Origin of the sequence: Peribacillus kribbensis DSM 17871 (genome assembly GCF_000430765.1) — a bacterium.
GTDB classification, from domain to species: Bacteria; Bacillota; Bacilli; order Bacillales; family DSM-1321; genus Paraperibacillus; species Paraperibacillus kribbensis.
The window spans coordinates 124,568-182,238 of the sequence record NZ_KE387243.1 but is presented as its reverse complement, the minus strand read 5'-3'; the positions used below and the strand labels follow the sequence as shown (position 1 = coordinate 182,238).

General features: G+C 40.3%; 48 protein-coding genes and 6 pseudogenes (2 of these 54 running past the window's edge). 21 read left to right on the top strand and 33 right to left on the bottom strand.

Annotated features, from left to right (window positions below):
• The 8 genes from H539_RS0124685 to kynB all read left to right on the top strand — a co-directional run.
• Positions 1 to 112 carry the 3' portion of a phosphotransferase family protein gene (locus tag H539_RS0124685; RefSeq protein WP_026695731.1) on the top strand. 953 nt of this gene lie to the left of the window's left edge, so the window shows 112 of its 1,065 coding nt (coding positions 954–1,065); the start codon falls outside the window, past its left edge; its stop codon occupies positions 110 to 112.
• Between the two features lie 21 nt (positions 113 to 133).
• A complete protein-coding gene (locus H539_RS0124680) occupies positions 134 to 880 on the top strand; it encodes a 2-phosphosulfolactate phosphatase (RefSeq protein WP_026695730.1) in 747 nt (248 codons plus the stop codon).
• Positions 881 to 899: 19 nt separating this feature from the next.
• The gene (locus tag H539_RS0124675; RefSeq protein WP_026695729.1) at positions 900 to 2,675 is read left to right on the top strand and encodes an acyl-CoA dehydrogenase family protein; all 1,776 of its coding nucleotides are present in this window, start codon (positions 900 to 902) and stop codon (positions 2,673 to 2,675) included.
• A 36-nt stretch (positions 2,676 to 2,711) separates the two neighbouring features.
• The gene (locus H539_RS0124670) at positions 2,712 to 3,491 is read left to right on the top strand and encodes an enoyl-CoA hydratase/isomerase family protein (RefSeq protein ID WP_026695728.1); all 780 of its coding nucleotides are present in this window, start codon (positions 2,712 to 2,714) and stop codon (positions 3,489 to 3,491) included.
• 57 nt (positions 3,492 to 3,548) lie between these two features.
• Complete coding sequence (locus H539_RS0124665; protein WP_026695727.1) at positions 3,549 to 5,231, top strand: long-chain fatty acid--CoA ligase; 1,683 nt, start codon at positions 3,549 to 3,551, stop codon at positions 5,229 to 5,231.
• Positions 5,232 to 6,224, top strand: coding sequence for a phosphotriesterase family protein (locus H539_RS0124660; RefSeq protein ID WP_026695726.1), 993 nt, complete (start codon positions 5,232 to 5,234; stop codon positions 6,222 to 6,224).
• A gap of 123 nt (positions 6,225 to 6,347) precedes the next feature.
• Positions 6,348 to 7,190 carry a tryptophan 2,3-dioxygenase gene (kynA, locus tag H539_RS0124655; RefSeq protein ID WP_026695725.1) on the top strand — a complete coding sequence of 281 codons (843 nt, stop codon included), beginning with the start codon at positions 6,348 to 6,350 and terminating at the stop codon, positions 7,188 to 7,190.
• Between the two features lie 14 nt (positions 7,191 to 7,204).
• Positions 7,205 to 7,834 (top strand): arylformamidase, encoded by a 630-nt coding sequence (kynB, locus tag H539_RS0124650; protein ID WP_026695724.1) that lies wholly within the window; start codon positions 7,205 to 7,207, stop codon positions 7,832 to 7,834.
• Positions 7,835 to 7,897: 63 nt separating this feature from the next.
• Here kynB and H539_RS0124645 read toward each other — a convergent pair whose 3' ends face one another.
• Complete coding sequence (locus H539_RS0124645; RefSeq protein ID WP_026695723.1) at positions 7,898 to 8,545, bottom strand: C40 family peptidase; 648 nt, start codon at positions 8,543 to 8,545, stop codon at positions 7,898 to 7,900.
• Between the two features lie 443 nt (positions 8,546 to 8,988).
• Between H539_RS0124645 and H539_RS0124640 the strand changes: the two genes are divergently transcribed.
• On the top strand, positions 8,989 to 10,224 hold the full coding sequence (locus tag H539_RS0124640; RefSeq protein ID WP_026695722.1) for a threonine synthase: 1,236 nt from the start codon (positions 8,989 to 8,991) through the stop codon (positions 10,222 to 10,224).
• 56 nt (positions 10,225 to 10,280) lie between these two features.
• Here the strand turns inward: H539_RS0124640 and H539_RS0124635 are convergent, their stop codons facing one another.
• Positions 10,281 to 11,144, bottom strand: a complete 864-nt coding sequence (locus H539_RS0124635) for a LysR family transcriptional regulator (RefSeq protein ID WP_026695721.1) — start codon at positions 11,142 to 11,144, stop codon at positions 10,281 to 10,283.
• A 129-nt stretch (positions 11,145 to 11,273) separates the two neighbouring features.
• Between H539_RS0124635 and H539_RS0124630 the strand changes: the two genes are divergently transcribed.
• Complete coding sequence (locus H539_RS0124630) at positions 11,274 to 12,560, top strand: NCS2 family permease (protein WP_026695720.1); 1,287 nt, start codon at positions 11,274 to 11,276, stop codon at positions 12,558 to 12,560.
• 53 nt (positions 12,561 to 12,613) lie between these two features.
• Here H539_RS0124630 and H539_RS29735 read toward each other — a convergent pair whose 3' ends face one another.
• Positions 12,614 to 13,138, bottom strand: a complete 525-nt coding sequence (locus tag H539_RS29735) for a hypothetical protein (protein ID WP_155890249.1) — start codon at positions 13,136 to 13,138, stop codon at positions 12,614 to 12,616.
• Positions 13,139 to 13,239: 101 nt separating this feature from the next.
• On the opposite strand from H539_RS29735, the gene H539_RS31840 reads away from it, so the two are divergent.
• Positions 13,240 to 13,404, top strand: coding sequence for a hypothetical protein (locus H539_RS31840; protein WP_155890247.1), 165 nt, complete (start codon positions 13,240 to 13,242; stop codon positions 13,402 to 13,404).
• A gap of 770 nt (positions 13,405 to 14,174) precedes the next feature.
• Here H539_RS31840 and H539_RS0124615 read toward each other — a convergent pair.
• Together H539_RS0124615 and H539_RS0124605 are read right to left on the bottom strand one after the other, a co-directional pair.
• Positions 14,175 to 15,134 carry an alpha/beta hydrolase gene (locus H539_RS0124615; RefSeq protein ID WP_081416035.1) on the bottom strand — a complete coding sequence of 320 codons (960 nt, stop codon included), beginning with the start codon at positions 15,132 to 15,134 and terminating at the stop codon, positions 14,175 to 14,177.
• A 656-nt stretch (positions 15,135 to 15,790) separates the two neighbouring features.
• Positions 15,791 to 16,642, bottom strand: coding sequence for a methyl-accepting chemotaxis protein (locus tag H539_RS0124605; protein ID WP_026695718.1), 852 nt, complete (start codon positions 16,640 to 16,642; stop codon positions 15,791 to 15,793).
• Positions 16,643 to 16,767: 125 nt separating this feature from the next.
• Between H539_RS0124605 and H539_RS33530 the strand changes: the two are divergent.
• Positions 16,768 to 16,936, top strand: a pseudogene (locus tag H539_RS33530) (site-specific integrase); the annotation flags it as partial.
• A 391-nt stretch (positions 16,937 to 17,327) separates the two neighbouring features.
• Here the strand turns inward: H539_RS33530 and H539_RS0124600 are convergent.
• The 5 genes and pseudogenes from H539_RS0124600 to H539_RS0124580 all read right to left on the bottom strand — a co-directional run.
• On the bottom strand, positions 17,328 to 17,768 hold the full coding sequence (locus H539_RS0124600; protein WP_026695717.1) for a cell wall hydrolase: 441 nt from the start codon (positions 17,766 to 17,768) through the stop codon (positions 17,328 to 17,330).
• A 153-nt stretch (positions 17,769 to 17,921) separates the two neighbouring features.
• Positions 17,922 to 20,666: a bifunctional YncE family protein/alkaline phosphatase family protein gene (locus H539_RS0124595; RefSeq protein ID WP_026695716.1), complete on the bottom strand. Its 2,745-nt coding sequence runs from the start codon at positions 20,664 to 20,666 to the stop codon at positions 17,922 to 17,924.
• Between the two features lie 613 nt (positions 20,667 to 21,279).
• A complete protein-coding gene (locus H539_RS29730; RefSeq protein WP_081416034.1) occupies positions 21,280 to 24,417 on the bottom strand; it encodes an efflux RND transporter permease subunit in 3,138 nt (1,045 codons plus the stop codon).
• A gap of 353 nt (positions 24,418 to 24,770) precedes the next feature.
• Positions 24,771 to 27,185, bottom strand: a complete 2,415-nt coding sequence (locus H539_RS29725; protein ID WP_081416033.1) for an Ig-like domain-containing protein — start codon at positions 27,183 to 27,185, stop codon at positions 24,771 to 24,773.
• A 547-nt stretch (positions 27,186 to 27,732) separates the two neighbouring features.
• Positions 27,733 to 28,422 (bottom strand): annotated as a pseudogene (locus H539_RS0124580) (RNA degradosome polyphosphate kinase); the annotation flags it as partial.
• 389 nt (positions 28,423 to 28,811) lie between these two features.
• Here H539_RS0124580 and ytaF point away from each other — a divergent pair.
• Complete coding sequence (gene ytaF / locus H539_RS0124575) at positions 28,812 to 29,483, top strand: sporulation membrane protein YtaF (RefSeq protein WP_026695714.1); 672 nt, start codon at positions 28,812 to 28,814, stop codon at positions 29,481 to 29,483.
• Positions 29,484 to 29,817: 334 nt separating this feature from the next.
• Here ytaF and H539_RS0124570 read toward each other — a convergent pair whose 3' ends face one another.
• The 3 genes from H539_RS0124570 to H539_RS29720 form a co-directional block, all read right to left on the bottom strand.
• Positions 29,818 to 30,057, bottom strand: coding sequence for a hypothetical protein (locus H539_RS0124570; RefSeq protein ID WP_051348791.1), 240 nt, complete (start codon positions 30,055 to 30,057; stop codon positions 29,818 to 29,820).
• A 13-nt stretch (positions 30,058 to 30,070) separates the two neighbouring features.
• Complete coding sequence (locus tag H539_RS0124565) at positions 30,071 to 30,349, bottom strand: hypothetical protein (protein ID WP_051348790.1); 279 nt, start codon at positions 30,347 to 30,349, stop codon at positions 30,071 to 30,073.
• Between the two features lie 62 nt (positions 30,350 to 30,411).
• Positions 30,412 to 34,617 carry a cation-translocating P-type ATPase gene (locus H539_RS29720; RefSeq protein ID WP_026695711.1) on the bottom strand — a complete coding sequence of 1,402 codons (4,206 nt, stop codon included), beginning with the start codon at positions 34,615 to 34,617 and terminating at the stop codon, positions 30,412 to 30,414.
• A gap of 218 nt (positions 34,618 to 34,835) precedes the next feature.
• On the opposite strand from H539_RS29720, the gene H539_RS30415 reads away from it, so the two are divergent.
• Positions 34,836 to 35,363 carry a hypothetical protein gene (locus H539_RS30415; RefSeq protein WP_051348789.1) on the top strand — a complete coding sequence of 176 codons (528 nt, stop codon included), beginning with the start codon at positions 34,836 to 34,838 and terminating at the stop codon, positions 35,361 to 35,363.
• A gap of 50 nt (positions 35,364 to 35,413) precedes the next feature.
• Here H539_RS30415 and H539_RS0124550 read toward each other — a convergent pair whose 3' ends face one another.
• The 7 genes from H539_RS0124550 to H539_RS33215 form a co-directional block, all read right to left on the bottom strand.
• The gene (locus H539_RS0124550) at positions 35,414 to 35,773 is read right to left on the bottom strand and encodes a hypothetical protein (RefSeq protein ID WP_026695710.1); all 360 of its coding nucleotides are present in this window, start codon (positions 35,771 to 35,773) and stop codon (positions 35,414 to 35,416) included.
• A 59-nt stretch (positions 35,774 to 35,832) separates the two neighbouring features.
• Positions 35,833 to 37,944, bottom strand: a complete 2,112-nt coding sequence (locus H539_RS0124545; protein WP_026695709.1) for an RNA degradosome polyphosphate kinase — start codon at positions 37,942 to 37,944, stop codon at positions 35,833 to 35,835.
• A 44-nt stretch (positions 37,945 to 37,988) separates the two neighbouring features.
• The gene (locus H539_RS0124540; RefSeq protein WP_026695708.1) at positions 37,989 to 39,518 is read right to left on the bottom strand and encodes a Ppx/GppA family phosphatase; all 1,530 of its coding nucleotides are present in this window, start codon (positions 39,516 to 39,518) and stop codon (positions 37,989 to 37,991) included.
• Positions 39,519 to 40,285: 767 nt separating this feature from the next.
• Positions 40,286 to 40,507 carry a hypothetical protein gene (locus tag H539_RS0124535; protein ID WP_026695707.1) on the bottom strand — a complete coding sequence of 74 codons (222 nt, stop codon included), beginning with the start codon at positions 40,505 to 40,507 and terminating at the stop codon, positions 40,286 to 40,288.
• A 195-nt stretch (positions 40,508 to 40,702) separates the two neighbouring features.
• Entirely contained in the window at positions 40,703 to 41,593 is an 891-nt protein-coding gene (locus tag H539_RS0124530) for a phosphate ABC transporter substrate-binding protein PstS family protein (RefSeq protein ID WP_026695706.1), read from the bottom strand.
• 586 nt (positions 41,594 to 42,179) lie between these two features.
• Positions 42,180 to 43,343: an MFS transporter gene (locus H539_RS0124525; RefSeq protein ID WP_051348788.1), complete on the bottom strand. Its 1,164-nt coding sequence runs from the start codon at positions 43,341 to 43,343 to the stop codon at positions 42,180 to 42,182.
• Positions 43,344 to 43,734: 391 nt separating this feature from the next.
• Positions 43,735 to 44,580, bottom strand: coding sequence for an STAS domain-containing protein (locus tag H539_RS33215; protein ID WP_026695704.1), 846 nt, complete (start codon positions 44,578 to 44,580; stop codon positions 43,735 to 43,737).
• 383 nt (positions 44,581 to 44,963) lie between these two features.
• On the opposite strand from H539_RS33215, the gene H539_RS29710 reads away from it, so the two are divergent.
• Positions 44,964 to 45,785: a TauD/TfdA dioxygenase family protein gene (locus H539_RS29710; protein WP_051348787.1), complete on the top strand. Its 822-nt coding sequence runs from the start codon at positions 44,964 to 44,966 to the stop codon at positions 45,783 to 45,785.
• Between the two features lie 137 nt (positions 45,786 to 45,922).
• Here H539_RS29710 and H539_RS0124505 read toward each other — a convergent pair whose 3' ends face one another.
• Positions 45,923 to 46,108, bottom strand: a complete 186-nt coding sequence (locus H539_RS0124505; RefSeq protein ID WP_026695703.1) for a hypothetical protein — start codon at positions 46,106 to 46,108, stop codon at positions 45,923 to 45,925.
• 184 nt (positions 46,109 to 46,292) lie between these two features.
• Between H539_RS0124505 and H539_RS0124500 the strand changes: the two genes are divergently transcribed.
• Both H539_RS0124500 and H539_RS0124495 read left to right on the top strand, forming a co-directional pair.
• On the top strand, positions 46,293 to 46,667 hold the full coding sequence (locus tag H539_RS0124500) for a MerR family transcriptional regulator (protein ID WP_026695702.1): 375 nt from the start codon (positions 46,293 to 46,295) through the stop codon (positions 46,665 to 46,667).
• Positions 46,668 to 46,712: 45 nt separating this feature from the next.
• The gene (locus H539_RS0124495; RefSeq protein WP_026695701.1) at positions 46,713 to 47,474 is read left to right on the top strand and encodes an SDR family oxidoreductase; all 762 of its coding nucleotides are present in this window, start codon (positions 46,713 to 46,715) and stop codon (positions 47,472 to 47,474) included.
• Between the two features lie 823 nt (positions 47,475 to 48,297).
• Here H539_RS0124495 and H539_RS0124490 read toward each other — a convergent pair.
• Complete coding sequence (locus tag H539_RS0124490) at positions 48,298 to 49,113, bottom strand: alpha/beta fold hydrolase (RefSeq protein WP_026695700.1); 816 nt, start codon at positions 49,111 to 49,113, stop codon at positions 48,298 to 48,300.
• Positions 49,114 to 49,717: 604 nt separating this feature from the next.
• Complete coding sequence (locus H539_RS32650) at positions 49,718 to 49,888, bottom strand: hypothetical protein (RefSeq protein WP_155890245.1); 171 nt, start codon at positions 49,886 to 49,888, stop codon at positions 49,718 to 49,720.
• A gap of 122 nt (positions 49,889 to 50,010) precedes the next feature.
• On the opposite strand from H539_RS32650, the pseudogene H539_RS32970 reads away from it, so the two are divergent.
• Positions 50,011 to 50,112 (top strand): annotated as a pseudogene (locus H539_RS32970) (integrase); the annotation flags it as partial.
• 98 nt (positions 50,113 to 50,210) lie between these two features.
• On the opposite strand, the gene H539_RS0124475 reads toward H539_RS32970, so the two are convergent.
• From H539_RS0124475 to H539_RS29695, 5 genes and pseudogenes are all read right to left on the bottom strand, one after another.
• Positions 50,211 to 50,729: an NUDIX hydrolase gene (locus H539_RS0124475; protein ID WP_026695699.1), complete on the bottom strand. Its 519-nt coding sequence runs from the start codon at positions 50,727 to 50,729 to the stop codon at positions 50,211 to 50,213.
• 122 nt (positions 50,730 to 50,851) lie between these two features.
• Positions 50,852 to 51,359, bottom strand: a pseudogene (locus H539_RS29705) (chloramphenicol phosphotransferase CPT family protein).
• A gap of 181 nt (positions 51,360 to 51,540) precedes the next feature.
• Positions 51,541 to 52,023, bottom strand: coding sequence for a DinB family protein (locus H539_RS0124465; protein WP_026695698.1), 483 nt, complete (start codon positions 52,021 to 52,023; stop codon positions 51,541 to 51,543).
• Between the two features lie 285 nt (positions 52,024 to 52,308).
• The gene (locus H539_RS29700; protein WP_051348786.1) at positions 52,309 to 52,707 is read right to left on the bottom strand and encodes a hypothetical protein; all 399 of its coding nucleotides are present in this window, start codon (positions 52,705 to 52,707) and stop codon (positions 52,309 to 52,311) included.
• Positions 52,708 to 52,881: 174 nt separating this feature from the next.
• Complete coding sequence (locus H539_RS29695; RefSeq protein ID WP_245602257.1) at positions 52,882 to 53,268, bottom strand: hypothetical protein; 387 nt, start codon at positions 53,266 to 53,268, stop codon at positions 52,882 to 52,884.
• Positions 53,269 to 53,580: 312 nt separating this feature from the next.
• On the opposite strand from H539_RS29695, the gene H539_RS0124450 reads away from it, so the two are divergent.
• Complete coding sequence (locus tag H539_RS0124450; RefSeq protein WP_026695697.1) at positions 53,581 to 53,952, top strand: cyclic-phosphate processing receiver domain-containing protein; 372 nt, start codon at positions 53,581 to 53,583, stop codon at positions 53,950 to 53,952.
• Between the two features lie 303 nt (positions 53,953 to 54,255).
• Here H539_RS0124450 and H539_RS30410 read toward each other — a convergent pair whose 3' ends face one another.
• Together H539_RS30410 and H539_RS0124440 are read right to left on the bottom strand one after the other, a co-directional pair.
• Positions 54,256 to 54,732 (bottom strand): DUF5063 domain-containing protein, encoded by a 477-nt coding sequence (locus H539_RS30410; RefSeq protein ID WP_051348785.1) that lies wholly within the window; start codon positions 54,730 to 54,732, stop codon positions 54,256 to 54,258.
• 98 nt (positions 54,733 to 54,830) lie between these two features.
• Complete coding sequence (locus H539_RS0124440; protein ID WP_026695696.1) at positions 54,831 to 55,265, bottom strand: hypothetical protein; 435 nt, start codon at positions 55,263 to 55,265, stop codon at positions 54,831 to 54,833.
• Between the two features lie 357 nt (positions 55,266 to 55,622).
• Here H539_RS0124440 and H539_RS0124430 point away from each other — a divergent pair, with 357 nt between their 5' ends.
• Complete coding sequence (locus H539_RS0124430) at positions 55,623 to 55,949, top strand: hypothetical protein (protein WP_026695695.1); 327 nt, start codon at positions 55,623 to 55,625, stop codon at positions 55,947 to 55,949.
• Between the two features lie 221 nt (positions 55,950 to 56,170).
• Here H539_RS0124430 and H539_RS32965 read toward each other — a convergent pair.
• Positions 56,171 to 56,332 (bottom strand): annotated as a pseudogene (locus H539_RS32965) (IS1595 family transposase); the annotation flags it as partial.
• Here H539_RS32965 and H539_RS31160 point away from each other — a divergent pair.
• A pseudogene (locus H539_RS31160) lies at positions 56,300 to 56,979 on the top strand (tyrosine-type recombinase/integrase). The pseudogenes H539_RS32965 and H539_RS31160 overlap by 33 nt on opposite strands.
• Positions 56,980 to 57,133: 154 nt before the next feature.
• Here the strand turns inward: H539_RS31160 and H539_RS33210 are convergent.
• Together H539_RS33210 and H539_RS0124415 are read right to left on the bottom strand one after the other, a co-directional pair.
• Positions 57,134 to 57,259, bottom strand: coding sequence for a hypothetical protein (locus tag H539_RS33210; protein ID WP_281171469.1), 126 nt, complete (start codon positions 57,257 to 57,259; stop codon positions 57,134 to 57,136).
• A gap of 323 nt (positions 57,260 to 57,582) precedes the next feature.
• Positions 57,583 to 57,671, bottom strand: partial view of a DUF4279 domain-containing protein gene (locus tag H539_RS0124415; protein WP_026695694.1) — the final stretch only. The gene runs 376 nt beyond the window's last position; the window shows 89 of its 465 coding nt (coding positions 377–465); its start codon lies off the right edge, out of view — the gene reads right to left on this strand; it ends in the stop codon at positions 57,583 to 57,585.

The window sequence follows — 57,671 nt, the reverse complement described above, 5'->3', positions numbered from 1 at the left end:
TCAGCAGATATTTTACAGATACAAGAAAGGCCAGACACAGGATCCGCGTTTTGCCCATTTTGATACATTTGTAAAGAGTCTGATTGCCCATGCAGCGGAGATCGCAGGCTGATGCGGACCGGGAGGGGAAGCCATGAAAATCCACCTGCTCATGACAAAAGAAGAGGTGCAGGAAGAAAAGCTCAAGAGTGGCAGGAAGATCGCGGTTGTATTTGATGTTCTCCTGGCCACTACGACCATCACTGCAGCCCTGGGTGACGGGGCTTTAGCGGTCATTCCTGCCGAGAACAGGGAGGAAGCGCTTAGAATTGCCGCCTTCCTCCCAGAAGAGAAGGTCCTGGCGGGAGAATATGATGCCAAACCCATCAGCGGCTTCCATTACCCAAGCCCGTTCATGCTCAGGGATTCGGTGAAGGGAAAAACGCTGGTCCTTTCAACGACCAATGGAACGGTGGCATTAAAGAAGGCGGCGGCGGCAGAAAAAGTCTTTATTTCCTGCCTGCTGAACAATCCCGCAGCAGCCCGTGAAGTGTTCCAGGAATGCTCTCCGGATACTACCCTTGTTCTCATCTGTTCGGGAAATTCCGGTGAATTATCACTGGAGGACTTTTATGGGGCAGGTCATTTCATTGACTGTCTCGCCGCTCTCTCGCCTGAAAACACTGAAGTAAGCGATGCTGCACAGGCGGCATGCCTTTTCTATAGGGGGAATAAAGAAAAGCCCCTGGAGATTCTGCAAAGGTCCCGTGTAGGAACCATGCTGAAGACACATGGCCTCTCGGCTGATTTAGAACTTGCCTCGTACTCAGGAGCCCTTGACACAGTACCGGTCCTGCAGGATGGAAGAATCATTAGACGAAAGCCCTCTGCTTCACCATAAAACATAAGGAGGATGAAGAATGCAGCAAATCAAATCAGGAATCGGCGGAGCAGCCTTTCTAGTCTCAAAGCCTTCACTGGATGATCTATTTACCCCGGAAGACTTCACTTCCGAGCATAAAATGATCGGGAAAACCGCCAGACAGTTTTTAGAAAAAGAAATCATCCCTATTAAAGAAGAGATCGAAAATCAGGATTTTGATTTGATCGTCAAAAAGCTGAGGAAAGCGGGAGAGCTTGGTCTATTGGCCCACAGTATTCCGCAGGAGTACGGCGGTCTTGGCCTTGATAAGATCACAAAAGCGATTGTCGGGGAAATGATCGGCCCGTCAAGCGGATATGGAGTGGCCCATTCCAATCATACCTGCATCGCTACACTCCCGATTACCTATTTCGGCACTCCTGAACAAAAGGAGAAATATCTTCCGAAAATGGCAAGCGGCGAATTCCTTGGCGCCTACTGCCTGACAGAGCCCAATGCAGGTTCAGACGCCCTTGCCTCACAGACAACAGCCACCCTTAATGGCAGCGGCACCCATTATATCCTGAATGGTACGAAAATTTATATTACCAATGCTGTATTTTCGGATACGTTCATCGTCTATGCCAAGGTGGATGGCACCAAATTCACCGCATTTATAGTCGAAAAGGATTTCCCGGGACTTTCACTTGGTCCGGAGGAAAAGAAAATGGGAATTAAAGGCTCATCTACACGTTCTGTCATACTTGAAGACTGCCTGGTGCCTGTTGAAAACCTGCTTGGGGAAATCGGCAGAGGACATGTGATCGCCCTGAATGTGCTGAATCTTGGACGCTTCAATCTGGGTTCTGCGTGCATGGGAGCTGCAAAATACAGCTTGAAGAAGGTGCTTCAGTTTACCCAGGAACGAAGGCAATTCAATAAAAGAATAGCAGATTTCCCGGCCACCAAAGAAAAGGTCGCCAGGATGGCATCTGTTATTTATGCTTCTGAATCGGTGCAGTACCGGACAGCCGGCCTTCTAGAAGATGTCCTGGGGGGCCTGTATGATTCTTTCGATTCAAAAGCTGCCGCAACCTCCCTCAGTGAATATGCGCTTGAATGTGCCATCTGCAAGGTGCTCGGCTCCGAAACCCTCGATTATTCGGTAGACGAAGCTCTCCAGCTGCATGGTGGTGCGGGATTTATAAAGGAATATAACATTGAACAGATGTACAGGGACTCAAGAATCAATCGCATTTTTGAAGGAACAAATGAAATCAACCGCCTTTTGATTCCAACCCTCTTTTACCGAAGAGTGCAGAAGGGAGAATGGAACCTTGAGGAGCTCGTATCAGCTTCCCTCCGCTCACTAAAGGAAAGGAGTGTGAAGGATTCTGGACTGCTGTTTAAAGAAAGAGAAGCGGTCGATACGATCCGCCATTTGTTTATCGTGTCTTCCGGGCTGGCTTTAAAGGCACATGGTGCGGAGCTGATGGAGGAACAGGAAACACTGATGAGGCTTGCAGATCTTGCCATTTCCCTGTATGGGGCTGAATCTGCCGTATACCGGACTCTTAAGGCTGTTCAGGAAAACGGGGAAGAGAAGGAAAAAATAAAAATGGATCTTGCCCGTTCGTTTCTGGATGAAGCGATGTGGGAAGCAGAACGCCATACAAGAATCCTTATTTCGCAGCTTGCCCCTGACCCAGACGCAGAAGGTCTCACTAAGCTGGTGATGAAGGCATGTTGCCGCTTCGCACCTGAAGGAAGCGCTTTCAAGAGGAACAGGGAAATCGCAGACCATTATTTCACAGAGCATGAAGGTGCTCATTAAATGAAAAATCCATCCTATATGAAAGAAGGTTAAAACATGAACCAGGAGCACTTACTATCAGAATTGAATGACCGTATTCTGCACCTAAAGCTGAACCGTCCGGAAAGCCTGAATGCCTTCAGCCCGGAAATGATAACAGGACTGAAGGATGCGGTTAACCATGCCAGCCATAATCCTGGGGTACGGGCCGTCATCCTTTCCGGCTCAGGGCGCTCATTCAGCGCAGGGGGAGACGTGAAAACGATGGGGACGGCCGGTCCCGCAGATGTCTATGAACATATCGGCGGATTGAATGAATGCATTCTTGCTATCCGGAATTGTGAAAAGCCGGTAATTGCTGCTGTCCACGGCTTTGCGGCAGGAGCGGGCTTTAATCTGGCGCTTGCATGCGATTTAATTCTTGCTGCTGAAGACAGCAAATTCGCTTTAAGCTTCTCGCAGGTTGGATTGATTTCAGATGGCGGAGGCTCTTATTTTCTTCCGCGCTTACTAGGACCTCATCTTGCCAAACAATTTTTCTTCAGCGGAGAGCCGATCCCTGCTACCCGGCTGTATGAGCTTGGCGTTGTCAATGGACTCTTTCCGCTTGAGAGCCTTGAGGAAAAAGTGACGGAGCATGCTTCCAGGCTTGCACGCGGTCCAGGCAGGGCCTATGCCATGATGAAGAAGCTGATCGACCGCTCCTTTACCTCGAGCCTTGAGGAGATTTTAGAGCAGGAACGGATCACCCAGACACTCATGACCGCAACCGAGGATCATCAGGAAGGGGTGCAGGCATTCAAGGAAAAGAGGCGTCCTGCATTTACAGGAAGATGACTTCCTTCGTTCCGCCCCATGCATTAGACCTTGAATTTAATTGCAGGAGGAATAACCATGAATACGAGGCATTATCCGTATTGGCCCAAACGGCTTACAAAAAGTCTGACTGTACCTGAAACACCTCTTTTTGATAATTTGCTGGTCAGCGCGCGCCGCTATCCCGAAAAATCTGCCCTTCATTTTTACGGAGCCGATTTCACTTACAGACAGCTCCTGAATGATGCGGAGAAGCTTGCCGGCTATTTAGAACAGATCCTTCATGTTAAACAAGGGGACCGTGTTTTATTATTTATGCAGAATTCGCCCCAGTTTTTGATCTCTTTTTACGCCATCTTACGGATACGGGCTGTTGTCGTCCCGATCAATCCAATGAATACGTCGAATGAATTGGAGTTTTATATTAAAGACTGCGGCATCAGGACTGGAATCATCGGCCATGAGCTGCTGGATACCGTTTTTCCTCTGCTAAAGGACACGTCTCTGGATGATCTGGCTGTGGCCGCGTATTCAGAGTATACCCTTCCGGAAAAAACAGAGGTTTCCCTGCCAAAAGAAGCACAGATGATACAGGATCGGGGGGAAAAGATAGAAGGAATTCATGTATGGAGAGATATTTTGGAGGCAGACCTTTCTCCCGGCCCTTTTGAAGGGGAATGTGATGATATCGCGGTCCTTCCCTATACATCTGGCACAACGGGCCTTCCAAAGGGCTGCATCCATACGAACAGGACGGTCCAGGCCAACGCCATAGGTGCTGTTCATTGGATGAATTCAACCTCTGATTCCGTTCATCTTACATCGCTCCCTTTATTCCATGTAACCGGCATGCTGCACAGTATGCATGCGCCTATATTAGCCGGTTCATCCATGGTAATGATGACGAGATGGGACCGGAATACAGCGGCATCTTTGATGGAAACCAAAAGGTGCACGCACTGGGTGAATATCAGTACCATGGTCATTGATTTTCTTGCCAATCCGAACCTCGATAGCTACAACATTTCATCGCTTTCGAGCATTGCAGGAGGAGGTGCGGCTCTTCCGCAGGCAGTCGGGGAAAAGCTGCTGGAGAAAACCGGCCTTAGATATGTGGAGGGCTACGGGCTTTCAGAAACCATTTCTCATACGCATTTCAACCCTCCAGACCGTCCCAAAATGCAGTGCCTGGGAATTCCCTCTTTTGATGTCGATGCACGCATCATCGATCCAGCCACCATGAAAGAGCTTGCTGCAGGGGTAGCCGGGGAAATCGTGGTCAGCGGACCACAGGTATTTAAAGGATATTTCGAACGGCCCGAAGAAACCGGGCAATCCTTTTTTGAAAGGGATGGAAAAAGGTTTTTCCGTACAGGCGATATAGGCCGCTTCGATGAAGAGGGCTATTATTTCATGGTAGATCGTGTGAAGCGTATGATTAATGCCTCAGGATACAAGGTTTGGCCTACAGAAGTGGAATCCTTCCTTTATCATCACCCTGCGGTTGAGCAGGCATGTGTTGTAGGCATTCCTGATCCGAAAAGGGGAGAAACGGTTAAAGCCTTTATCATACTAAAAGAGAATTATCCGGATACGGTGAAAGAGGAAGATATTATTGAATGGGCCAAAGAAAAAATGGCGGCTTATAAATATCCGCGGGTGATTGAGTTCAGGAATTCATTCCCGACAACAGCCAGCGGCAAAATTCTTTGGCGGAAGCTTCAGGAGGAAGAAGGAACTAAAATAGGGGCGGTGGAATAAATGGCAGAAACCGTAACAGGCCATATCGAGGCAAAGGATTTAGGAAAAACATTGATTCACGAGCACTTTATTTTTGGATACCCAGGATTCCAGGGAGACAGCACCCTGGGAGGCTTTGATGAAGAAGAAGCTCTCCGGACTTCTATTGACATTGCCCATAAGCTGATGAAGCTTGGAGTAAAAACCGTCGTGGATCCTACTCCGAATGAATGCGGACGCAATCCCTTATTTTTAAAGCGGATTTCCCAGGCGACTGGACTCCAGATCATTTGCGCTACAGGATATTATTATGAAGGAGAGGGTGCTACTCCCTACTTCAAATTCAGGCAGGCACTCGGAACCGCAGAACAGGATATTTATGAAATGTTCAGAGCGGAAATCACTGAGGGCATCGAAGGTACAGGAATCAAGCCTGGAATCATCAAACTGGCTTCGAGTAAGGATGTCATTACGGACTATGAGAAAATGTTCTTCCGAGCGGCCGCCAGGATTCAGCAGGATACGGGCATTGTCCTCCTTACTCATACCCAGGAAGGGACAATGGGAGTGGAACAGGCGAAGATGCTTTTGGAGCTGGGAGCCGATCCTGATAAAATCATCATCGGCCATATGTGCGGAAATACCAATCCAGCTTATCATAAAGAAGTGATGGATATGGGCGTCCGGATCGGCTTTGATCGTTTTGGCATTCAGGGAATGGTCGGGGCGCCGCCTGATGAGGAGCGGATTAAAACGCTTCTGGCTTTATTGGAAGCAGGCTATGAAGATCAGATCCTCTTATCTCATGATTCCGTCAATATCTGGCTTGGCCGGCCGCCAGTTATGCCGGATCAGCTGGCGCAGATTATGCAGAACTGGCATCCGTTCCACTTATTTGACAACATCCTGCCTGTACTAAAGGAAAAAGGAGTCACGGAAGAACAGCTTGATAAAATGACCGAAAAGAATTCAGAAGCACTCTTCACCGTTTCAGCGGTTCAAGCTGCCCTGTAGTATTTTCAGAAGCAGGATCCTTGCACAGGGATCCTGCTTCTTTATGTATTCGGTTGACGAAACAGCGGGATTCCACCAAAATAGAAAGCGTATTCATATATAAGGAAGGGGACTTTTAAGGCAATGGAAAAAGAGCTACCCAGCCCGGTATGGGAAAACGGGATACATACTGATTTCAAAGCTTCATTATCTTATGGAGAATATCTGAACCTGGAGAAAATCCTGGACAGCCAGCGCCTTCTTTCCGGCCATCATGACGAAATGCTTTTTATCATCATTCACCAGGTAAGCGAGCTTTGGATGAAGCTCATGCTGCATGAGATCAACTCAGCCAGGGCATCCATCCAAAAGGATGATCTGGAATCTGCGTTTAAAATGCTGTCCAGGGTATCGCGGATTCAGCAGCAGCTGATCCAGTCCTGGAGTGTCCTGTCGACCCTGACACCGGCTGAATACCTGGAATTCCGGGGAAAGCTCGGCAGTTCCTCGGGATTCCAATCCTACCAATATCGATTGATCGAATTTGCTCTCGGCTATAAAAATATACATGCCATCCAGGTATATAAGCATGATAAGCTCCTGTACACAATGCTTGAAGAAGCTCTTCATGAGCCAAGTTTATATGATGTATCCATTGCCGCCCTCTCATCACATGGGCTGAAGGTGGATCCCGGATGCTTATCAAGAGACTTGTCAGAGGCCTATAAGCCGGATGAAAGCGTAGAAAATGCCTGGATTGAAGTGTACCGGAATGTAGAGCGGTACTGGGATTTGTATGAGCTGGCGGAAAAACTGGTCGATATCGGGAGCCAGCAGCAAATCTGGCGCTTTAACCATATGACGACGGTGGAACGGATCATCGGCCATAAAACGGGCACTGGCGGTTCATCAGGTGTAACGTATTTGAAAAAGGTTCTGGATCATCAGTTTTTTCCTGAGCTCTGGAGTTTAAGGACCAAGCTGTAAGAAGGAGGGAAATCATGAATAAATGGATGGATATTTCACAGCCTTTAAAAAACGGAATGCCTGTATGGCCGGGAGATACGCCGTTTTCCTACAAGGTATCCTGGCCCTATGAAGAAAGCGGGTCTGTCAATGTTGGGCGTGTGGAGATGAGCACTCATACAGGGACACATATTGATGCACCTTTTCACTTTGATAATGAGGGCAGGAAGGTGCACGAGCTGGATATCAATATTTATATCGGGGAAGCGAAAGTCATTCATCTTTCCGATGTTAAAAGTATCGGAGCCAGGGAGTTAAAAACAAAAGATATAACAGGGGCTGAGAGGCTTCTGATCCGCACGATGGCACATAAGGACAAGAATGTATTCCCGGCATCCATTCCGCCGGTCGAACAGGATGCAGCCGCTTATCTCGCCGAACAGGGGGTGAAGCTTCTCGGTCTTGACCTGCCGTCCGTGGATCTTCTGGACAGCAAACCTCTTCCTGCCCATCATACTTTAAGCAGCAGGGGCATTCATATACTGGAGGGATTGGTCTTAGACCATGTGGAAGAAGGGATCTATGAGCTGGCCGCACTGCCTCTGCCTATCCAAGGAAGCGATGGCAGCCCGGTCCGCGCCGTTTTAAGAAAAAAAGAATCCTAGAATCATATACGTTAAAGAGCATCGAGATAAATCTCTCCATGCTCTTTTTTATGCTATTGCTTTTTATAGAGTTCTAGCTCCTAAATATCTTGGTCCCCAATAGGTATTGGTTAATGATGAAACTTTCACACCTGAAGATTCTGCACTGATAAATTCATTGTTTCCAATGTAAATGCCTACGTGGGAAACACCAGAACCGGAGGTATTGAAAAATACCAGGTCTCCAGGAGATGGCGATGAAACCTTCAGCCCAACATTTGTGTATAAGGTAGATGAAGTCCTGGGAAGGTAAATTCCCTGTTCTTTAAACACATAATAAATGAAGCCGGAGCAGTCAAATCCAGATGGGGAAGTACCTCCCCAGACATATGGCGTGCCAATGAACTTCTTGGCGTAGTTTATCAATCTGGCAGTATCAACGTTATAAACTCCAAGGGCATTGAATGTACTTCGTCCAGCGATTCCATCAGCGGTCAAGCCCTTTGCTTTTTGAAATCTTTTTACTCCATCTGTTGTATATGAACCGTAATAGGTCGTAAAAGATCCGGTATAGCTGAAATAGGATTTAGCTTTCAGTAACGCCTGCAGCTGTAAAACATCCGAATGTGTCTGTCCAGGTGTAAGGGTTACATCTCCGATATTGGCGAATGCTTGAAGTGGCGATAACATAACGGCTGAAGCAATAGCAGCAGTTGCAATAAATTTTTTCATGTTAATTCTATTTCCCCCTAAATATTCCTTATATCTTTGACTTGTTTAATAATACTAAAACACTATGACAAAAAACCTTAATTTTTGTTACAATACAATTACAAAATATAGGTAAAAAGTCTAAGTTAAAAAGTAGAACATTAGGGAAATTTACGGCTTAAAGGAATAAAATGACACTTTTTGTCCCGGTTAATTCCAGGTTTTTCAACATTTTTAGAAAAAAATCCTAAAATGACTATAATTTACAAAATATCTTACCCTATGATTCTCCGCTCTTTATTCGTAATAAACTTGTAATATACTTCTTCAGAAAGACAAGAAATGATCATACTAGCTTCCATCATTCATTATTTAATTCCTAGTTGACTTATCAGAATATAAGGATTATACTGAATTCATTATTAAATACCATTACCAACCACGTATATATGGAGGGAATTTCATTGTCATATAGTTCTATCAGCCATTTAACATGCCCGAAATGCGGTTCAGAATACGATGATACCCAGCTGAATCAATTATGCTCCTGCGGCTCTCCGCTGCTGGTTGAATATGATTTATCTTCATTAAAGGGCAAGAAAAAAGAAGAAGTCTTCGATACAAGCAGAAATGACCTGTGGAGGTATCACCAGCTTCTTCCTGTCAGAGATCCTGAGAATGTGATAACGCTCGGAGAAGGGATGAGCCCGCTTATCGCTATGAACACTTTAGGGAAAAAACTTGGCATCCCAGGACTGTATATGAAGGATGAAGGGATGATCCCATCCGGTTCATTCAAGGCGAGAGGGGCGGCAGTCGGTATTTCAAAAGCGAAGGAGCTTGGTGTGAAACAGCTTGCCATGCCTACCAACGGAAACGCAGGTGCAGCATGGAGTTTATATTCAGCACGTGCCGGCATCGAATCTTATATCATCATGCCGGTGGATGCTCCTGAAATCACAAGGAAAGAAGTAGCGGTATCGGGTTCACATCTTTACCTTGTGGACGGATTAATCAGCGATGCCGGGGCGATTGTCGGCGGCCTGGTGAAGGAACAGGGCTTTTATGATGCGTCAACCCTTAAAGAGCCTTATCGGATCGAAGGCAAGAAAACGATGGGCCATGAAATCCTTGAACAATTCGGAGACAGCATTCCGGATGTGATTCTCTATCCAACCGGGGGAGGCGTCGGCCTGATCGGCATATACAAAGCCATCCAGGAATGGATTTCATTGGGCTGGATCAAAGAAGATAAGGTGCCAAGACTTGTAGCTGTACAGGCAGAAGGCTGCGCGCCTATCGTGAAAGCCTGGGAAGAAAAGAAAACAGAATCTGAATTCTGGCAGGACTCTTATACTGCGGCCTTCGGGATCAATGTACCTAAAGCCATCGGTGACTTCCTTGTTCTTGAAGCGATCTACAAGACAGAGGGCTGTGCAGTTGCTGTAACGGAAACAGACATCAGCACATATCAAAAATCGGTGGCAGAGCTTGAAGGAAGCTTTATCTGTCCTGAAGGCGCTGCGACATTTGCTGCAGCAGCTTCCCTTAGAGAAAGCGGATGGATAAAAGAAGGGGAGAAGGTTATCTGCTTAAATACTGGCCTTGGAATCAAATATCCTGAATCAGTCCATACAGCTCCCCGAACACTCGAAAAAGGCGCTTCCCCTGATCAAGTACTGGGTCATGTTCTTGTCTGATTGAAATCATAAAACTCCTGCCGCCAAGCGGTCAGGAGTTTTTTAAATTTAAGGATTTAAAGCAGGCTGATAAACCGTTCAGCAGCCTTTGAAAGATACCGGTGTTTAGGCCAGACAGCAGCCGCTGCAGATTCCAGCCGTGTATTTGTCAGTTCTGCATGGGTAACCGGTATTCCTGGATGGACATCCAATACTGATTTAGGAACAATGGAAGTACCGAATCCTGAAGACACCAGCTGCAAAAGAAGGGCCATATCCGAGCATTCCCCGATAATCTCCGGCTTCAGCCCGAGCCTTTTAAATTCCTTCATGATCATCGAATGAATGCCCAGTCCTTCTACACTCGGCAGAATCAGCGGGTGGGAAGACGCCTGCCTAATATCCATACTATCGGTCCCAAACTCACTGCCTTTAGGAAATATGGCAGCAAAATAGTCTCTTTCCAACACTTTATAATGAAAATGCTCATCCTGGGTTCCCACCCGTACGATGGCCAGATCCAGCTGCCGGCTTTCAATCAATTTTCCCAGATGCGGCGAATCACTTTGAATGATTTTATAGGTCACGTTTGGATATCTCTCTTTGAACTCCAGCAGATAACGGGAAAGGGAATAGGAGGAGAGCGTATTGACCCCGATGTGCAGCTGTCCCTGGATTCCCTGGCCGATTTCCTTAATTTCCTGGACCCCCTCTGACATAAGGGATGTCATTTTAACCGCATGTTTGTACAGCGCATGTCCGGCTTCCGTGATTTCAGGTTTTTTTCCTGATCTTTCGAGCAAAATAACTCCTAGCTCCTCCTCCATCTGCTTGAGCTGCTGGCTCAGCGGCGGCTGGGCAATATGAAGCCTGCGGGAGGCAGCCGAAATGGATCCTTCCTCCACAATGGCAATAAAGTATCTCAATTGTCTGATGTCCATGACTTTCTCCATTCAGTCTATATGTTTTACATATGAAAAATATATTTTTTAGATATTTTAGATATAGGCATAGTATATGCTACCATACTTTAGTAGAAAAAAATGAATGAATTATGGGGTTTTACATCGATGAACAAATTCTTCAAATTAGAACAGCATGGAACGACGGTCTGGAAGGAAGTCATGGCAGGACTGATTTCCTTTATCACCATCGTGTACATCGCAGCTGTGAATTCAGCCATCATGGCCGATGCAGGTCTGCCGTATGAATCTGCTATCATCGGTACTATTTTAACCTGTGTGGCGAGCTGCTTCTTAGTCGGCTTATGGAGCAATGCTCCGCTGATTTTGGCCCCCGGCATGGGCATTAACGTCATGCTCGCGTATACGCTCGTACAAAAAACGGGGCTGTCATGGCAGGAAGCACTTGCGGTTGTCGCGGTTACAGGAATCCTTTTTATGATCATTGCCTTTACACCGCTTGCAGCATCCATTTCCAATGCGATCCCTCACTCGTTAAAAGAGGGGCTTACAGTTGGGATCGGAATCCTTTTAACCATGATCGGGCTGCAAAAGACAGGAGTGATTGCAGCTAATAAAGATACCCTGGTATCCCTGGGCAGCCTGTCTGATCCCGCCGTACTCGCAACAATGATCGGCATCATCATTACAGTGACATTGTTCATCCGGAACATACCAGGAAATATCTTAATCAGTATCATCATCAATACCATTATTGCTTTTGCCTTTGGGTTGGTGGATGTGAGTGATGTTCACTGGAGTGTGCCATCTTTCGGGGAGTACAAACATGTGTTTGGATCTTTCTCTTTTTCAAGCATTGGATCCATTACATTTTGGTTTGCTGCTTTTTCGCTTGCCATGGTCGTCATTTTTGAGAACATCGGCCTAGTATACAGCCAGACAAGACTTGCTGAACATCCGGAAAAATACAAAAAGGGCATTCAGGCTACATCCATTTCGGTTTTATTGAGCGGGATATTTGGATCCAGCCCGACCGTAGCCACCGTTGAGGCAACAGCTGGAATCGCAGCAGGAGGGAGGACAGGACTTACATCCATCGTAACAGGATTCTTATTCTTGCTGTCTCTGTTAATCATCCCTTTAATTAAAGTGATTCCAGACAGCGCCATATCTCCTGTCCTTGTATTGATCGGGGCTCTGATGCTGCAGAGTATCCGGGGAATCAACCTCGATGACCTGACGGAAAGCTTTCCCGCCTTTGTCATCATCGTGTTCATTCCGCTCACATACAGCATCGTAGACGGACTGGCGCTTGGATTTATCACTTATCCGCTGATCAAGCTGCTGACAGGCAGGGGGAAAGAGGTCAGTGCGCCATTATATATCATTGCGGCCTTATTCTTAGTTAATTATATCGTCCAAGCAATGCACTAAATAAGTAAGAACCCGCTAAGTTATTGGCGGGTTCTTTTTACTCCTGCATTTTATTATAAATTTAAGATAGCAGACAGCCGTTTGTTCGAAATCTCAATCAGCAGAGTGTTTCCAAGCTGTTTACCAAGTTCAATGGTCTTATTGAGCAGCGTGACAATCCCATTAACCCCAGCGTTATCATAAGCCATTTTATCACAGGCAATTTCCGCATCAATATCAACTGAATCAAGGTTCACAGGATTGATCAAATGTCCGATTTCATGCCAGATGATGGCTTCCATAAGCTCTGGATCCGCACAAAACTTTTCATAATCATATACCACAATAAATCCTTCATATTCATCCGAAAGAGATGTGCAGAATACAGATAAAAGCCGGCAGTCAATACCGTTCACTTCCATTTGATCCGGTTTTAAGAGTCCGTGTGCGTCCAGGATCATTTTCTTGTTTTCAATTATTCCAACTGGTTTAGCTAAGTTATAAGCATCAGGACATAAGAAGCCGCCTATACAATCCATACTGTTAATCCTCCTGAATAAATGTTTCCCAAGGCCGTTCCAGTTAAAAGACTTACTCATATATATGGCTCCAAAAATGTGAATAGAGCAAAAAATCCATTCATTTTTCATGAATGCTCCGGCCTGAGAAAATACATACTACAAATAGGAGGTAATAACATATGAATCAAGACTTTATCAGTGATGAAACCGGGATTCCTGCGCTGCAATTCCCAGAGGAAACTGAAATTCGTTCACAAATCCACGAGGATGCGAACAAAAGGGGAACAGCTGAATTAAACGGGAATGAACTCACATATAAATCCGAGCATTTTAAATTAAATTGATTAGTCTGCGCGCTATAAAAGGGAATTTCTGCAAAAAGTATGGCCGAAAAACCGGCCGATTTATACATAAAACAAATGGATTCATTAAAAAACAAAGACCAAAGAATTATGTAAACTGAACCAGTGGATTTATTAACCTTAGCAATCCCAATATGATGTTCTTGGTTGAAACCTAATCGATTATAAAATGCATTCGTTCAATCTGATTTATATCTGATTGAACGAATGCATAATGACTGAAGATCAAAAACTGATAGAATAAAATCAGCCGCATGATTTGTATCGGTAAAAATCTCAAAAGCTTAAATTTTTATAATTTCTCATTATTTTAAGTAATCTTTGGTTGTGAGATAAAATACGTGTTTTTTATCTAACTTCCGATAATAAATATTATGTAAACTAGAATTATTTTTCGCCATGAAAGGCTTTCTCCCCTGATGACTAATGACATAAAAGTGTTGTCTTAATTGAGACAAATGTATTGCCCCTCCCTTATACAAAGAAAAAACATACACATTTAAAAGAAGCCATCAAATATTAACGGGTTCCGTTTTGAAGGAGAAAACTCGAAATAACATTATAATTAACATATTAAATTGCAACAAAAATAGGCAGCTAATTCCTGCCTTTTTTAATGCTTTTTGTTCTGTATTTTGTTTGTCCTCCGTTAGTTGAAGAACAACTTTATTCGAGTTCGGTAAAAACACAAGAGGCTACTACTGCACTTTTTGAACAAACGCACATGAGGGTTTAAGATAAACTAAGCGAATTCAATTTATTTTATTAATAGCAGCTAATGTTTCTGTAAAATAATTAACCTGTCTACTCATTTCTTTATAACGTGTCCAATGTATATAATGGTACCCCTTTAAAGTGACTATTTTACTTTTTTCCGTCTGATAAAAGTCATCTACTTTAGGTTGTTCCGTATTAAATAATAGGACTGGCATATCAGATGGAAATCTCATATTAATTGTTTTATCAATATTTCTACCCATATTATTTGTTTCGTTCACTATATTTTTGTTAAAGTATTTCCAAGCAGTAATTGCTTTAGTCATCTTTAAATTCTCTTTAGAATAAACTCCTTCCTCCGCTAATGGTGAGGTAAGGCCTGGAATTAAATATGATACCAATCTTATAATTCCTATTGGTGCTAAATAACCTGCAAATTTAGGGAAATAACCAGAATGTGAATTAGAATGTGAATCAGAAGCCTTTGGCAATGTAGGGTCAATTCCTATAACCGCCCTAACTTCTTTTGGATATTTATTCGCATAATACATGCTGTAAATACCAGAAATGGAGTGTGGCATCAGAATATACGGACCTTTTATATTTGATTTTTTCAGAGCAGTTCTAGTTTCTTCTACAATATTTTCCACTGTTCGTTCCTTATTAGTCAAATCGCTCCAACCATATCCGAAATTTTCTACTACGACTACTTTATTATTCTTTGACAACTCATTAATTAAAGGTTCAAAATCTAACACAGGTGCGGCTGTACCCAATCCACTTAATAAGACAATGGTATTTTCGCCATTACCCTTTGAATAGACATGCATGTGCTTTCCATCCACTTCAACTAATTGCCCTAATGGTGGATATTTTTTTTGTTCATATACAATCATAACCTGATGGAAAACCACCCAGAAAAGAGCAATTGCCACAATAACCAATAAAGACTTTTTCATAATAATCCAAAATCTAAAATTCTTTTTGATTTTCATTATTCCCACTCCTCCACCTTAATTTAATGTAAGTATAGAGGTATTCTTGAAATCGCAATAGCATCTGGGGAAGTAACCTCATCTAAGGCTTGAGGAGTATATTGAAGCGTTGTAACAAATGGTTGTTCTTCGTAATGAATTTTTATAAATCTTTTAATATTAATTAATGCAGAGTCGCATAGATGTCCTAAAGTATATTAAATTTTGTTTTCTATGCTCAAAAGTGGTCATCTAATTTTACTCCCTTAACCGTCTTTGTTGAATATAACTGCCCCGTTTGTTCAATAAGGATTTCAACAAAAAAGGCCGCTAATCCTTCCTGGATCAACGCACCCTTTAGTTTAAGTACATTTCTTCACAATATCATTTTATTTAAGTACAACCTTTTTTCTTCTTAAAGAATAGTGCCCGATTAAGGTATTAGAATTACATATTTCTTTGTCTGACTGTTTTAGTCGGGTTAGCCAGGTGCCTCGACCTCCCTTGCTTATCCAACTTAAGATTATTTGGTTCATATCTTTAATTATGAAGTAAATAAATAAAAATTAAATATAATTATCAAACAAATGATCAGTATCTTCTTCAGAAGGTGCATATAAAAAGAAAAAAGGCTTCGTTGATAAGCTTCTTTGTAAGACTTTCACCCTAGTATTATTTTATTCTCTTATAATTTTTTCAGCGTACTCCGCAAGAGAGCCAGCATTTTTACTTATTTCTTCCATCGTTGCTGCCAATTCCTCGATGGCGGCAGATTGGTTAGTTGATTCACTATTACTCTCTGAAACAGATTTGTGCAGTTTTGAAATCAAATCATTAATGTTTACTACCGAATTTCTAATCGTTTCAGTATGACTTTTTGAGTTACTAGCCATTTTACGAATCTCTTGAGCCACTACTGAGAAACCTCTACCAAAGTCTCCCGCACGGGCAGCTTCGATTGAAGCATTTAGGCCTAAAATTTGGCTGCTATCGGAAACCTCTCTTACCATTTTAGCCACTTTCTCAATTTCCTGTACGCTTTGCAGTACATTATTTGATTGTTCCACAATTTTTTGCATATTTTCTGCAAAATTTTCTACCGAACCGGCCATTCCTTGAATCGTTGCGCTTACCTGTTGAACGGCACCGGATAGGCTTGAGGCAATTTCAAATATACGATTATACTGTTCCAAACTACTTGCTACCCCAACAGCACCAACGACCTCGCCCGTTTCATCCAAAAGGGGAATGGTATTTGCCTGTACTGGAAATCCAAATATCTCTTTTGGTAATATCATTTTTTGAGGTTTCCCATCATAAACAGCTTCAAACAATCCGTCGCCCTTTTGAAGACTTTGACCATTTTCCAGTGCAGGAACAGTTGGTGAACCAACGCTTATTATTATATTCTTCCGATCGGAAACCCCAATACATAGATCCTGAGCAAACAGATCGTTTAAAAAAGGAGCGATTGTAATAAATGCCTTTACTTTCGGGTGTAATTCTTCCTCTTCGATAAGAGTTGCCATAATAAATTTCCCTCCAATTCATCAAACATTTAACAGTTAGCAAAGACTTGATTATTTTACACATTTTCCTATTAAGATTCAAACTAATTTTTTCGGTTTTCTCCCGTCTTTTCACTAATGCACGCACACACACGTCACTTCTTCCCGAGGCTGGTGTCACTCTCGAAACAAATCATGGATCGTTTAGGTCATACTGACGATCAAATTACGAAAAATGTGTATATCCACGGTACCCAGGAAATGAAAAAAGAAGCCTCTCAAAAGTTCGGTGAACTAATGAGAAACTTCCGTTAAAATCCTCAAAGTTAGCAAAATTTTAGCATTCAACTCATCTTACTCAGTCATATCAAAGGTTGAGGGGCATTATTACATCATGCCGCAAATAAGGTGAAAATGTGACACCTTGCAAAAGGGTGTCAGGATGCGCGCAAAATCAAGGTTTTTCCCTCTATTTAAATGAAGAGATAATTTTTTTTTTCATCCTATGGTTTTGAAGATAACATGCATGAAACGAATAAAAACATGCATATTTTCAGGTTATCAGTCATTTAGGATATTCAACAAAAGTACCCGTATTAGTTGAAGTTCAATATTTCCAGTCTTTGCTTTCTTGAATAAAAACAATTACTAAAAGCTTTATTTTATTTTGCGTAAATATTTAAAAAGCTTACCCCAAAGAGTAAACTTAACCACTATAAACACTTTCACACGTTCCAGGTCTTGGTTCATAAAAACAATGTTGTTTAAATTGACCAGTTTGAGGTTGGCCATACCATGTTGGAGGGCATGGTGCATGCGGATTAAAATACCAAAGAGCATATTTTGCTGGGTGGTCTCTCCAATAATCCAAAGTCTGTTTTGCTAATCTTCTTTCAGAAGCTCTTGCTCTTTGATAAAATACATTCCCTTTTTGAACTGCTTCAAAGGAAAAATTGCCTCCTTGTACTTGAAAAATAACTTGCCTAACTGTTCTTAAACCTCTAAAGTCTAAACAGTTTGCTACAAGACGATTCACAATTACATTTCCGACATATAACATTCCCTGTTTTCCTTCACCCTCGGCTTCTGCTCTCATCATCCTTGCCATTAAGTCAACGTCTGCACTTCGGTAACTTGCTCTTGGCATTTTTCCACCCCCAAAATATAGTATGAAAAAAAGCCTGCATTCATGTCATTGTTTATATAATTAAGAATGCTTAGTTTCTTCTGGAGTATTATAAAGAGGCTGTCTCCAAATATAATGGAAGCAGCCTCTTTCTCTTGGATTTTCTTTACGTATTTAATTATTTGCTGGAGAAGGTGCGCTGCTTTCAGGCTGCTTCTGCACTTCTTCTGGGCTGAGCGGCTGTTTATCCCCTGGATAGGGTTGATCAAAGCCTTTTGTTGCGTACCAGACAGAATGATTCAGCATGTTGGCGTTGACTTCATCCGGAGAAGCATGTTTACCGGTGAATTGATGCTTGTTCTTGTTTGACCATTCCGTCCATTTTTTTGAAAGCTCTTTTGTCTCTGGTGTAACTTGATCTGTATTGGCAAGTGCAGCCGTATTGGAGTTCGGCTGTCCGTTTAAAGCATCAAGCGGTATCTGGTTAGGCTCGAAGTTATACGGTGAAAAATCTGGCTTGTTTGTAAAGAGCTCGCTCATCGGTTCTGCGGCTGCATCATTTTGGTTCATAGCTGGGAGACCAAGTATTTGCTCGATACTGCGTACCATATTTATAACCGTCCAATAGTGGCTGTCCGTAATTCCCTTTTTTACCCATGGGCTGATTACATGAGCAGGCTCACGATGACCGTCGACATGGTCTAATCCATTCTGTGAATCATCTTCAGTTATAAAGATTACAGAGTCCTTCCAATAAGGACTGTGTGAAATAAGGTCAACGATTTTACCAATAGCAAGATCATTATCCGCAACCATTGCCTGTGGTGTAGGAGAACCTGTTGCATTGCCTGCAGTATGGTCATCCATTACCCACATCGTGTTTAATGCCGGTAAATCGTTATTTTTGACGTGTTCCTCAAACCGCTGCTTAAATATTTCAAATCGATATTGATCTGGAATATTCGTATCAAAGGTTGGGAACGGTTTATGGGTAATCGGCCCTAGAGTTGGAATATCATACGTTGCCGAATAGTTTCCTATAGGCACATGAAGATCGCCCTTTTTCTGTCCGGAAAGGATCTGATAATCTTTATACCAGTCCGTCCAGGTGCCAAACGGTGCTGATCCTGTGAAACCGGTTGTATCTTCGCCAAAGTTTTCCACAGATACATTATTTTTTGCTGCTTGATCCCATAAGTGTCCTGTAGGTGCATACGCCATAGGATCCCCGGCTCCTCCAGGATAGCTTCTAACATTAGCTGAATCTGTTTCTTTGTCCTCATAGTCCGTGTTTGTTCCCTGCATTACCCATTGGTGTCCGCTTGCTGATTGAATACCTGAAGTATATACGTTATCAAGGAGCGGGAAGGTACTCGCAAGTTTGTGAATGTTTGGAGTCACTGCTTTTGGGAACTGAGTCAAGGCTGGTTCTCCATTTCCTTTACCTAGATCTCCTAGAACCTGGTCATAAGTGCGATTTTCTTTAATAATATAGAATACATGTTTAATTGTTGAAGGCTCACCAACACGTTCCGGCATAGCCGCCGGTTTTTTATTGTGACGAGGTTTCGCGTTCAGGTTCTTTAAACCAAACCAGTTGTTGTCGGCAAAAACCTGCTTGGTCCCTTTTGCAAGATCCTCGGCAGAAGGGAATGGGATTAATGAAAGAGAACCAATTTGAGCATATGACGATTTCCCGGTAACCTTAACTCCTTGAATCGTTAAATCACGTGCAGGTCCACGGGAACCAATACCGTCCGCATTAGCGACGATTAACTTCTTATTTTCAGAATCAACAGCAATATCTACTGGAAACCAGGCTGTCGGCAAAAGTCCTTGCAGCTCAGGAGTCTTTTCAGGTCCATGCCAATCGTATACTGCAATCGCATTATCCCGCCCAAGGCTTACCATTAATTTGTTATCTACCACTTTCACAGCGTTTGGTGCTGAGCCTTTAGCAGCTTTAGGGTATGGTTTAATGTCTATAGTTTGTGCGACCGTATTAGTTTTGGAATCAATGACAGAAACTGTGTCGCTATTTGTATTTGCTACAAATATGTATTGGCCTGACTGCGTCATACGTTCAGGCTGCATACCCACTTCGATCGTTTTCTTGACTGTATTCGTAGTCAAGTCAATAACAGATACCGTTCCGGTCGAAGTGGCACCTGTTTTAGGATCCACAACCACATTTGTACCCGAAGAATTTACCGTTGTGTCCCCTTCTTTTTCGGCACGTCCGCCCTGGTTCGTTACATAAGCTATATTGCCTTTGACTAATACACCTGTAGGCGCATTTTCTACTGCAACTTTTGTTACAGAACCTGATTGAGGATCAATAACTCCAAGGCTGTTATCACGGTTCAGGGCAACTAGAAGCTTACCATCCTGTGTAACCGCTATGTCAAGTGGATTAATATTTCCGCCGACAGATGCTTTTGGCAGATTAATGCTTTTTTGTACGGATGGAGTTCCATCTTCACTAACTGACATAACGACTACTTTTCCGGTTGTTCCTGATGAACCTGTTGCATATAGCTCTCTGCCATCCGCAGAATAAGCTAATCCCCACATTTGAGAGAGGCCTAAGGATAAATCCTTAGTAGTCAATTTCCCGTTCGAAAGATCGACAATGTTAATTCCTTTTCCACCGTAATTATTGCGTCCAACGATCGTTGCGGCTGTCTTACCATTTGGATGTACAGCAACCGTAATAGGGTTGCCCCCGAATTCAATCTGTTTTCCTGCTGGCGTGATAAGTTGATTGACAGGTGTCAATACGGAGCCGTCAGCCTGAGGACCAACGAGCCTGTTTCCAAAAGCATAATCGTTTGCGGCATAAGCACCGGCAGATCCTAACAACACCGTACTTAAGGCAACTCCAGCAATCAATTTTTTCTTGTTTACTTTTTTCTTCACTTTTTTACACTCCTTCCTGAATCTACTTAAAGAGTACTCCTGTTCTGTTAATTTACTATGCCAGTTTAGTAAATTTATATAAGGATATAGTTAATCTCATTAATCATTATAGTTAGTAAATTTGCCCTAAAAATAGACATTTTGGGATATTATCCACCATTAAAAAATAGGTATATTCCTTATTCGTAGTCCTATTTGTTTATTTTTCACCTTAACAAATTTACATAATTTAAATAAAATTCAAATAAAAAATATAGAAAATTACTTATCCGAAAATTAAACATGCAATATCACACTCCGAATTGTGCTGTAGTTGAACAAATCATTTCGAACAGGTGCTGAGCATATATTATAAGAGGAAATAGAAACCATTACGATGTAACCTTTGAGAGATATGATTTAAAACTAAGTGTGGTCCAGATTCTAGCCCATTCACTGCGGATAGGCCATAAATGACCGTATGAGGCCGGATGAATGGTGTATTCTATGTAACTTCAATATTTATAAATGTTTTACCTATAGAAAAAAGAACCGTGTTAAAGAACGGTTCTTTTTTCTAACGAAAGGATAGTATGCATGTTAGTCCATAGCCAAAAACAATGGACCTAAACTCCTAAACGCTTTTTTGTAATTTATGACTCAGGTCATCTGCGAAGCCGCCGCTGCTCTGGCCATGGTCCTTATGAAGCCATTTATACAGAATAGGAATCATAAATAAGCTGATAAAGGTGGAGCTTATTAATCCTCCAATCACCACTATACCGAGTGTTTGAGAGATAATGGTGTCTGTTCGGGACGATAAAGCTAGAGGCAGCAGTGTTAAAATGGTTGTTAATGCAGTTGTGAGGATTGGCCTGATTCTGGATAATGTACCTAGTAATAGAGCTTCTTCCAGACTGTGTCCTGCCAGCCTATTTCGCTCTATTTTATCTACTAATACAATTCCATTTGTAACCACGATTCCGGTTAACATTAACAGGCCGACCAGAGCAGCCAGGTTCCATTCTAACTGGAAGATCAGCATTCCAGCGGCTGATCCAATGAAGGCTAGCGGTATACAAATTAAAACTGTGAGAGGTGCCTTCCATCCCCTGAAAACACAGCTGATAATCGACAGAACGAGCAATATTGAAAATGAGAGAGCTATGGCCATTTCATAAATCATTTCCTTTACTTGCTCAGGAGCTCCTGCAAAAGAGTACTGAACACCTTCTGGAAGCGGAGTATCCTTAAGTACACGTTTAACTTGTTTGGTTACTTTCCCTACATCTCTAGAAAGAATGTTTCCCGTAATAACAGCGTAAGGATGACCATCCTTCTCTTGTATCACAGATGCATCTGTGATGGGAGCTGCAGCCACAAGCTGATTTAGCCTAAACGTTCTCCCCTCTTTATTTTTAAACAATTCGTTTCCCATCTGGTTTAATAATCGCAGGGCCGGATCTGTTTCAGTGAGGGCTTGCGCATTTTTACTGTTCACACCCTTTAAATGCATGACAGTAGAATACGTATTATGGTTGATCGAAATCTCGCCTATTGTGCCTTCAGCGGTGTATAGCTTGAATCTGTTCATGATATCTGATAAATTCAAACCATTTTGTTCAATCATTTTTCGGTTCAGCGTTAGTTGATATTGAGAAGCGGTTCCTTCTTCATCAGCCAAACCTTGCACGGCCAGGCCCGGTATCAACTTTAGGCGATTTCCGACAGAGCGTGATAATTCTTCGAGAGTCTGGCTATCCGCCCCATTTAAATTAATTTTTAATAAAGAGTCATCCCCCGCGATACTTTTGTCGGTTACCGTGTAAATCGCTGAACTTTTAAGAGAATCCAACTGCTTTTGTAATTGGCTGGTCATTCTGGTTTTATCTGCATTTTTTCTAATGCTTAGGGACAGATTGGCTATATTCGGCTGCTGTATCCATCCACCTCCAGCATCAAAAACATCATCTGATTGAGGGGTATAAGAAGAACCGAGTCCGGAAGAGAATGAAGAAACATTTGGATTCCTTTTCAAAAGTCCTTCTACTCTCCTCACTTCTGAGTCTACTTCCTCCAGTGATGTATTTTTAGGCATTTCAATCTGGATACCAAACTGCCCCGTATTATTAGTCATGGGCAGGAAATTTACGGGAAGCAAGGCTGAGGCTGCACCCAAAACGACAAATGCACTTACCGTCACAGTACTAAGAAGCTTCTTTTTCTGAAAAACCCAGTTAAACATCTTATCAGAACGGTTGGCTAGGAAATCGTCGGTGGCTGCTGGCTTTCCCATCCAGACAAGATTATATAGAGCAGGAACTACAAGAACTGAGACAACTAAGGAAATAAGGAGAGCAATCACAACAGACCATGCAAAACCAGAAAAGGCTGCACCGACGAGCCCGCCGACAAGGGCTATGGGAATATATACAGCAACCGTAGTGGCCGTAGACGAAACAATCGCCGGGATCATCTCTTTAACACCCTGTGTAATGAATGCAAAGCTTTTTAATTCGTTTCTTTTTTCTACTTTTCTATTGATATTGTCTAATATAACAATAGAATCATCCACAACCCTCCCCATCGCCACCACAAGGCCGGAAACAGTAAGAATGTTAAGGGAGATTCCTAACACTTTTAGGATGCCGGCAGTAGCTAGAAGACATATTGGCAGGGAAATAGCAATCAATAATGTAGAGCGTACTTTGCGAAAGAATAGAAATACGCAAATCATGGAGAACAAGCACCCCAATAATCCCTCTTTAACAAGTCCCTGTAAAGAATGGTTCACCTGCTGACCCTGGTCAAAAAGTACGGAAGCTTTTACATCCTTGTTTTTAATCGGTGTTATATCCTGCAGCCGGCTGTGAATGCTTTGCGACAGCTGCGTGATATTGGATGAAGGCGTTTTTAATATATCCAGTACTACACTTGGGGTACCTTTTGTTCTGGATATGGTCTGAAGATTAACAATCGCATTCGAAATATCTGCCACATCAGATAGAGAAATGGTCTTCCCATCCGCCCGGCTTATAGACAGCTTCTGCAGATCTGTTCTGGTCAGCCCCCAGCCGTTCACTTTTATGGGAACCGTCATCTGGCTGTCTGATAAGTTCCCTTCTGTTTCAGTTGTGTGCTGTTGTTTGAGGGAATTATTGATATCGTCCACACTAAAACCGGACTTAATTAAGTCGTCCCTGCGAATCGAGATGGCGTACCCAGCGTTTCCGCCGCCTGACACTTGAATGTCTTTTATTCCAGGAACAGTTTTAAGTCCGTTTACCACTTCTTCTTGTATGGAAGTCCTAAGTATGTTTTCGGTAATATTGACATTATTGCTTTTTAGACTGATTGTCATAATAGGAAGCGAATGCGTACTAAGGCGGTTCACAAGGGGTTTGTCGGATCCTTTTGGCATTGGAATTTCTTCTATCGCTTTATTTACTTGCTCCTCGGCCTTTTCCATATCGTATTTCATAGGAAAATTCAGACTTATAAACGAGCCCCCGTTAAAGGAATTAGTTTCCACATCCTGAAGATTGTCTACTACCCTGACCGCCTGCTGGATAGGCTTTGTTATATATTCTTTAACCTGATCAGCCTGTAAGCTCTGTGCTTTTACTGTAACCGTAAGTGTAGGATTATTAATTTCAGGCAGATAATCTCTCTGCATTTGAAAGGCTGATATCACGCCCCATACCAGAACAATGACAGTAAGGGTAATAATGAGGCCAGCTCTTCTGATTGCGGCTTGTAGGAAACGATTCATTTTTAGATCGGGAGATGAATCCCGAATCCCTCCTTTATAAAGAAATAAGTATGTACGTTTTACAGCAACGCCAGCATCAAACCTAATCTGCCCTCGTTTCCAGCGAGTAGATGACCAGTGATAGTTGCTAAGTTAAGGTCATCGGTTCCCATTTGCATGAAAAGGCCCAGCAAGCAGACTTATGTCTTTCTTTAATCCCCTCTCTCCTTTTTAGATTAATCCCCATCTGTTAATCTACAATTTCAGATTTGTAAAGCTATATAAAATTTTTATTAAAAAAGGAATTAAGAAAATATAAAGAACCCGGGTTGTAAACAGCACCCGGGTTCTTCGCACTGCCTAATCTAGCAGTTTTAGTTGACTTTTACATTAGTCGATTGGCTTATATTGCCTGCTTTATCCTTAGCAGCGATCCTTAATGTTGCACCCTTTTTCTGGGATTTGATTTTGACTTTGTATGTTCCTTTAGCATCAGCAGTAGCTTTGCCTAGGAAGGTTTTTTCTTTGTAAATGTAAACAGTCGCACCCTTTTCAGCCTTGCCTGTTACATAAAGTGTTTTATAGGTAACTTTATTTACAGAAGGCTTGCCCGGAGCAGTAGTATCCAGCACTTTGACAGTCTTGGCACTGCTAACGTTTCCTGCCGCATCAGTCGCAGTTACTTTGATCTCGGTTCCTGCAGCCTGCCTGCTGATGGAGAATTTATATTTCCCACTCTTGTCTGCGGTAGTGCTCTTTTGATATTTTCCGTTTATATATAGTTTTACAGTGGAGCTGGCTTCTGCTTTCCCGCTCACTGTTGTAGATTTATCGATTACTTTGTCCACGCCGGGTGCCGCCGGAGCAGCGAAATCAGGCATTTTCGTGAATGATGGCAGGCCTGAGATATAGCCAATGCCGCCAGTTTTGTTAATGCCAATCTGTTTGTCGATGGCCTTCAATAATTCTTCCTTATTTACAGCAGCTGGGTCAAATTGCTTCTTATCGACTTCATCACCAGGGTGCTGGAAGTTGCTCATGATGTAAGAGAACCCATTGCGGTCCTCCGCTGCAAACAAACCAGTAGATTCCGCACCCGCTGGATTTGAAAGCACACGTGACAATTCTTTGGTATCGACATTATACGCCCATACAAAGTTGTTTGTATGCTGTGAGCTGTCTTCACCGATGAATAAAGTTCTCATTGCCTCGGAGTAGCTTAAATTATCCGGAGCGGCTACCTTGTCTACATTTGCAGTGTTTCCGTGGGCATCAGCGCCGGCAAGGTCTTCTCCAGCCAATAAACCATTCATTGTGGAAGCAACATACTTACTATTAATCGGCTGTCCTGTGGTGTCTTTTTGCCCTGCAGTTAAATCTAACTGATAAGTAACACCTGATTTTAATTTCGGCAGCTGAATATCGTCAGGTAATTCAGAATCCGCAGCCGCTTTTTCCATCCCGTTGCTTTGATCAGAGATAGCAACATATACTTTTTTGTCTTTGGAATTTAGTGTGATACCTTCCATTTTGTTGAATTCAGTAGTTGCACCCAGATAACCGGCATAACGGCGTGATTCCAGGAAAGCAGCTGCCTTTTCCATACCTGGCTTAAGCTTTAGATACTCAACTTTTCCGTAGGAATATTGTTTAATAGCTTTAAAGCCTTCTTTGGGCACATCAGAAGTTTCGAAAATATCGCTGAATTGGATGCCTTTATCTATCAGCTTTTTAATCTCTTTATCAGTTGCTTCCCCTAACTTGATCCATTCAAGATTACCTGCACCTGACTTATCGTCATTTACCTTGGTTTGATGGAATTTAGCGGCATATAACGTACCAGCGGACAAATCCTTCTCTTTATTCGCTACATACATAAACATCGAAGTATTTGAACCATCATCGCCGAAGAATGCCGTTTTGTTATCAGGCATTACTTTCATTAACTCATGAGAGAAACGGCCGATGCTGTAGTGTTTTACTACTTTAGCTTCTCCGTCTCTATTTACTGAGATCTCGGGGATATAGCCATAGAAATATGGATTTGCTTTAGACTTATCACCAAAATAAAGGCTGGCAAAACTTTCAGTCCATGTTCTTGCACTTGACGCCGGATCAAATTCAAAACCGCGTGCATCCGGTTCATATTCTTCAGAACTTAAGTGAGTGTTCCATGGTGAAAGTGAGCCATTGCATGGAATCCAAAGGCCGTTAACACTAGAAAAATCTACTTTCTTTACTTCTTTTTCCTTTAGTTCACCGGTTTTCTTATCCTGATCCAAAGTCGTTAATGACACGCTGCTAGGGACGATGCCGTATGCAGATTTTCCTGCAGCATCGAGCGTTTGATACTCGTAATGAGTGAGCATATATAGCTTGCCGTCAATCGGATTCAGCAGACTGTTTGAATCAGGAGCATCTGATACGAAATATGTAGGGCTGCCAGGAACACTGTTATCCATAATAGGATCTCCATAATAGTCGATAGGCGTACCAGCAGGGACTTTTTCACCATTTACTGTGGCTACTTTGTCCTCTGATTTAAATAGCTGTTTATATGTAAGAGGGAACTTTTTGATCTTTCCATTACTGTATTTCACCTCCACAGAAGCGTTTGTATACGTCTTTACCATTTGATCGATGGTAGCAGGCGCCTGCATGCCGCTAAATTTGACTGAATCAACCTTTACTTGCGGTGATGGCGCGGCTGCAGATGGCGATAAGGCAGGAATGGTAATCGCTAGTGCAAGTGCAGCTGCTGCAGTTCCCTTTTTAGTTATGCTTTTCATTTAATATCCTCCTAGTAAAATAGGTTATCTATCATTGTCTATTAAATGCTAACATTGTAAATCTACCACTAAAAAAGTTTTAATTTTGTGTAAACTTTTACAACAACAATGGGAATGGTTTTAAATTATAATGAAACGGAATGTTAACCGCTTCATCTCCATCATAATAAATAAAGTTCCCATTTATAAAAATGGGAACGGTGATGATAGATTTTTTTTAATTGGTAAAGACAATCTTTATATTTTTCTTCATTGCTTTTTCTAAATGCCGTAACTGCTTTTCTGCCTGGTACTTTTCGGCAAAAAGATTCCCCGCGCAAACAACCTCGAGTATTAATTCGTTGCGGTCCTTGCCGCTTTTGATTGATACAGACTTTACAATTCCCCTTTTAGATACATCCAGAGCTGAAGCCATTTTGGCAATAGCTCCTGCCACCCTGATTTCCTGCAATTCTTCCCTGGAAAACCAGTTTTCATAGCGGGCAACATACTGTTTTAACAATCCATTGCTTTTGAAAGATGCAATTAAGGCCAATTTTAAACGATCCTTATGCCGCAGACCATTAATGGATGTGTTAGCCAATAAATAAAAGGTATGCTGGCTGCTTGAGTCCAGTATTCCGGAATGTGAGTTAAGGCTTACAAATCTGTCTAAAACAGCGGGAACTTGGAGGATCGCCATTTTAGTTTCTTCTTTATTCTTTTTTTTATCTTCCAGGACAATCGCCAGGTTTAAGCTTTTATTCAAAAGCATTGGAAATGGTCTATAAGCATCCACGGCCATTGGGGTTAATAAAGGGAAAATCTGTTCTTCAAAATATTCCTCAAGATGTTCTACCTCGTTATCACTCAGATCTTCCATTTTCAAAAACTCGATGTTTTCATCCATTAACTGCGGCAACAGTAAGCTTTTCAATGTTTTAGTCTGGCGCTCGACAAGCTCATGAGTTTTCATTGCAATTTCTTGCAATTGCTGTTTTGGGGTCAGCCCCGCCTTGTTTTCAGGGTTATTAAATCCTGCTTCCACCTGATTTAAAAGTCCCGCAACCCGTACCATAAAGAATTCATCAAGATTGGAACTGAATATTGCCAAGAACTTTAGCCGCTCAAATAAAGGGTTTCTATGATCCACTGCTTCCCCGAGAACACGTTCATTAAATGCCAGCCAGCTTAACTCTCTGTTATTGTAATAGTCCGGAGTGATAAGATTCACTTTCCCTTTATCTAACGTATTCATTTAAAATCCCAACCTTTGTTCTATTTCAAATAAACCTGCTAATTTAAAATGGTTTTCTTGGACGAAAGGAAATGTTGTAATGTCCTATTCCCTTATACTTCAGCCTGTAGATTCATGATGTTCCACACGTATACTATTCCTTTTTTAGCAGACCATTAATCCTTTTAAATTAAATAATAACTTGCTAGTAATTCCGGTGGGATTGATTTATATCTTTTCGGCATTTCTACTTCCTAAATCCATTTAAAAATACCAGATTCCGCTCTCGACGTGTAAAAGCTGTCTTAAAGATAACTGTAATTGGCTTTAGAAATTCTAAGTGTCCATGCACATTATCTTGTTTCCCCTAATAAAATGTGAAGTGTTTATACTACCTTTGGGGGGATTCTATGTTCGTTGAACTCTTATTTATTATTATACTTGGAATCTCATTAAGTTTTGACAGTTTGGCTGTTGGCTTTTCCTATGGACTTAAAGGTATTTCGATTCCCCTTCCCTCACTTTACCTTATAGGATCCATTACAGCAGCTGCTTTCTTTTTATCAATGCTAATTGGCCAAACCCTGAGCCACTATATTTCCTCCGAGACTACAACCATTAGCGGAGGGATAATATTAATATTTCTCGGCTCTGCTGCTCTTCTGAAGTTCCTTAAACAGCAGGGAAGTGAGACAATTTTAAAGAATAATCAATTAAAGTCAAGAGCATTCACTGAGAATCAAAGAAAAATCTTGAAATTTTTCAACATTAAAATCGTTATCGAAATTTTAAGGAAGCCGGAAAAAGCAGATATAGACAATTCGGGTACAATATCCTTAAGTGAGTCCATTATGTTAGGATTTGCATTATCTTTGGACGCAATGGGTGTAGGAGTCGGAGCAGCGTTTCAAGGATACCCTTTATTTTTAACACCTCTAATTGTGGCCCTCATAAGCGGTTGTGTTCTTTTGATGGGTGCGAAACTTGGTAGGACATTCCAAAATATTAAATGGATGAAAAAACTTGAGTTTTTACCCGGATGTGTTTTAATTGTTTTGGGCGTATCTAAATTAATCTTCTAATTATCAATCGACTGTGGTCAGTTGATATTGAGAATCAAAAACTCCTCTCTGGACGACAGAAAGGAGTTTTTAAAAATGTAAATATTTATGCGGTTTCTTGGCTCGACTTAAATTACGGAAGCGATAATAAAGGTAAACCGCTCTAATTACTTATCGATAGCCATATGCCCGCGATTCCAAGATTAAAATACGATTCCCTAATACATATACACCCAAAACACAAATAAGCCACCTTCCAACGGCTGTATTATACATAGGGCTGGCTTTTAGTATCGCCAGCCCCTTGTAATGCACCTGTTGTGCGAAAGCGTCAATTCGTAAAGCGGTTGCACAGTTAGAATTTTTTTAGCCTGGTGAAGGATATTAAATTTAACAAATTTGTGTTATTTTCTTTCCCGACTGTTCTAACTCTTCCGAAGAACGTCCCAAGAAATTGCTCCCAATAATGGCCCATTCTTTTATTCGATTCAGGCTCATCGCTAAGGACGCGAACGGTCTGCTGCAATGCTTCTTCGAGGTTCAGAAGTGCCTTTTTTAATGGCTCAATCACTTCATTTTCTTCTTGCTGCTGCATCCTGCCCTCCTCCTTACTTCTCGATTTTAATGAAAGGTCCGGGTTGATGATCGGACAGTAACTCTCCTTCAATGGCTAACTCTTTATCGATAGCCTTTCTCATCCGTTCAAACTTTACTTCTGCCGCCATATCCTCTATTCCCTCTTTGGCTGTGACCATTAAATATCTCATCTGCTTTGTAAAATCCTGTACGATTGGACTTAGGGTTTTTTTAACAACCGGAAGCAGTGCGGTAGTTGCAATAGCTATCGCAGATCCGACAACTAACCGCTGTATATTTCTTTCAAACACAGGCAGACCTCCCTTTTATCACATTACCTAGGTTTCCTTTTTATGTTATTTTTTATACCTATCTAAGCTGCCTGCGGGATACTCCTTCCAGGTATGCTCCACATTTTAGATAAAGGATTAACTATCCTGGCGGCAATAGTGGCAATTAACAATATTGGTCCCCAATGCCACAGCGGGAGGGCTGCTGTTTTAAAGATGCCCGCCAAAGGAGGAATATAAATCACACTGAATAGAGATAGCCATGAAACACCAAGTGCTCCTACAAGGAAGCGGTCCTTAGTCCAATCTTTTACCGCTTCCCGGGATCCAGCCTGTCTCCATGAAAAGGTCTGTATCAGTTGTCCTGCTACTAATGTCGCAAACGCAACCGTTTGGGCGGCAGCAAGCGGCAGGCCGATGCTCAGCCCCCAAATGAACAGACCCAGGGATCCAAGACCCAGTACAGCGCCCCTTGTGATGACTTGCCTGTATAACGAACCATCAACGATTTCCTGTCTTTTCGTTTCTTTTGATTTTGATCCAGGGTTAACCGCAAGGATCATTGCGGGCAGAGCATCGGTCAGCATATTCATTAACAATATCTGTACGGGTACTACCGGAAGCGGCAAGCCGGCCATAACCGCCATAGATGTTACCAGGATCTCTGCAAGATTCCCGCTGAGCAGACAGCCTATTGCTTTCCTTATATTGCCAATAATGGTTCTTCCTTCTTTCACTCCATCGACAATCGAACCAAAATGGTCCTCCTTCAACACCATATCTGCCGTTTCCTTTGTAACCTGTGTACCGGTTTTTCCCATGGCAATCCCAACGTCTGCTTTTTTGATTGCAGGCGAATCATTGACGCCGTCTCCAGTCATTGCGACAACATGCCCCTTCTTTTGGAGAGTAGTAACAATGCGCAATTTATGCTCAGGTGTAACCCTTGCGTAAATGGCAATATCGTCTATTATGCGCAAAAGCTCGTCATTAGAGATACCATCTAATTCCTTTCCGGTGACTGCTTTTGTTTTGCCGTCATAAATGCCTATTTGTTTTGCGATTGCCAGGGCAGTGAGCGGATGGTCACCTGTTATCATGACAGGCTTAATCCCGAGCCTGACAGCATCACGGATGCTTTTTTCCACGTCAGCCTTAGGCGGATCCATCATGCCGCACATTCCTGTATAAATGAGATTTTTCTCATATTGTTCCTCGCTGGCTTTACTATTCAGTTCACGATATGCAAACCCAAGAACACGCAATGCCTCCTTGGCAAGTTCCTCATTTTGCTCCAATATTTTCTTACGCATAGAATCGTTCAACGGCACTGCTTCTCCATTGCTTTGATAGTGGGAACAAATATCGAGAAGTTTTTCAACAGAGCCTTTTGTCATGATAAAGCATTTTTCATGCTGGTTCTCCTCGTGGCATATAACACTCATTTTCCCGGTAGAGGAATCGAATGGGATTTCCTCTTTTCTAATCCATTGCTTGTGCTCTTGTTTCCATAATCCCCGCTTGCCGGCAGCCGTCAGCAGTGCTCCTTCAGTCGGGTCTCCTTTAATGCTCCAGCTCCCTTGTTCTTGGATCAGTTCTGAATTATTACAAAGCAGACCGATTCTAAGCAATTGATCAAGATCGCCGGATTCCTCGCCGGTTATTTTTCCTTTCGGGTCGTATCCATCGCCGGTCACTTTATAATCATGGTCTGGAGTGACAATCCGTTTCACCGTCATTTCATTTTTTGTCAGAGTGCCTGTCTTATCGGAGCAAATCACGGTGGTCCTTCCGAGAGTTTCCAGTGCTGATAATTTCCGTACCAGCGCCTTTTTCTTCGCCATCCTGAAAATTCCGGCAGTCAAGGCAAATGTGATGGTGATTGGCAGACCTTCTGGAATAGCTGATGCCGTAAGGGCAACAGAGGTTGTGACCATTTCAGTAAGAGGAAGCCCTCTGACAAGACCAGTGATAAATACAAGTGCTCCCACTGCAAGTGCACCTTTCATAAACTTTTTACTGATCGTGGTGACCTGTCTTTGAAGAGGTGTTGTATGATCATCTTCTTCTGTCAATAAAGACAATAGATGGCCCATTTCAGTGTTCTTTCCTGTTTCGACTACAATGGCCTTACATTTGCCGCGGGTTATGTGTGTGCCCATGTAAAGTAAATTAGTGCGGTCATTGATTGGTACGTCTTCCTTGATACCTGCTTCTTTTTTCTCAACAGGCAGTGATTCCCCTGTTAATGCAGATTCATTTGCCTCCAGGCTGGAGGAATGGAGAATGCGCAAGTCTGCAGGAACCCGGTCCCCCGCCTCAAGCTCAACAATATCCCCTGGAACCAGATCGTACGCAGCGATTTCGGCAATGGATCCATCTCGGATCACCCGGCAGTTAGGCGGTACGAATTGGCTCATTGTTTCTACTGCACGGTCAGCTTTCCTTTCTTGAACAGTCCCTATTCCCGCATTTATCAGAAGAATCGCGCCCATGATCAAGCCATCGAATAAATGACCAGTGACAGCACTCAGGATGGCTGTTGCGCCCAAAACCTGGGTGGTGAATTCCTTGAATTGGCCCACATATGTTCTTATCCAGTGAGATTTTGTCTTGGATACCAGCTGATTTTTCCCATAGACAGCTGATGCATGGTCTACCTGTTCCTGATCGAGGCCTTTTTGCATGTCACTCTTATAAAAGCTGACAATGTCGCCTGCTGCCTTTGAATGCCACGGGGTTTTATCCCTATTAAAAGCTTGCTGCAGCTCTTTTACAGATTGATTCTTTTTCTCGGTCCAAACCTTTGCCCTAGAAATGAAAGTAAGGGAAAGGGCATCCCCTATTAGATTAACTAACGGTGCACTGAGAATAAGGGGCATAGCAAGAATCGGTCCTGCCAGATTCCATATTCTCGTTATAAGAAGATTTCTATTAATAACCTTACTTAATTCACCGGCGTATTCCATCGTTTTTGCTATTCCATATAACTGATTGGCTCTTATATATGGATAAAACGATACAACCTTACTGTTTTCCGGGGTATCCTCCTTGATCACAAGAAGGATATCGTGCCTTTTTGCTGTACGTATTGCTCGATGCGGTACAAACTCCACATCGAAGTCTGCAAGTTGTTTCTGCAATTCAGCAAGGTCCACTTTATCCTTATTATTGATATAAGAAACTGTTTTGCCGGAAAGATGATTTAACAGGTCTTCGCATTCTTTACGTATTGACCCCTCCTTAGAGAGTAAGGAGGCATCCTCAAAGACAACTGCTTTCAGATGTTCCAGACCAAAAACCGAACCATTTTTTGGAATCATCTGATTGTTTTGCCGCGCCATAAAGTCTGCCTGTTTCCATGCATATTCCGCAGAAACAGTTATTGGCCTTGGATTTGCCGCCAGCAATACGGCCAGTGAGATAACTGGATTCCTTGTCACCGCTAATGCAGCGGCTGCACTGAGGAAACCCAATTTTCCTGCCTGTCTGCTGTAGGCTTCAATTTTTTCAGACACATACTCCTGATCCATTAAGACCTGTTCATCCGAACTTTTCCTTTTCCAATTCAAATATTGAATTAAGCTTAATGCCGATAGAACAACAAGATTTTCCCTGATTAATGCAAGACCAATAGCACCCACAGAGAGCGCCATATCGGCAATATTCTGTTTACCTTCTATTGAGGCCTTTTTTATTCTTTCTTTGAAAAACGCATATCCAGTGACGACAGATATACCTGCGGCCATGTAAAAAAGCAAAGGGTGCTGAGAGAAAAACGACCTGCCCCAGAATAATTGTTTTACCCCTAAAATTAAAAGACCTCCTACAGATAAAGCCAGCGGCAGGGGAATTCTTTCTGCCGGGGCTCTTGCCCTTAGAGGTATGGCATCTAAAAATGAACTGACTCTGTTTGTGAAGCCAGCGGCCTTTTCTTTGTAAGCTGCTAGGTCAATTGTGGCAGCGGCCTCGCAGGCTGATACAGCATACACAGGATTTTCATATTCCTCTTTGTCATCATAATCTTCCAAATGGTGTTGTTTAAACAGCATCTCCTCAAATTGAGAAACTGCAGTACAGATATGGTTCAGTGATAAGGTGTTTTCATCAAAATGGATGAGGATCTTACCAGTCACATCGCTTGCTTCTGCCAGTTGTATTCCCTCAATGGAAGAAAACATCTGTTTGAACATGAGTGCTGTTTCTGGTGTATTTTTTAAGCCGTAAAGCTCTGTACGAAGCCTTCCCGGCATAATGTGATAAGCTCTTTTCTTAAAGTTTAGTTCCATCCTCTTTAAACTCCCTTATCCAAAAACATTCATTAAATAAAAACTGGTTTTATTTTTTGTTTTTTTTTTTGAACTATACATCTTAAAAAAGGGATGCGTTCAGTTTGAAATCCCCTTGAACACGGTTCTTACAAAAAAAGCGGGACTATAACGGAAAAACAAGGATAATTTGTTGGGATTTTGGAAAAAATTTAATGAAGAAAAGAGGAGGTCGTTATATGTTTAAACGTTTATTTTCCTTTAACAATCCATTGGGATTAGCTTTTACAGCAACTGCGCTGCTGCTTGCACTATCCCCCGAAGCAAGAAAAGGAACAAGAAAAGCATTGGTGAGAGGTGCCGCCGCCCTGCTTTCTGTTGGCGACCAGATGAAAGGATTAACAGCTGGAGCCAGAAAGCAGCTTGGCACAATCATGAATGAGGCAAAAGTGGAAAAAGAACAGATGGCTCTCCCTGATTTTGGTGAAATGGTCAAGAATGCGGGAAGTAAAACCAAATCCACAATGAACAATGTACTGAACGATATGAAGATGAATATAGGAAACCCGGCTCCTTCCAATTCCGTTTCCGTTGAAATGAGTCAAGAATTCGCGGTAAATCCGTTTGAGGATTTTCAGGATGCAATAATAAAAACAAAACAAAAGAAGCCATCCGTAAATAAAGGCCAGACAAAGAATAACGTCCATAATGTCTTAAGCAACCAGGCTTATCAATCAATCACCGGAAACCCGCCTAAAAAATCTTAAGAATAAAAAGGGTACAGATCTAACATCTGTAACCCTTTTTTATAGACGGACTATATCTCGAGCTCTGAAAAGTCAGGGAAATGAGATTCTAAAAGTCCCTGACGGTTATAGGATTGACCATTCAATAAATAATTTCCTGCGTGGTAACCTGCCGATGAACCCATTCTGTTTCCGATTACACTTCCAACGAAGGATCCAACAAGAGTCCCCACGCCTGGCATTACGGCAGAACCCAGAATTGCTCCATATTCTAAGCCGGCCATAAGGCCAATACTTCCTGTGATGTTTTTGGCCGTGTTCACGGCATACTGCTGTTTAGTCAGGTTTCCATTTGCCGCTGCCCGAGAAACACGGAATTGGTCTAAGCCGCATGAAATGATACCTGCCCAAAGTGTGCCTCCTCTAAACATAAACTTCCCTCCTCTACTCATTAATTTGTCCATTTGGTTGCCATACATGATTAGGACCATTAGTGATTATGATGAGAGACTTTGTAAGCACTATCAAACAGTTCCAGCTGACTGTCCAGTAATGGTTCATTTGGTTTTCTTTCTATATAGGAATAGTTTCCTTGGTCATCCTGCTCCCTTGCCTTAACATTATCATTTAGCATAAGGTCCAGAATGTCTTTAATCCGCCGTTTTATTTCATCTTTTAGGATAGGGAATGCGATTTCTACCCGTTTTTCCATATTTCTTGTCATTAAGTCAGCAGAGGACAGAAATAACTTCTCTTTACCGTTCTGATAAAAATAATAAATACGGCTGTGCTCCAAAAAGCGGCCAACAATACTGCGCACCCTTATATTTTCACTGATACCCTTAATCCCAGGACGGAGACAGCAAATTCCTCTTACAATTAAATCAATTTGCACTCCTGCCATGGAAGCTTCATAAAATTTCATGATTAATTCCTTTTCAGTAAAAGAATTCATTTTAGCAATAATACGTCCGTTGCCGTTTATTTTATGATTTTCGATTTCTTCATCTATAAGTTGGATGAAACTTGATTTAATATCCATTGGGGATATAGAAAATTGATGGAAGTCCGGCTTTTTACTATAGCCGCTTAGATAATTAAAGAAATTGGTCGCATCCATCCCGATTTCTCTATTGGAAGTAATTAAGCTTAGGTCTGTGTATACTTTGGCAGTCTCCTCGTTGTAATTTCCTGTTCCAAGGTGGACAATGTATTTGATAGACCTGGCTTCCCGGTGCACTATTAGAGTGACTTTACTATGAGTCTTTAGGAGCGTCTTTCCATATATAACTTGACAGCCGGATTTTTCCAGCTCTTTGGCCCAATGGACATTGTGCTCCTCGTCAAACCTTGCCTTAAGCTCAAGAAGGACAAGCACCTGTTTTCCATTCTCAGCCGCCTTTTTTAAATAAGTGATGATCGGCGAATGCTCACTTACTCTGTACAAGGTCTGTTTAATCGCCAGTACATTTGGATCGTCCGCAGCACACCTTATCAAGTCGATTACCGGTTCGAAGGATTCATAAGGATGATGCAGCAAAATATCTTTTGCAGCAGCAATATCAAAGATGCTCTCCCTGTTATCCTTAATATTTGTGATCAGGTCTTTGGGCGGCTGTGGAATCAATGATTCAAAGATAAGATTATCTTTTAAAGGAGCGATTGTTTTATAAAATCCAAAAAGAAAAGTCAGATCAAGCGGTCCTTTTACAAAATAAACGTCACGCTTATGTATTTCAAATTCGTTTACTAAATACTCCAGCATGGCATCATCAATAAACTGTTTCGCAATTTCTAATCTTACGGAGGCTCCCCAGCGGCGCATCTTCACTTCTTCTTCAATTTCTCTTAAAAGGTCTCTTGCCCCTTCTTCATGTATTTCTAAATCGGCATTCCTTGTTAAACGAAATTGTGTTACCGACTCAACTTTCGAGCCGAGAAACAACTTGTGAACAAAGTGGCAGATGATGTGCTCCATTAAAACGTATCGCTTATGATGGTTCACCTTATTCCTAATTTCAATGAACCGTTCGAGACTCCGCGGCACCTGCACAATCGCTAACTTTTGGTCTGCCTCTTCATTCTTGTTATCTTTAAGAAGGACAGCCAGATTCATGCTTTTATTAGCGAGAAGTGGAAACGGACGGTATGCGTCAATTGCCATAGGGGTTAAAACCGGAAAAATAATATCATCAAAATAATATTCAAGGTATTCTAATTCTTCTGAGTCCAGATCAGATATAGGCAGAAATGATATCCCTTCTTCCTCAAGAGACGATAAAAGTTTCTTTAATGTTTTGTATTGCAAGGAGACCAGGTGATGGGTAATATCAGTGATTTCGGTTATTTGTTCCTTCGGTGTCAATCCGGCCTTATTATCCGGCCTCGAAAACCTGGCTTTAATTAATTCTTTTAGTCCAGCCACCCGCACCATAAAGAACTCGTCCAAATTCGAACTAAAAATTGCGAGGAATTTTAATCTTTCAAGTATAGGGTTATCTGGGCTGGCCGCCTCCTCCAGGACTCTTTTATTAAAAGCCAGCCAGCTAAGTTCCCGGTTATTAAAATATTTCGGATTATCTAAATCTCTTACCACCGTCAATATATCCTCCTTTGCCGCGTATAAAATTTTATAGCTTTCCTGTCCTATACATGTTTAAATTCAATTTCTATAGTTTTCCGCATGGATTTTTCTAAATGCCTTATCTGTTTATCAGCTTCCTGTTTTTCTACGATCCAGCTCTTATTACAATAAATCATCAGCAGCATAGTATTATTTGATTCAGCTGCTAACTCAATACCCTCGACTATATTTCTTTTGGTGATGTTTAGACTGAACGCCAATTTTACAATTGCCCCCAAAACCCGCAAATTCATTCTCTCTTGTTTGGAAAACCATTCTTTAAAAGGTTTCATCCGGCTTTTAAACGATGAATTTGAGGAAAAAGAAGCAACCAGCGCTGTTTTAATCCTGTCTCTTAGCGAGAGTCCATTAATCGTAAGGTTCGTTAAAAGGTAAAAAGTATGTTGGTCAGAAAAATCACTGTCTATAAAATTCCCCAGCCCATATAGGAGACAGCTATAATTGATAAGAGATAAAAAAGAAGACCGATCAGAGGTTAAATGTTCAAGATTCAACTTTTCAACGAGCAGGCGTGCTGTATGGCAGCTTTGAATCCCTTTCTCTATATCTTGTCCGAATCTGGCTGCTATCTCCCGGATAGATTTCTCAGCCATCGTCTTTTTCTTTGGAATCTGCAGCCGCCCAATTATGTTTTCGTGCAATACTCCTTCCCTGATTCCTTTTTGGCTCACCTCAAATAATTGGCTCCGGGTAACACTGAAGATAGCCAGAAATACTTCAATCGCGGGAAATATGATATCCACCCGTTCTTTAGAAAGACCCTCAGTCTCTAATAGGTCCCCGCTGTTTTTGGAGAGAAGATCTTTTCGTACATTCTTTATATCCTCTTCGCTCATTTGAAACTGTTGGATTGGAAGGACTGGATAAGCTGTTTTTGCTTTCCATATAGACCCAATGCTCCTTGCACTGCCGCCAATCCCTATAATGGGTTTTTGGGAATCATACAGCCAGCCGGCTTTCTTGAGTTCTGAGTTCAAGTAATTGGATAAATGTAAAAGTTCTTCCCCACTCGGTATTTTGCTTTTTATAAACTTTTGCTTTAAAGATAAGACTCCGAAAGGAAAGCTATATGAATGGATCATCTCGCGGTTCTTGAACTCAGTAATCTCGGTGCTCCCCCCGCCAATGTCAACTGTGATGCCATCTGCCAGGCTCGTAGATTGCACCACACCTTTAAATCCATAATAAGCTTCCCTGTCCCCCGACAGTATTTCTACCGAAAAGCCCGTATGCAAAAAAATTTTTTCAATAATTTCTGCTTTATTGGATGCCTGCCTGATTGCTGCTGTTGCAATGACTTTAACTAAAGCGGCTTGCTGAAGCGCAATCACATCTTTAAAGGCCGATAGGGTGTCCAACAGTATCTTTAGACCCGCCTGGCTTAGCATTTTACTTTCATCAAGGTGGGTCTGTAATCTTGCTGAAACCTTTACGTTTTCATCCTTTCGGATTCTACCCGAGCTATGGATATGGTAAATAACAAGTCTTATCGTATTTGAACCAATATCAATAATTGCATGTTTATTTTTCAAAGGATGATCATCTCCTCCGATACTTTGTCAGGTGAATGAATCACTCCTGCAGAATAACCGTAATCATGAAATTAATATTCCCTTTTTTACATAAATAATGATAAACATACCATAGGCAAAAACCCTTCTCATGAAGAGAAGGGCTTGGCTGTTTAATATAGGGGTACTACTAGTATGTGACAAGGTTGAATGTTAATACCAATTTTTTTCATTAATTATTAATTTTACCATGAATATCTGATTTATATTTTCATTAACTTTTTAAATACCCATCTCTGAAGACCATTCCTAAATTTCAACTTTCTCGCCATCTTTTCCACCCCCACCTTTTCACTCGCTGGGATAGAAGCAAAATATTGCCCCTGCTTTATATTGTCACCGTTCATCTCAAAAATTAACTGGCAAATAGATGATAAGCTTTAACATCTTGGGGCTTTATTTAGAGGATAAATGGTTGGTTAGATCCAGAGTAACGTGACAACACTTACTTCATATTATTAAATATAAGCAAAAACGTGATACAAATTTATGGTTCCAAGCTGTTTTTTTTATCGTCCAACAATGCCGGCTGTACTTCCGGTGCATTGCCGTATATACCTGAAGTTACTCGTTTCCTAAACAATAAAAAAGCAGACAATAGTGACATGTCTGCTTTTTTATACCGTTAGCTTTATACCAATTATACCTGCTGCCACTTTTACTATGGATATCAGCTTCCCCAAAACTAAATGATTCCTGAAAGAATATAATACCAATTATACAAATCGTTATGGTGATGACTCCGGACCACCTGCATATGCCAGGCCTAAATCGTTCTTCTTTCCAACCAGCAGTAAGGGCAATTTCTTTTTTTCAATGTTCTTTGTCTCCCTCGAGGTAAAATCGACTTCTTTACTGTTCACAGTATCTAACACAGCCTTGCCGCGGATTCTTCTAAAAAGCCTTCCTTCAAAATCAAGTATTTGTTCATGAGGGCCGTGTGCGAGCATGGATACTTCACCCCCTTGCCTAAATTATTGATCACACAAATCCAAAATTTTTTCTCCCAACACAAAAAACCTTGTAAAAATATACAAGGTTTTAGAATGCAGAAAAACTCGAAAAATACCGAGGCTGTCTGCAGTTTTTTATGAAGTCTTTTAAAATCCGGGCTGCGGGTTCCATGAAAGGGAACCCGAACTCTGTTACTTCAACTTCGACATAGGGATATATCCCATACTTGTAACTTTATCTGCGAAATCATCACTTCTAACAAAATCAATGTATCCCTTAATACCTTTTTGCGGATTACCTTTTGTAATCATGTATTCATATGACCAAAAAGGGTATTTTTTATTTGCCACATTATCTGTTGTTGCTTCGACACCATTTATTTTTAATGTTTTTAAGCTATCCTTTTTCTCTCCAACAAGATAGGACATAGCCAGATAGCTGATGGATCCTGGGGTGGTATTCACTGCTTTTTCAACAGCACCATTTGAATCCTGGGCAGTTCCAATACTATCATTTATAGCAGTGCCCTTCATAATGGTTTTTTCAAAGGTCGCTCTGGTACCTGAAGCGGCTGGGCGATTGATTACATTAATCTTTAACGATGTTCCCCCAACCTCGCTCCAATTGCTGATTTTCCCTGAGAAAATACCTTTAATTTGTTGATCGGTTAATGATTCTACCTTAACATCCTTATTCACAATGATTGCAAACGCAATTCCCGCAACCTTATTATCTACAAGTCCATTTGCTTTTGATTTATCAGCTATTTTTTCAGCGGAAGGTACGTCTGAGTTTCCTATATCGACAGATCCTGTTGCTACTTGATTCACACCTGTTCCGCTCCCCCCTCCCTGAACTGTTACTGAAAGATCAGGATATTTACCCGCTATTTCATTTGCTGCCTCTTCAGCAAGGGGCTGAAGCGCAGTGGATCCCGCGGCATTAACAGTTCCGGAATAGTTTTCCTTATCTTTATTACCTTTTTGGTTATCATCTTTTGCAGCATTATTTCCGCACCCAGTCATTGAACCTGCAATTAACAAAATGGTTAATGCCCACTTAATTTTACGTAAACTAGTCATGATTCCCTCCATAAAGTAAATGTTTTTTTAAGTTCTATTTATAGATTGCACATTATAGATACCAATATCCCTACTATTGCTTTACTGTTAATAAATATTAGAGATTTAAAAAATCAGAAATAAAAATTTCGGTTTTTAATAATTTTCTCCGTACCATAGAAAGCGGGATTATGACGAAGGGCCGTTCATCTTTCAAAAGTCGAAAACGGGGGAATTCAAGTCGTTTAATCTTTTGAGAAGACTATCTTCTCTGTATCATTTAAATGAAAAGTGGCCAAATCTGCCTCCAAAATGGGCGCACACGCCATTTTAAAGGAGAGATAGGGTAAGTATATAGAGCTATAAACTGTGCTTGAAGAATATTTTGGTGGTCAGTATTAATTTAAGCATTGAAAAAGACTCCCAGCCAAATGGTTGAGAGCCCTTTGAGAGCCAAAAATCCGAATGGAAACAAGTACAAAGGTACATGCAAAAATGGAGCGTTCTTATTCTTTCTATTTTTATTGGATTAATTTCCCTTATTATTTTTTTATACAAAAAAACAAAGACAACACTTAAATGCTAATGTTGTATTTCTACTATCAGGTCAATCGGTATTTTTTAACCTCTCAATGTTTCTTAGTGATCTAGTCAATAGAAAAGCAGAAATCAATGCTATCATACCATTAATTAAGAATGATATTTCCGGTCCAAAACTCTGCCATAACCAGCCTGTAAGCAAGGAAGCTGGAAATAGACCTATTCCAGTGATCATCGCATAGAAGCCCAAGGCTTCCCCTTTGTTTTTGGAATTTGCCATATCCACAACCAATGCCTTTTCAATACCCTTTGTTAAAGATGAATACAGTCCATATAAAATAAAAAGGACAACCAATCCTGTAACTGAATGTACTTCAGCAAATCCGATATAGACTGCCCCATAGACTGCGTACCCCGCAGTCAGAATTCCTCTGCGTCCAAACTTATCGGAAAAGACGCCTGAGAAATAGGATAAGGAAGATGCAGTAAGGTGAAAAATCAAATACATCAATAATACATTAGGCGTTGATACTCCAAGATTTGCGGCTCTCAGAAGTAAAAAAGAATTGGACGAATTTACGATGGTAAACAAACCTACAATCCATAATAAACTTTTCACCTGTGGATTTAACTGCTTCCATTGTAAGTAAGTAATCCCGCCGCTTGTTTTTGGTTCTGACTGTGTTCTTCTTTCTTTAATCGTTAATAAAATCATCCAGCCAACTATTACGGGAATTAAGGAATACATAAAAACACTTTTTATATTTTGGCTTCCTTCCAGCTGCAGGATGGTGTAAGCAACCCCAATTCCTAAAGCTGCCCCTAACATATCAAGCATTTGATGAAATCCGAAAGTCCTTCCTTGCTTCTTTTTCCCGCCAGATTCTGATAATAGTGCATCTCTGGGAGCGGTCCGTATCCCTTTACCAGTCCGATCTACGATCTTCCATATCAGCACTCCTATCCAGGAACTAGAAAAAATAAGAAAAACTCTCCCCACCCCTGACAATCCGTACCCTGTTAGGGCCAGTCCCTTTCTATTTTTCAGCCGGTCAGATTTTCTACCGGAAAAAAATTTGAGGACACTTGCCAGGCTCTCAGAAAGACCATCAATCACACCGATTAGAAAGGGTCCGGACGAAGCAAGAAATATAGGAATTAAGGGTGTGACCATATAGGTCCCCATATCCGTAAAAAAACTGACTAGGCTTAAAATCCAGATATTCCGCATTTTATTTATAGGAACCTCCTCAAACGATATTTTACCTGTGCTAATACGCATCTTCATTTGCCCAAAAGAAAACAAACTCAAGTCGGGTTCTTTTTTTGTTAATTTATTATCAGAATAAAATTTAATGCAGAATTTCCAATTAGTACACTGGCTAAAACCAGCCACTTTTTAATTTCCCCAAAAATCTTCCGCCCTGGTCAAAACATCATCACTTTGCGGTGTGCTTGCAGCTCCAAACATGGATACTTCCGATTTATTTCCCCAAGAAAATCACTGAAAATAAGCTCATGTGGTTTAGTTGATTAACAAATCCAAAGGTATCCAGTGAATTAAAGGCAAAAAAAAGAGGCTGAAATAATCAGCTTCAGCTTCCTACTGTAAGGATGTCAAATTAATCAAAAAGATGAACATCGGTTATAGCTTGTTGGAGATTGGCTCTAGTTATTTGTTTACTGAAATCTAAGCCAAGACTTACTACTGTTTGTGCAATTTCAGGTCGAATTCCAGTTATAATCGTCTCTACCCCAAGCAGTTTTAATGCATCCATTACACTGAAAATCTGGTGTGCCACCATTGTGTCTATTATGACCACACCAGAAATATCAAGGATTAGGTACGATAACTTCAATCTCCCAGCTTCTTTTAATGTTTCTTCCATCAATAGTGCAGCTCTTTCTGTATCAATATTTCCAACCAAAGGCAGAATCGCTACTCCGTTCGAAAGAGGAACAACTGGAACTGATAACTCTAGAAATGCAGTTTTCGCATTTTCAATGGTTTTCTTATAGTATTGAACATAGGTTAAGCTAAAACAAAAAACAGCATGGTCCAGGAGAGGATCAATAATTCTCGAACTTGTAAACACTGTTTTTACTGTCATATTGTGTTTAATGACTGCTTCTTCTAAGGCTTCACTTATGAAAGTTCGATAAAAGGCTGTATCTTTAAGTGCTTCGTCTAATGGAATTCCTAAACTAAACACAAATTGCCCTGTTTCTTTCCCCCATTTTTCTATATCATTATATGCTTTTTCTTTATCAACGCCTTTTATAAGTGCTTCCCCAAAAAGAGCTACAAAATCCGCTCTGATTTTTATTACCTCTTGTTCTTCAATCTGAGAAATCAGCTTCTTTTGTGCATCACTTGCCTCAGATAATCTAATTTCATGAACTTTTTTCGCGATCTTATACTTTTCCTCTAAGATTGTTTTTCCAAGAATCTTTAAATCATTTTCCATTTGTATCATATCCTCCGACAGACATTAATGTTTCAACTCACACTACATATATCTTACAAGGTAGAGAACAAGTTGTACACTTTTTACACTATAGTATAACTATCAGCCAATATTTCAAGTAAAGGAGATTTTCATTTTTGTAACCAAGGGCGACAGTAGCGGCCCAACCTTCTTTAACTCGTTAGCTAAACAAGTTAGCAATAACCAAATCATCATAAATAGAATTTTGGTCATGCAGTCAAACCCAGGAAGAATAGCCATTGATATGGCAAATCCCTTAAAAAAGGATAACCCAACGGCAATCAATTTTATTCATAAAGAGTTTCATGAATTAAGAGCCAGTCTGATTACTGCCATCAAAACAAGTTGAGAGGATGTTAAAAATGTTAAATGAATTATCCATTTATCCACGTCCATTACAGTTTGAAAACCGTGAGGATAAGGAGGGTCCGAGAATACTTCGGCGTAGAGTGGATAAAGAAAACCAAACCTTCTCACTTTTAGAAGTGAAACCATTAAACCCTATTATCGGTGCAGAGATTGAAGGGGTTGATCTATCCAAACCCCTTTCGCCACAATTAAGGGAAGAATTAAACGAAGCATTGCTTGAATGGAAGGTCATATTTTTTAGGAATCAAGATATAACTTCTGAGGAGCAGATCGCATTCGCACAAAACTTTGGAGATTTGGAGGTTCATCCATTTTACAATGCACCGGAGAACCGAGCAAAGGAAGTCATTCAGTTTAACAGAAATAAAATCCAAAAAGGCTTTGAAAATATATGGCATTCGGATGTATCATTTCGTGAAGAACCGGCAAAGGCCGCAATTCTTCGCTTAATTAAAGTCCCCCCGGTTGGTGGGGACACTCTTTGGGCAGACATGGGAGCTGCATATGATAATTTACCAGATAAGATAAAAGAGAGAATTGACACGTTACAAGCCCTGCATGACTTTACTCCATTGTTTAGTCATTTGATGAGCCCTGAAGAGCTTTTGAAAAGGCAAGAAGAATTTCGAGCAGTGGTCCATCCGGTCGTTCGTACTCATCCTGAAACAGGAAGAAAGCTGCTTTTTGTCAACCCCTCGTTTACTACCAGAATAGTTGGGCTCCTCGAGAATGAGAGTGAAGAATTACTGCAGTTGAGGCAATCCTTTCTTTCGAACTACAACGGCGTGAGGAAAAAAGTCGGGAAAAGAGGCTGAAAAAGCCAGAATCACTCTCTATAAAACGCTGGATGAATTTAAGATAGTAGAACAGCAGTCACTTAGTACCCGGCAAATTGAAACTAGGATGGGTTGCTAAGAGCATTCTCTGGCTGCCCATCCTTTATTTCGTGATTTTAATTATTCCTGCGAACCTTGTTTTGAATATCTTCATTTAAGTCCTGTTCTAAATTGTTTGTTTTAGTTTGACCTCCTTTTTCAATTTCCTGATAGAAGTCTTTAGTGAAGTTTTGTGATTGCTGTTCTTCATTTCGGCCCTTTTGTTCTTGAGATTGTTTTTTAATTTTATTATTTTGTGCCATATGATATCTCTCCTTTATTTTTTAATGATATACTCTACTATTTCCCCTCACTTCTAAAGAAAAACATTATTATCAATGTGTTTTTGTTTTTTAAAATTTTTTAGTTTTGTTGTTGACTTAAACCACGGTTTAAGTTGTATCATAATCCTGTCGACAAGCAAAGATAAAATTTGGAGGTCTCCCGATGAAATATTGTTCAATTAGTGAAGCTGCAGCAAAATTCAATATTACAGAATCATCGTTACGTTATTATGAAAAAAAGGGACTGCTGCCACTAATTGAGCGGGATGAGGCAGGTAGGCGGTTATTTTCAGAAGATCAAATTTCACTCCTTGAAACCGTAATTTGTTTAAAAAATACGCACATGCCCATTAGTGGTATTAAGCAATATATTGATTGGGTTGTAGAAGGAGACAAAACCATTGAACTCCGGCTTGAAATGATGAGGAACCACAAGCAGTCAGTGTTAGATGAAATTTCGTTAATGACAGAATCAATAAAGGGGATTGACTTGAAAATTACGCGCTATACAAAACGCACTATTCCAGAAAAGGTATAAATTTGTTTTTTTAAGTAAAAAAATAATTGGAAAAGAGGAACTAAAATGAAACTATCAGGAAATACAATCCTTATTACAGGTGGAAGTGCTGGGATAGGATTAGCTTTTGCTGAACGCTTTATAAAGGCGGGAAATAAAGTTATCATTACTGGTCGACGTGAAAATGTACTTCAAAATGCAAAAGAAAAATTCCCAGACCTTATTACTCATGTAAGTGATTTGAGCATTGAATCTCAGCGTATCTCATTGTTTGATTGGGTAACTGAGAACTATCCAGAAGTGAATGTGTTAGTGAACAATGCAGGGATTCAACAACGCTTTAATGTGTTAAAAGCAGATGCGAAGAACAATTGGAATTACTTCAATAAAGAAATCACTACAAACATTGAAGCACCCTTCCATCTGTCTATACTATTTGCTCCATTTTTCTTTACAAAAGAAGAAGCGACTATCATTAACGTCACTTCTGGGTTAGCTTTTACTCCGTTTGCCATTGCTCCGATCTATTCAGCAACGAAAGCGGCACTTCATTCATTTACAATGAGTTTACGACACCAGCTTTCTGATTCATCTGTAGAAGTAATTGAAGTTGCTCCTCCAGCAGTGAATACAGATTTAGGCGGAGCAGGGCTGCATACTCATGGAGAGCCGTTAGAAGATTTCGCAGATGGGATTTTTAAAGGATTGGAAGAGGGTAAGCAAGAAATTGGATATGGAACTTCGGTAGAACGACTACGCATGTCACGAGATAAAGTCGATGAACACGTAGAGAATATGTACAATGCAATGAAAAATACAATTGAATAACTAGCCTTTCTTCATGTTTGACATGAAGGGCAAAAAACTCGCTAAAGTAGCAAGTTTTTTTATTCCATTGCTTATTCAAGCTAATCTGCCCCATTCTTCAACTAAAGCACCCGTTAGTGAAGTAAAGACAGTTGTAATGTTTATAATACAACATAACGCGTAGTAAATTAACATTTCGTTATTTTCTTGCTCTATTGATGTTCATCCACAAATATTCTCCGGTTATCTGGTTTCTATTTGTAAATCGAGGGTAAAAAGAACAGATAACCTTCGAGGAGAGAAACAAAATGGCAATCGAACAAAGAAAACGATATATTGTAAAACTAGTGAAACACTCCAGATTGTCATAGTTGCTAAGAACCTGGAGTGCATGTATAAACAAGTTTACCGACTATACGGAAATTTCCTTACTGATGAAAAAGGAAAAGATACTGGAACAATATCTTTTGAAGAATTAACTTTATCTCCTCACATACAGGAAAAAACATATTTACTAACAAAAGATTAATTTCACCAAAAAAGGGCTTGAAAAAGTCCTTTTTTTACTTCAAAAAACGCGTTATAGTAATTAACTTTTTTAAACGTTATTTAACTAACGCACCCGTTAGCGTAAGTACATTCCTTCACTTAAAAAAAGTTGCCAATATGACAGTTCCGTTCTTTAATTCTTCCATAACTAAGAAAGTATAAAGAACAATAAAGAAAAAAGCCTCCAAACATGGCCGCAGTACCTTAAAAAATCTTTTGTGTGTAACAAGAAAGAGATTTCTAGTTTTAAAGGTATATTTTAATTCAGGCACAAAACAACCCTTTTTTTCAATGCTTATTCTGAGTAATACTTACCGGAATTACGGAAATGTTCAGCAAGAAACGAATTAACTTCTTCCGGAGTTTCAAGTGCCAGAGAATGGCCCGCGTTGGCAATGACTTTACACATACCATTTCTTACTGTGACAGCAATTTTATTCGATTGTTCAACCGTATAGGCATGATCTTCAGCTCCTGCAATCGCCAACATCGGAACATCCACTTCATTTAGTTCACTTAGGATTCGTTTGCGATGAACCACCTGATACGCAGCATCGCCAATCGTACGATCCAAACCCTCTATGTGATCCTTCCAGAAATTGAGTTCATTCGCAAAAGACGGATCTTCAAGTGACGTGTCTCCAAACATGATGTATATTAAAGTTTGGGACATGGGCTTGCCTCCATAAATCTGTAGATGCTCAACAATTGGCTGAAATTCATCTATTTTATATTCTTCTTCAGCGGATGTCCCCAGCACTGTACATGAAATAAGGAGTTCTGGATGCCTTGCAGCCAGACGCAAAGCAATGAAGCCCCCCATAGAGTTACCTACAAAATGACAGGGGCCTAAAACAAGCTCTTTAATAAGTGCTGCCGCATCCTCTGTCAATGTATCCAAATCAAGCATGTCCAAAGTATCTTTAGCACTTTTCCCTTGCCCCCGATGATCATAACAAATGACTCTGTATTCACCAGCAAACCGTTCCACTTGTTTATGAAACATTCGACTATTAAAGAATAATGAGTGACTGAAAACCAAGGCTGGTGCATCTTTTGGACCGGTATCCTGGTAGTAAAGCGTAGTTCCGTTTACATCAATGAACGGCATAAATGAACCTCCTTTAATAATATTAGTATTTACACTTTCCAGATTACTTCTTTATGGGATTTTTATATTAAGATAGTGGAATAGCCAAAATCCTGTTCAACAATTCGCGTTGATCGATAGTTTTTCGTTATAAAATTGTTGTAAATAAGGCAAGCGTGAACTCTATCGTGTACTTATGGATGGTTAACTAAATCAATGCCTTGATGTAAGGCTTATGACTCGAAACCGGAAATCACAATCTCCCAAAGGTCTTTCGGGCCTTTGCCGCCGCATTTCCATCTTTCCGCTTTTTAAGGCCATTATTTTGATGAATAGGATAATCTTATCCATAACCCCCTGTCAGCCTATTCCCCGTCCACGTTTTGCGATGTCTCATCCACCACGATTTCTTCCTTCTCCTGTAAAACCCGCGGGATGGTTTCCTGTAAAGCGGCGTGAAGACTTAAGTCTAAATTCTTTATTATAAAGATAAATTCCTTCTTCCACTAACCTGCCCCTTTAGTGGAACAAGAAAAAACCTTACTCCATATTTAAGTAAAGCACTCGTCATTTTAATAAATTGGCTTTTCTCAGCTGTTGCTTGTCGGGGTGTACAGCTCTTCTTTTACATTAGAAGATAAAGCGACTTCCTCAAATGAAAAATGGTTCCTACATCTTTTACTTTCTCATCAGTAAGAAAAGTACCGTACAGTCTGTACACCTGTCTATCCATATTCTCAAGGTTTTTAGCAATAACCACAACTTGAATTGTCTCACCATTGCGTTCGAGTTTCACAATATATCTCGTTCTTTGTTATTTCATTTTCAATTTCTCCCCAACATCTAGTTCTATCTCTATTTACCCTTGTGGTCTTTAAGCCAAACTAGCTGGCTAGAGCACTCACGGGCCCCTCTTGAATTATTCAGACTTTACTGGGACACGAAAAAAGTGAAACAACCAAAGTCTATGCCCATCTTAGCGGTAAGATAAGGAAAGATTACTACAATAAATACTTCTAAGGATGTTTAACTGTGTTTGTGGCCTTTTAGTACGTTTCTAGGCTTTTATTAGGAAATATATTGATGAATGAATATGTTTGAGCTCTTGCACGTTTAATTTAAAGACGAATAGATCCATAATGATGTAGATTCTCAAAAAGAAACGCAATGATACTCTCATAATAAGGTATAAATTTTTTTAGTTTGATTAGCTTTATGATTTCCTCATTTGAAGCCCATTTAGCTGCTTGTACCTCTTCAGTTTGTAATTTCAATTCATTCAGATCAAAATCATATTCAATTAAATAATAATCATCAAAGCCACGTTCAAAATTAATAGTAAATTGTGGACGTATCTTTTCAAAGTTATAATAAATCCCTAATTCCTCGAATAACTCTCTTGAAGCAGCCTGCTGACTTGTTTCGCCTGAAATCGCACTACCACCACAAGTGATATCCCAAAGGTTTGACCATCCTTGCGTAAAGGGCTGACGCTTCTGAATGAGCATCTCTCCTTTTGAATTAAATATACATACGTGTACTACTAAATGAAACTCGTCTGATGTCATTTCATCCCCACGAGTTATTTGTTTCTCTATTTTAATACGATGTTCATCATATAAATCCCACTTTTCCATTGCTAAACTCCTTATATATATTTTTGTGAAGTTTTCAATTTGGATCGTATACAATGCTTCGAAATCCTTTTTCAATTAACGCACTCGTTTCTTTAAAAACACTTCTTACTCGCTTAACTGATTCATTGTGCAATAATTTCTGTGTACTCCTCTGGAGATGCCTCTGTTGTATCGACTTCAATATCATAGTTTATACCTATGTGAACCACAGTCGCTTGTGAGAATGCCATTCCAGCCACACGGTCCCCCGTTTGTTTCACGAGAGGTCGAGACGGCAGGTTCACAAAAGACACCAACCCATAGTACCTTGCACCCTTCCAAAGCAACTTGCCATAGATTATAAGCTTCTATTCCGGTAATGAAGACATCGTCAATAATTATCCGTGCTCCTCCACGAACCATTTCAGCTATTCCGTGCATCCATGCAGATTCTAAAGAACGGAATTCAGTTCCTGGATTTACAGAGCCATTGGAATCAAATTTTATTCCGCGGTCTGTGTTAAACATTGCTGCTGGCATTGCATCAATTAAATCGTCGATACTAAACCTTAACCATGACGTTGGCAATGAATTTTGGAGGCACTTTGCGATAGGGTTTTTTCCGGAACTCGACCCACCATTCAGGATCATTACCTCTATCATACTTTTAACCTCTCTTCAGACCATAACCCTTATGCAACTCCTTTTCTTCTGAAATTAAGGAAGTATGCCACAATTGAAAATTCAAGAAACATTTAAAAAACTTCTTTAAACACTAAACTGCCTCGTTTGTTGTATTAGAAATAAATAAAAAAGCGTCAATTCTTTCTACTTACTTATCTGTATTCCAACTGCCTTGAAGTTTCCTGATAAATATAATTTGACCAATATGATATGCGTTATGTGTAGTTGAATTCCCAAGAATCTGCCACCATTTTGCCTTCACCGAAAAACCTATAACATAACTTTCTATTTTTTCAGTGGATAATAACCCATCCCACTTCAAAAGAACATCAAGCAACGTTTCCTTTAAGTCATTAAAGGTAGTATTTTCGGGTATTTTAAAGCTCTCTTTATTATCTTTAATTGAAGGGGAGGCATCTATGCTGCAATTAATGTACCTAGTCTGCCAGCTTTGATTCCAATATATTAAATGCTGTACGATCTCATTTATACTGTGAGAATTTTCATTTGGCTTCCACAATGCTTGTTCTTCTGTTAAATTCTCCACGGATTCTGAAAATGGTCTGTACCAACTCGCATCATAGGCATTCGCTAAGAACTGGTCAGATAGAATATCTTTTATTTCAGTCAAGTAAATCACTCCTCAATTCCCATATTCCAACTTAATAAATTTCTGTTGCTTTTCCTCCCCAATTATTTTCGTGTTAAATACTACAAAATCCTTTTCTTAAAGTAAACTGCCCTTTAGTTCAACAAGGAAAAATGACCGCCGCAGCGATCATATCATCCTAACAAAAGCACCCTTTAATCAAGAAGAGTGAATTTATATAAAGCTGTACCGATCTTTTAATTACTTTTCCTGTTACTTATGTTCATAATTTAATACTTCTACATTAAAACTGTGAGAACATCGAAGTTAGGTGCTGTCACAGGATGGAGTTACTCTTACTTTAACCGAATCCTCAGCATATTCAAAAGAGCTATTATTTTTATCAGGGACTTGAATTCTCATGGAAACATCATAAGAATGATTGTTGTTATAAACAATGCCCACAATCCTCTGTGACTTCCATCCAAAAGTAGCTGCATTATTACCCGGATATTCTTTCATCACCCTTTTATCAATAGATGAAAATATAATATCGCTAATTATATCCTCTGTTGTGACATACATATCATCATCATATTGTTTAGCTTCTTTTGGCTCTGTAGGTTTAGCGTAAGCAAAGTTTCCCATGAAACACATTAATAAAATTGTTGAAAGGATTATTTTATTGATGACGCTCACTCCATTTTTTGCAGTTAGAATATACATCTTTATGATAATATCCGTACAAACCATAACCCGTGTCGTTAAACATTTTTGAGAACAACGAAAAGGCTGCCTAAGCAGCCGAATGACTTAAAATAACACACCCGTTTGTTCAATAGGGAGGAGCTTTTAAGTGATACTGAAACCAAACAAACCAACCTTTTTCTTTGTTTTTAGCTATAAATATTGCCCTTGAGCTAGGTTAGCCCCAGGTGCATTAGGGCAATCTAGTCGTACTAGCCACGACTTTGCAGCAATTTCCCTGCCACAAAAGTTTTTTACCATTCCATAATAGTCTTCCTCCTCTTTAATTCCCACTGTTTCCGGGAATGGTTTGGCAGATACTACATTCCACTTTGTATACATATCAGGAAAACCATCTATTCCTGTTCCATAAGTTTTGGGTATTAAGTTATTTAATGCCTCTATTACCTCTTTTTTATCCTTAATTGATGTTCTTTCCAAATCACTTACCACTGGGCAACCTTTAGGTTGTGCGTAGCCAATAATTGAATTAAAAAAGACCATCGGAATACTAATAATCAGAGTAGATAGCATTTTCATATTTCATTCTCACCTCAGTTCCAAACGATATTAAAATTAGTCCGGATACTGGAATAGTTCATTTATTTATATATAATCACACCCTTATCCAATCAATAAAAAAAGGGCTGCTGCAGTAGCCCAGCCTTTTTCAACTAACGCACCAATTAGTTTAATAAGCACACAAAGAGTATAATGTTTTTTTTTAGCTTTTAAAGTCGAAATCCCCTCGATGTTTCAATGTTGTGTTAGACTTAATTTATAAAACTATTTTATCCAAGGAATATCTGACTTTTTTTAGTCATCCCTTGTATGAGGGAAGGAGAATAAGAAATGGAGACAATTAGTATTTTCCTGGATGACTATCGCAAAGCTCCTGACGGCTATGTGTTAGCCGAGACCATTGATGAGTGTGTAGAGCTATTGAAAAACTTTGATATTAAACATCTCTCTTTGGATCACGATTTATTAAATAAAACAAGAAATGGATTTATGCTTGTTCAAAAAATGATTAAGGAAAAACTATTCGCAAAACACATAACTATTCACTCTGCCAATTCCGTTGGCGGTAAAGCTATGTACAACTGTTTAAAACAAGCACAACGCGAATCTATAATGCCCCCTAGCATTATTGTATCCTTAAGACCACTTCCGCTAAATTTCTTCCCGCCAAAGGTTCTTCAACATTATTTGGAAATACGGTAAACCCTTCTCATTTAGATCTCAACCCTGGATTTTCGTTATTTATTCAATCAGTTACTATACCGAACTTATATTATTAATTTTTTTAGATGCCACCCAATAGAGATAGCTCGTTTGAAATAAAAGACCAGGAAAATAGAAAGTATTTTAAAGTCTGCCAGTGTTGTGGACTTTTTCTTTTTTATACTCTCATTAAATAAACCTTCCCAATCATAACCATAAGAAAAACGCTAAAGAATTCTTCTTAACTCTCCTCCCCATTAGTGAAACAACAAAATGCCGCCTAAGCAGCCGAGGAATCTTAAACTAACGCACCCGATAGCTCAATAAGGACTTCTTAAGATTTGCCGAATGTAAAGCTCGGATTGCATCAACAGCGTGACTGCCCCAGTGAATTTCAAACCCAAATTTCCATTCCCAAATAGCCTCTATTTGCTCGTTCTTCTCGTATAAAAGTAAGCCTTTTTTAACATCCTTATAAATATCTAATATGTCATCCGATAAACTTGCCCCCACAGGTTCTTCTAAGTGGTAGGGATTGAAAACCTCCCAATAATGATCATATTGACCAAAATCAATTTGTGGTACAACTATATTAAGGTCCGTTACCTCGTAGTTTCCTGGTTCTACTTCGGGAAGAAAGATTGCTTTGGAATACAAATCTAAAAGAGATACGAGGAGAGCTTTTAATTTAGAATGTATCTGATTGGAGTCAAAATCTTCAATTATGCTGCAATAGTGCACCGCCGATTGGAAAAAGTCATCTAGCGCTTTTATTTTCATTTTATCTCCTAAAAAACTTTATATTTTCAATTTAAATTCTATACAATCATTCAAAATTCTTTCAATTAACGCACCCTTTAGTTGAAAAAGAAACCACCTCAATACTCAACTATATTTAGCCATTGACCATCTGGACCAATGGTTATATGAGGGATCTTATTTGATTGAAACATTTTGTATATGTTCAGATTGTTTTTGGTTAATTTACGTAATTGTTCTGATACATTAGTCTCGGAAAAAATCAGATAATCAATTGTAGTAGAATGTAAATAAAATTCGTAAATATATCGTTTTTGATTGTCTTTTATATAACCCATATAGCCCATTTCCCTTGGAAAAGTTCGTGGTAACGGGAATCGATTAACTTCAATAAAGTCATTTGAAATTTCATTTAATAGGTGTTTTTCAAATTCAGGAATAATCGCATAAATATAACATTCTTGCTTGTAAAAGCAATTGATGATGCTAACAAACTCTTTTTCTTCAATTTCTTCTTCGAGCAATATTTCCTGTTTTTTCGGAATGCTTCTCAAACCCCATTCACTCCTATTTTTGATTTGACAATTAGACTGGAGATGATTCCTTCTTAAGGAAACTGCTTCGTTAGTAAAAAACAAGGCTGTTTTCGCAAACTTTGTTGTTTTTACACAAAGTTAGAATACCGTGTAAAAATTAATAAAATCTATTTGGAGGCTACCTTATGGAAAAAGTAATATATGAAAATGGAATTGTGGATACATTAAATAAACCTTTTTCAGTTTGTTGGAAGGTATTTGGTCCAAATGATTGCTGAGATTTGGAAAACATTACAAACTACAATTACTTATTAATCCATTTACCTTTCGCTAGAAATATCATACAATTTTAAAAAAATATGGAGGATAAATATTTTGCGTAAAACTTTTATTGTATTGGCTGCCATCATTTCAGAAATCCTTCTTACCCTGCTGGCGGCTTCCTTTTTCCACGTTTCCTTCAGTGAGATAAGCTTCTTTATAGGGCTGGGCATTACCCTAGTGATTTATGTTTTTTCCAGTAACGGCGGCATTTTTTCAGATTACCTGAAAACGATGGTCAGAAGCGACAGCGATGTAATATGGGTGGAAGGCAAAGAAGAAGATACTTCATTTCATCCCAGCTGGCTGTTCCTGGGCTCTGTTATTTTCACTACCTTCTCCCTTGTATGGACAGCAGGATATTACTGGTCTTATTTTTGAGTAATTCCTAACCGGCGGAGCTCCAAGGTCTACTCCCGTTTTCATTTGAATAAGAATCATTAATGCAATCTTCAACTTTACTCCATTTCTTCTTTGGTGTTGAATATATACCACTGGAAATCAAAACTATCATCAAGACTTTCCCAATAACTTTTGACTTTATTGGAATCCCCAATAATTAAACGTCAATAAACATTAAAAGAGGCGGAAGCGCTTCTTTTTTATGCAATTTTTAACCTTTCAACTGTTAGATAATTGGATTTTTTGCACGCCGAAAATAGCATTTGCTCCACTTGTTTTTCAATGGATAAAGATTTGTCTATTTCAAGTCACCGGGACCAGTAGAGGTAATTATCAAGGTACTTGGTTGCCACACCACAGAAGATTTAAAACAATACCTTGTAAGTACTGGGGAACATTTAAAGCCGGCTAGCCTTGCACACCGTATACGTTACATAAAATCCTAACTTAGGTGGGCATATGAAGAAGGCTATCTGAATATCAACCCGGCCGCAAAAATAAAAGAGCCTAAATTGGGTCAGGGAATACCGAAATTTCTTACTGATCAGGAGATTGAATTACTAAGAGAGGTTTGTTATTCCCCAATCGAAAATGCATTGTTTGAATTTATGTTTTCGACGGGGTGCAGGATTGGTGAAGTTGCAATGCTCAACAAAGAAAACATAGATTGGTTCAGCAGATCATCGATAGTCAGAGGGAAAGGTGATAAAGAACGCGAAGTTTATTTCAATACTCGCAGTGACATTTGGTTAAAGCGTTACCTGGATCAACGGCAGGATCAAGATTCAGCTCTATTTGTCACAGAACGCTGTCCTCATAGGATGAGTACAGCCCAGAAAATATTTACCCTCACCAATTCCGCCATAGTTATGCCACTCATTTATTAAATAATGGGGCCCCTCTTGAAGTTATTCAGACGTTACTCGGACACGAAAAAAGTGAAACAACCAGAGTCTACGCCCATCTTAGCGGGAAAATAAGGAAAGATTTCTACAATAAATACTTCTAACGAAGGCTGCTTCAGCAGCCTCCATTATTAAACTAACGCACCCGTTTGTTGAATAAGAAAATGCCGCCTTTAAGATGGCGGCACCAGAAAATTAATTAAAAATATTTAAAATAACTATTAGCAATAATGTAATACATAAGAAGGCAATCATAAATTAGCCAATAAATCTTATTGGTTTAGGTAACCTTTTTAGATCGGTTTTAACAATCTCTGAAGCATTTCCTTCTATTTTGTTAAAGTGGTCAATTACATCATTAAAAGGTTTGTTCTCCTCCTTCATACACTCACCCCTTTTACTAAATTAACATATAGATTAACTATATGTTTTTTAAATTAAGCTAACCTGCCCCTCTTTGTTCAATAAGGACTTCAACAAAAAAGGAGGTTAATCCTGCTGGGATCAACGTACCCGTTTGTTTAATAACGAATTCTAAAAAAGCGATTGATCCCTTCCCTGTACTAACAGACCTTACAAGTGATCAAACTATATAAACCTTCTTTTAGTTCTCTAAAGCATCGTTTAATAACTCAAATATAGCACCCATTAGTTTAAGTACATTCTTTCACAATCAGTTGCTATCTGTATCAAAAATCTTTATTTTATCAGCTTGTTACTTCATATTCATCGGGGTAGATATACATATCAAAGTTAATGGTTGTATCTGTCAAATAACAAAATTCTATTATTTCCT

What these genes read in the sequence shown, in the direction of transcription:
- H539_RS0124505 (WP_026695703.1), bottom strand. Translation starts at nt 46,108, where the DNA reads ATGGCACAAAATAATAAAATTAAAAAACAATCTCAAGAACAAAAGGGC.
- H539_RS0124530 (WP_026695706.1), bottom strand. Translation starts at nt 41,593, where the DNA reads ATGACTAGTTTACGTAAAATTAAGTGGGCATTAACCATTTTGTTAATT.
- H539_RS0124635 (WP_026695721.1), bottom strand. Translation starts at nt 11,144, where the DNA reads ATGGACATCAGACAATTGAGATACTTTATTGCCATTGTGGAGGAAGGA.
- H539_RS29730 (WP_081416034.1), bottom strand. Translation starts at nt 24,417, where the DNA reads ATGAATCGTTTCCTACAAGCCGCAATCAGAAGAGCTGGCCTCATTATT.
- H539_RS0124570 (WP_051348791.1), bottom strand. Translation starts at nt 30,057, where the DNA reads ATGCAGCAGCAAGAAGAAAATGAAGTGATTGAGCCATTAAAAAAGGCA.
- H539_RS33215 (WP_026695704.1), bottom strand. Translation starts at nt 44,580, where the DNA reads ATGGAAAATGATTTAAAGATTCTTGGAAAAACAATCTTAGAGGAAAAG.
- H539_RS0124475 (WP_026695699.1), bottom strand. Translation starts at nt 50,729, where the DNA reads ATGGAAAAGTGGGATTTATATGATGAACATCGTATTAAAATAGAGAAA.
- H539_RS29720 (WP_026695711.1), bottom strand. Translation starts at nt 34,617, where the DNA reads ATGGAACTAAACTTTAAGAAAAGAGCTTATCACATTATGCCGGGAAGG.
- H539_RS0124665 (WP_026695727.1), top strand. Translation starts at nt 3,549, where the DNA reads ATGAATACGAGGCATTATCCGTATTGGCCCAAACGGCTTACAAAAAGT.
- H539_RS31840 (WP_155890247.1), top strand. Translation starts at nt 13,240, where the DNA reads ATGAATCAAGACTTTATCAGTGATGAAACCGGGATTCCTGCGCTGCAA.
- H539_RS33210 (WP_281171469.1), bottom strand. Translation starts at nt 57,259, where the DNA reads ATGAAGGAGGAGAACAAACCTTTTAATGATGTAATTGACCACTTTAAC.
- H539_RS29710 (WP_051348787.1), top strand. Translation starts at nt 44,964, where the DNA reads ATGTTAAATGAATTATCCATTTATCCACGTCCATTACAGTTTGAAAAC.
- H539_RS0124500 (WP_026695702.1), top strand. Translation starts at nt 46,293, where the DNA reads ATGAAATATTGTTCAATTAGTGAAGCTGCAGCAAAATTCAATATTACA.
- ytaF (WP_026695714.1), top strand. Translation starts at nt 28,812, where the DNA reads ATGTTCGTTGAACTCTTATTTATTATTATACTTGGAATCTCATTAAGT.
- H539_RS0124680 (WP_026695730.1), top strand. Translation starts at nt 134, where the DNA reads ATGAAAATCCACCTGCTCATGACAAAAGAAGAGGTGCAGGAAGAAAAG.
- H539_RS29700 (WP_051348786.1), bottom strand. Translation starts at nt 52,707, where the DNA reads ATGTATATTCTAACTGCAAAAAATGGAGTGAGCGTCATCAATAAAATA.
- kynA (WP_026695725.1), top strand. Translation starts at nt 6,348, where the DNA reads ATGGAAAAAGAGCTACCCAGCCCGGTATGGGAAAACGGGATACATACT.
- H539_RS0124525 (WP_051348788.1), bottom strand. Translation starts at nt 43,343, where the DNA reads ATGCGGAATATCTGGATTTTAAGCCTAGTCAGTTTTTTTACGGATATG.
- H539_RS0124605 (WP_026695718.1), bottom strand. Translation starts at nt 16,642, where the DNA reads ATGGCAACTCTTATCGAAGAGGAAGAATTACACCCGAAAGTAAAGGCA.
- H539_RS0124660 (WP_026695726.1), top strand. Translation starts at nt 5,232, where the DNA reads ATGGCAGAAACCGTAACAGGCCATATCGAGGCAAAGGATTTAGGAAAA.
- H539_RS0124535 (WP_026695707.1), bottom strand. Translation starts at nt 40,507, where the DNA reads ATGCTCGCACACGGCCCTCATGAACAAATACTTGATTTTGAAGGAAGG.
- H539_RS30410 (WP_051348785.1), bottom strand. Translation starts at nt 54,732, where the DNA reads ATGAAAATAAAAGCGCTAGATGACTTTTTCCAATCGGCGGTGCACTAT.
- H539_RS0124645 (WP_026695723.1), bottom strand. Translation starts at nt 8,545, where the DNA reads ATGAAAAAATTTATTGCAACTGCTGCTATTGCTTCAGCCGTTATGTTA.
- H539_RS0124675 (WP_026695729.1), top strand. Translation starts at nt 900, where the DNA reads ATGCAGCAAATCAAATCAGGAATCGGCGGAGCAGCCTTTCTAGTCTCA.
- H539_RS0124670 (WP_026695728.1), top strand. Translation starts at nt 2,712, where the DNA reads ATGAACCAGGAGCACTTACTATCAGAATTGAATGACCGTATTCTGCAC.
- H539_RS0124450 (WP_026695697.1), top strand. Translation starts at nt 53,581, where the DNA reads ATGGAGACAATTAGTATTTTCCTGGATGACTATCGCAAAGCTCCTGAC.
- H539_RS0124550 (WP_026695710.1), bottom strand. Translation starts at nt 35,773, where the DNA reads ATGTTTAGAGGAGGCACACTTTGGGCAGGTATCATTTCATGCGGCTTA.
- H539_RS30415 (WP_051348789.1), top strand. Translation starts at nt 34,836, where the DNA reads ATGTTTAAACGTTTATTTTCCTTTAACAATCCATTGGGATTAGCTTTT.
- H539_RS0124615 (WP_081416035.1), bottom strand. Translation starts at nt 15,134, where the DNA reads ATGAAAATCAAAAAGAATTTTAGATTTTGGATTATTATGAAAAAGTCT.
- H539_RS29735 (WP_155890249.1), bottom strand. Translation starts at nt 13,138, where the DNA reads ATGAGTAAGTCTTTTAACTGGAACGGCCTTGGGAAACATTTATTCAGG.
- H539_RS29695 (WP_245602257.1), bottom strand. Translation starts at nt 53,268, where the DNA reads ATGAAAATGCTATCTACTCTGATTATTAGTATTCCGATGGTCTTTTTT.
- H539_RS29725 (WP_081416033.1), bottom strand. Translation starts at nt 27,185, where the DNA reads ATGAAAAGCATAACTAAAAAGGGAACTGCAGCAGCTGCACTTGCACTA.
- kynB (WP_026695724.1), top strand. Translation starts at nt 7,205, where the DNA reads ATGAATAAATGGATGGATATTTCACAGCCTTTAAAAAACGGAATGCCT.
- H539_RS0124490 (WP_026695700.1), bottom strand. Translation starts at nt 49,113, where the DNA reads ATGCCGTTCATTGATGTAAACGGAACTACGCTTTACTACCAGGATACC.
- H539_RS0124600 (WP_026695717.1), bottom strand. Translation starts at nt 17,768, where the DNA reads ATGCCAAGAGCAAGTTACCGAAGTGCAGACGTTGACTTAATGGCAAGG.
- H539_RS0124630 (WP_026695720.1), top strand. Translation starts at nt 11,274, where the DNA reads ATGAACAAATTCTTCAAATTAGAACAGCATGGAACGACGGTCTGGAAG.
- H539_RS0124495 (WP_026695701.1), top strand. Translation starts at nt 46,713, where the DNA reads ATGAAACTATCAGGAAATACAATCCTTATTACAGGTGGAAGTGCTGGG.